The 57,671-nt window shown below is 30.5% G+C and carries 56 protein-coding genes and 1 CRISPR repeat array (2 of these 57 cut by a window edge); of the genes, 6 read left to right on the top strand and 50 right to left on the bottom strand.

The genetic code is table 11. The annotated features are described in order from the left end of the window. From rsmH to FVE72_RS04885, 10 genes are all read right to left on the bottom strand, one after another. On the bottom strand, positions 1-625 hold the 5' portion of the coding sequence (rsmH, locus tag FVE72_RS04930) for a 16S rRNA (cytosine(1402)-N(4))-methyltransferase RsmH (RefSeq protein WP_026737487.1). It extends 299 nt beyond the left edge of the window; the window shows 625 of its 924 coding nt (coding positions 1-625); its start codon is at positions 623-625; the stop codon falls past the left edge of the window. 27 nt (positions 626-652) lie between these two features. Next, complete coding sequence (gene mraZ / locus FVE72_RS04925) at positions 653-1,078, bottom strand: division/cell wall cluster transcriptional repressor MraZ (protein ID WP_006806325.1); 426 nt, start codon at positions 1,076-1,078, stop codon at positions 653-655. Between the two features lie 388 nt (positions 1,079-1,466). Next, positions 1,467-2,021 carry a DJ-1 family glyoxalase III gene (locus tag FVE72_RS04920; protein ID WP_026737486.1) on the bottom strand — a complete coding sequence of 185 codons (555 nt, stop codon included), beginning with the start codon at positions 2,019-2,021 and terminating at the stop codon, positions 1,467-1,469. A gap of 299 nt (positions 2,022-2,320) precedes the next feature. Further along, a complete protein-coding gene (ptsP, locus tag FVE72_RS04915) occupies positions 2,321-4,027 on the bottom strand; it encodes a phosphoenolpyruvate--protein phosphotransferase (RefSeq protein WP_026737485.1) in 1,707 nt (568 codons plus the stop codon). 37 nt (positions 4,028-4,064) lie between these two features. Beyond that, on the bottom strand, positions 4,065-4,799 hold the full coding sequence (locus FVE72_RS04910) for an ankyrin repeat domain-containing protein (RefSeq protein WP_051411807.1): 735 nt from the start codon (positions 4,797-4,799) through the stop codon (positions 4,065-4,067). Between the two features lie 124 nt (positions 4,800-4,923). Beyond that, positions 4,924-5,373 (bottom strand): thioredoxin-dependent thiol peroxidase, encoded by a 450-nt coding sequence (bcp, locus tag FVE72_RS04905; RefSeq protein WP_026737483.1) that lies wholly within the window; start codon positions 5,371-5,373, stop codon positions 4,924-4,926. Between the two features lie 16 nt (positions 5,374-5,389). Continuing rightward, complete coding sequence (ftsH, locus tag FVE72_RS04900) at positions 5,390-7,672, bottom strand: ATP-dependent zinc metalloprotease FtsH (protein WP_026737482.1); 2,283 nt, start codon at positions 7,670-7,672, stop codon at positions 5,390-5,392. Then, positions 7,662-9,023, bottom strand: coding sequence for a tRNA lysidine(34) synthetase TilS (gene tilS, locus FVE72_RS04895; RefSeq protein WP_026737481.1), 1,362 nt, complete (start codon positions 9,021-9,023; stop codon positions 7,662-7,664). Before tilS ends, ftsH begins: the two co-directional genes overlap by 11 nt. Positions 9,024-9,039: 16 nt before the next feature. Beyond that, positions 9,040-9,990, bottom strand: coding sequence for an endolytic transglycosylase MltG (gene mltG / locus FVE72_RS04890; RefSeq protein WP_006807728.1), 951 nt, complete (start codon positions 9,988-9,990; stop codon positions 9,040-9,042). A 32-nt stretch (positions 9,991-10,022) separates the two neighbouring features. After that, a complete protein-coding gene (locus FVE72_RS04885; protein WP_026737480.1) occupies positions 10,023-10,850 on the bottom strand; it encodes a lipocalin/fatty-acid binding family protein in 828 nt (275 codons plus the stop codon). 131 nt (positions 10,851-10,981) lie between these two features. On the opposite strand from FVE72_RS04885, the gene FVE72_RS04880 reads away from it, so the two are divergent. Continuing rightward, positions 10,982-12,109 carry a CapA family protein gene (locus FVE72_RS04880; RefSeq protein ID WP_026737479.1) on the top strand — a complete coding sequence of 376 codons (1,128 nt, stop codon included), beginning with the start codon at positions 10,982-10,984 and terminating at the stop codon, positions 12,107-12,109. A gap of 48 nt (positions 12,110-12,157) precedes the next feature. Here FVE72_RS04880 and FVE72_RS04875 read toward each other — a convergent pair whose 3' ends face one another. The 10 genes from FVE72_RS04875 to FVE72_RS04830 form a co-directional block, all read right to left on the bottom strand. Continuing rightward, complete coding sequence (locus FVE72_RS04875; RefSeq protein ID WP_026737478.1) at positions 12,158-12,874, bottom strand: YaaA family protein; 717 nt, start codon at positions 12,872-12,874, stop codon at positions 12,158-12,160. Continuing rightward, positions 12,871-13,812 (bottom strand): DUF3829 domain-containing protein, encoded by a 942-nt coding sequence (locus FVE72_RS04870; RefSeq protein ID WP_026737477.1) that lies wholly within the window; start codon positions 13,810-13,812, stop codon positions 12,871-12,873. Before FVE72_RS04870 ends, FVE72_RS04875 begins: the two co-directional genes overlap by 4 nt. 96 nt (positions 13,813-13,908) lie before the next feature. Beyond that, positions 13,909-14,913, bottom strand: coding sequence for a class 1b ribonucleoside-diphosphate reductase subunit beta (gene nrdF / locus FVE72_RS04865; protein ID WP_026737476.1), 1,005 nt, complete (start codon positions 14,911-14,913; stop codon positions 13,909-13,911). 42 nt (positions 14,914-14,955) lie between these two features. Then, complete coding sequence (locus tag FVE72_RS04860) at positions 14,956-15,573, bottom strand: hypothetical protein (RefSeq protein WP_026737475.1); 618 nt, start codon at positions 15,571-15,573, stop codon at positions 14,956-14,958. Between the two features lie 51 nt (positions 15,574-15,624). After that, positions 15,625-16,533: a Fic family protein gene (locus tag FVE72_RS04855; protein WP_051411747.1), complete on the bottom strand. Its 909-nt coding sequence runs from the start codon at positions 16,531-16,533 to the stop codon at positions 15,625-15,627. Positions 16,534-16,550: 17 nt separating this feature from the next. Continuing rightward, a complete protein-coding gene (locus tag FVE72_RS04850; protein WP_026737474.1) occupies positions 16,551-17,261 on the bottom strand; it encodes a hypothetical protein in 711 nt (236 codons plus the stop codon). Positions 17,262-17,305: 44 nt separating this feature from the next. Next, positions 17,306-17,599 carry a hypothetical protein gene (locus FVE72_RS04845; RefSeq protein ID WP_146966395.1) on the bottom strand — a complete coding sequence of 98 codons (294 nt, stop codon included), beginning with the start codon at positions 17,597-17,599 and terminating at the stop codon, positions 17,306-17,308. 280 nt (positions 17,600-17,879) lie between these two features. After that, on the bottom strand, positions 17,880-19,973 hold the full coding sequence (nrdE, locus tag FVE72_RS04840; RefSeq protein ID WP_232049487.1) for a class 1b ribonucleoside-diphosphate reductase subunit alpha: 2,094 nt from the start codon (positions 19,971-19,973) through the stop codon (positions 17,880-17,882). Between the two features lie 37 nt (positions 19,974-20,010). After that, entirely contained in the window at positions 20,011-20,385 is a 375-nt protein-coding gene (nrdI, locus tag FVE72_RS04835; RefSeq protein ID WP_026737471.1) for a class Ib ribonucleoside-diphosphate reductase assembly flavoprotein NrdI, read from the bottom strand. A gap of 148 nt (positions 20,386-20,533) precedes the next feature. Then, on the bottom strand, positions 20,534-20,773 hold the full coding sequence (locus tag FVE72_RS04830; protein ID WP_026737470.1) for a thioredoxin domain-containing protein: 240 nt from the start codon (positions 20,771-20,773) through the stop codon (positions 20,534-20,536). 334 nt (positions 20,774-21,107) lie between these two features. Between FVE72_RS04830 and FVE72_RS04825 the strand changes: the two genes are divergently transcribed. From FVE72_RS04825 to FVE72_RS04815, 3 genes are all read left to right on the top strand, one after another. After that, on the top strand, positions 21,108-22,076 hold the full coding sequence (locus FVE72_RS04825; RefSeq protein ID WP_026737469.1) for a homocysteine S-methyltransferase family protein: 969 nt from the start codon (positions 21,108-21,110) through the stop codon (positions 22,074-22,076). 142 nt (positions 22,077-22,218) lie between these two features. Next, positions 22,219-25,719, top strand: a complete 3,501-nt coding sequence (gene metH / locus FVE72_RS04820) for a methionine synthase (RefSeq protein ID WP_051411746.1) — start codon at positions 22,219-22,221, stop codon at positions 25,717-25,719. Positions 25,720-25,985: 266 nt separating this feature from the next. After that, positions 25,986-26,267, top strand: coding sequence for a hypothetical protein (locus tag FVE72_RS04815; RefSeq protein WP_026737467.1), 282 nt, complete (start codon positions 25,986-25,988; stop codon positions 26,265-26,267). A 141-nt stretch (positions 26,268-26,408) separates the two neighbouring features. Here FVE72_RS04815 and FVE72_RS04810 read toward each other — a convergent pair whose 3' ends face one another. The 9 genes from FVE72_RS04810 to FVE72_RS04770 all read right to left on the bottom strand — a co-directional run bounded on the left by FVE72_RS04810 (position 26,409) and on the right by FVE72_RS04770 (position 33,444). Continuing rightward, positions 26,409-27,167 carry a copper homeostasis protein CutC gene (locus FVE72_RS04810; protein ID WP_232049486.1) on the bottom strand — a complete coding sequence of 253 codons (759 nt, stop codon included), beginning with the start codon at positions 27,165-27,167 and terminating at the stop codon, positions 26,409-26,411. Next, complete coding sequence (locus FVE72_RS04805) at positions 27,164-27,718, bottom strand: cysteine hydrolase family protein (RefSeq protein ID WP_026737465.1); 555 nt, start codon at positions 27,716-27,718, stop codon at positions 27,164-27,166. The genes FVE72_RS04810 and FVE72_RS04805 overlap by 4 nt, the downstream gene beginning before the upstream one ends. Before the next feature lie 65 nt (positions 27,719-27,783). After that, on the bottom strand, positions 27,784-28,170 hold the full coding sequence (locus tag FVE72_RS04800; RefSeq protein WP_026737464.1) for a winged helix-turn-helix transcriptional regulator: 387 nt from the start codon (positions 28,168-28,170) through the stop codon (positions 27,784-27,786). 12 nt (positions 28,171-28,182) lie between these two features. Further along, positions 28,183-29,061, bottom strand: coding sequence for a histidinol-phosphatase HisJ family protein (locus tag FVE72_RS04795; RefSeq protein WP_232049485.1), 879 nt, complete (start codon positions 29,059-29,061; stop codon positions 28,183-28,185). Between the two features lie 6 nt (positions 29,062-29,067). Further along, the gene (locus FVE72_RS04790; protein WP_051411745.1) at positions 29,068-29,781 is read right to left on the bottom strand and encodes a hypothetical protein; all 714 of its coding nucleotides are present in this window, start codon (positions 29,779-29,781) and stop codon (positions 29,068-29,070) included. A gap of 11 nt (positions 29,782-29,792) precedes the next feature. Next, positions 29,793-30,389: an ACP phosphodiesterase gene (locus FVE72_RS04785; protein ID WP_026737462.1), complete on the bottom strand. Its 597-nt coding sequence runs from the start codon at positions 30,387-30,389 to the stop codon at positions 29,793-29,795. Positions 30,390-30,414: 25 nt separating this feature from the next. Further along, positions 30,415-31,680 (bottom strand): L-serine ammonia-lyase, iron-sulfur-dependent, subunit alpha, encoded by a 1,266-nt coding sequence (locus FVE72_RS04780; RefSeq protein ID WP_026737461.1) that lies wholly within the window; start codon positions 31,678-31,680, stop codon positions 30,415-30,417. A 156-nt stretch (positions 31,681-31,836) separates the two neighbouring features. Next, the gene (locus FVE72_RS04775; protein WP_026737460.1) at positions 31,837-32,598 is read right to left on the bottom strand and encodes a nitroreductase family protein; all 762 of its coding nucleotides are present in this window, start codon (positions 32,596-32,598) and stop codon (positions 31,837-31,839) included. Between the two features lie 93 nt (positions 32,599-32,691). After that, a complete protein-coding gene (locus FVE72_RS04770; protein ID WP_026737459.1) occupies positions 32,692-33,444 on the bottom strand; it encodes a nitroreductase family protein in 753 nt (250 codons plus the stop codon). A 138-nt stretch (positions 33,445-33,582) separates the two neighbouring features. Between FVE72_RS04770 and FVE72_RS04765 the strand changes: the two genes are divergently transcribed. Beyond that, positions 33,583-35,007 (top strand): phospholipase D-like domain-containing protein, encoded by a 1,425-nt coding sequence (locus tag FVE72_RS04765; protein WP_026737458.1) that lies wholly within the window; start codon positions 33,583-33,585, stop codon positions 35,005-35,007. Between the two features lie 223 nt (positions 35,008-35,230). Here FVE72_RS04765 and FVE72_RS04760 read toward each other — a convergent pair whose 3' ends face one another. From FVE72_RS04760 to FVE72_RS04670, 19 genes are all read right to left on the bottom strand, one after another. Beyond that, the gene (locus FVE72_RS04760) at positions 35,231-36,016 is read right to left on the bottom strand and encodes an ABC transporter ATP-binding protein (protein WP_026737457.1); all 786 of its coding nucleotides are present in this window, start codon (positions 36,014-36,016) and stop codon (positions 35,231-35,233) included. Further along, on the bottom strand, positions 36,017-37,162 hold the full coding sequence (locus FVE72_RS04755; protein ID WP_026737456.1) for an ABC transporter permease: 1,146 nt from the start codon (positions 37,160-37,162) through the stop codon (positions 36,017-36,019). It lies immediately after the preceding gene. Positions 37,163-37,189: 27 nt separating this feature from the next. After that, positions 37,190-38,155 (bottom strand): ABC transporter substrate-binding protein, encoded by a 966-nt coding sequence (locus FVE72_RS04750; RefSeq protein ID WP_026737455.1) that lies wholly within the window; start codon positions 38,153-38,155, stop codon positions 37,190-37,192. 24 nt (positions 38,156-38,179) lie between these two features. Next, positions 38,180-39,142 carry an ABC transporter substrate-binding protein gene (locus tag FVE72_RS04745; protein ID WP_026737454.1) on the bottom strand — a complete coding sequence of 321 codons (963 nt, stop codon included), beginning with the start codon at positions 39,140-39,142 and terminating at the stop codon, positions 38,180-38,182. A 277-nt stretch (positions 39,143-39,419) separates the two neighbouring features. Beyond that, a CRISPR array of direct repeats spans positions 39,420-39,975; the repeat unit is 30 nt; unit sequence ATTTACATTACAGTCTGCTCGATTAATAAC. 204 nt (positions 39,976-40,179) lie between these two features. Further along, positions 40,180-40,458, bottom strand: a complete 279-nt coding sequence (gene cas2, locus FVE72_RS04740) for a CRISPR-associated endonuclease Cas2 (RefSeq protein ID WP_006806652.1) — start codon at positions 40,456-40,458, stop codon at positions 40,180-40,182. A 1-nt stretch (position 40,459) separates the two neighbouring features. Continuing rightward, positions 40,460-41,452: a type I-B CRISPR-associated endonuclease Cas1b gene (gene cas1b, locus FVE72_RS04735; RefSeq protein WP_026737453.1), complete on the bottom strand. Its 993-nt coding sequence runs from the start codon at positions 41,450-41,452 to the stop codon at positions 40,460-40,462. Between the two features lie 30 nt (positions 41,453-41,482). After that, on the bottom strand, positions 41,483-42,007 hold the full coding sequence (gene cas4, locus FVE72_RS04730) for a CRISPR-associated protein Cas4 (RefSeq protein WP_232049484.1): 525 nt from the start codon (positions 42,005-42,007) through the stop codon (positions 41,483-41,485). Then, the gene (locus FVE72_RS04725; protein WP_026737451.1) at positions 41,998-44,439 is read right to left on the bottom strand and encodes a CRISPR-associated helicase/endonuclease Cas3; all 2,442 of its coding nucleotides are present in this window, start codon (positions 44,437-44,439) and stop codon (positions 41,998-42,000) included. The genes cas4 and FVE72_RS04725 overlap by 10 nt, the downstream gene beginning before the upstream one ends. Before the next feature lie 24 nt (positions 44,440-44,463). Then, on the bottom strand, positions 44,464-45,231 hold the full coding sequence (gene cas5, locus FVE72_RS04720; RefSeq protein WP_232049483.1) for a CRISPR-associated protein Cas5: 768 nt from the start codon (positions 45,229-45,231) through the stop codon (positions 44,464-44,466). Next, a complete protein-coding gene (gene cas7i / locus FVE72_RS04715) occupies positions 45,215-46,105 on the bottom strand; it encodes a type I-B CRISPR-associated protein Cas7/Cst2/DevR (protein WP_026737449.1) in 891 nt (296 codons plus the stop codon). Before cas7i ends, cas5 begins: the two co-directional genes overlap by 17 nt. 2 nt (positions 46,106-46,107) lie before the next feature. Next, positions 46,108-47,856 (bottom strand): Cas8a1 family CRISPR/Cas system-associated protein, encoded by a 1,749-nt coding sequence (locus FVE72_RS04710; protein WP_026737448.1) that lies wholly within the window; start codon positions 47,854-47,856, stop codon positions 46,108-46,110. Between the two features lie 18 nt (positions 47,857-47,874). After that, complete coding sequence (gene cas6, locus FVE72_RS04705; protein WP_026737447.1) at positions 47,875-48,603, bottom strand: CRISPR-associated endoribonuclease Cas6; 729 nt, start codon at positions 48,601-48,603, stop codon at positions 47,875-47,877. Positions 48,604-49,202: 599 nt separating this feature from the next. Beyond that, on the bottom strand, positions 49,203-49,709 hold the full coding sequence (locus tag FVE72_RS04700) for a peptidylprolyl isomerase (protein ID WP_026737446.1): 507 nt from the start codon (positions 49,707-49,709) through the stop codon (positions 49,203-49,205). A gap of 162 nt (positions 49,710-49,871) precedes the next feature. Next, positions 49,872-50,786, bottom strand: a complete 915-nt coding sequence (locus tag FVE72_RS04695; RefSeq protein WP_036056085.1) for a DUF4300 family protein — start codon at positions 50,784-50,786, stop codon at positions 49,872-49,874. Between the two features lie 25 nt (positions 50,787-50,811). Continuing rightward, entirely contained in the window at positions 50,812-51,501 is a 690-nt protein-coding gene (locus FVE72_RS04690) for a M48 family metallopeptidase (RefSeq protein WP_026737444.1), read from the bottom strand. Positions 51,502-51,510: 9 nt separating this feature from the next. Further along, positions 51,511-51,936 (bottom strand): hypothetical protein, encoded by a 426-nt coding sequence (locus tag FVE72_RS04685; RefSeq protein ID WP_026737443.1) that lies wholly within the window; start codon positions 51,934-51,936, stop codon positions 51,511-51,513. A gap of 35 nt (positions 51,937-51,971) precedes the next feature. Beyond that, on the bottom strand, positions 51,972-52,466 hold the full coding sequence (locus tag FVE72_RS04680) for an NUDIX hydrolase (RefSeq protein WP_026737442.1): 495 nt from the start codon (positions 52,464-52,466) through the stop codon (positions 51,972-51,974). Between the two features lie 35 nt (positions 52,467-52,501). Then, on the bottom strand, positions 52,502-53,272 hold the full coding sequence (locus FVE72_RS04675; RefSeq protein WP_026737441.1) for a histidinol-phosphatase: 771 nt from the start codon (positions 53,270-53,272) through the stop codon (positions 52,502-52,504). Between the two features lie 162 nt (positions 53,273-53,434). After that, positions 53,435-54,814: a PTS sugar transporter subunit IIC gene (locus FVE72_RS04670; protein ID WP_232049482.1), complete on the bottom strand. Its 1,380-nt coding sequence runs from the start codon at positions 54,812-54,814 to the stop codon at positions 53,435-53,437. Positions 54,815-55,005: 191 nt separating this feature from the next. On the opposite strand from FVE72_RS04670, the gene FVE72_RS04665 reads away from it, so the two are divergent. Further along, the gene (locus FVE72_RS04665; protein WP_026737440.1) at positions 55,006-56,631 is read left to right on the top strand and encodes an ABC-F family ATP-binding cassette domain-containing protein; all 1,626 of its coding nucleotides are present in this window, start codon (positions 55,006-55,008) and stop codon (positions 56,629-56,631) included. Between the two features lie 98 nt (positions 56,632-56,729). Here FVE72_RS04665 and FVE72_RS04660 read toward each other — a convergent pair whose 3' ends face one another. Next, positions 56,730-57,005 (bottom strand): DUF2316 family protein, encoded by a 276-nt coding sequence (locus FVE72_RS04660; protein WP_026737439.1) that lies wholly within the window; start codon positions 57,003-57,005, stop codon positions 56,730-56,732. Between the two features lie 15 nt (positions 57,006-57,020). Next, positions 57,021-57,671 carry the final stretch of an MATE family efflux transporter gene (locus tag FVE72_RS04655; protein WP_026737438.1) on the bottom strand. It continues 717 nt past the right edge of the window, so 651 of the gene's 1,368 nt are visible here — the last part of the coding sequence; the start codon falls outside the window, past its right edge; its stop codon occupies positions 57,021-57,023.

Raw genomic sequence — 57,671 nt, 5'->3', positions numbered from 1 at the left:
ATATTCTTATCGCTTGAAAAGTTCTTTTGGAAGGATGCTTTTTCATACTCTTTCCGATTGATTTTATGACTATATCCGACAATTCGACAGTCGTTTCTATATTTTTATTTTTTCTGTATTCCACTATGTTTTTCGCTATTTTTCTCGATTTCGGTTCTTCTCCGTATTTATATATAATATCGGCTATTTCTTTTTCGGCAAATTTATTTACTACATCATAAGCACTTACAGAAAGTTCCTTATTCATTCTCATATCAAGCTTAGCTTCATATTTATAGGAAAAACCCCTTTCAATATTATCCAGCTGATTTGACGAAACTCCTATATCCATAAGTATTCTGTCTACTTTATTAAATCCTGCAAAATATACTACAGTATCAATATTTCTGAAATTATCCTGAAAAATTTCCATTTTATTTCCGTAATTTTCCAGTCTTTTTTTTGCAAAATTAATTGCTTCAATGTCCTGATCTATGGCAATAACTTTAGAATCGTCAGAGGAACTTTTTAAAATCCCTTCGGTATGACCGCCTCCGCCCAAAGTGCAATCAACATAAATTGCTTTTTCTTTTGTTATTATATTTTCCATAACTTCATCAAATAAAACCGGTTTATGATACTCCACTTTAAGCTCCTTTCTTTACCAAATAATTTAAAAATCCATTCCGTCAACTATATCTTCAATAATTCCGCTTTTTTGATTAATATAGTCGTTCCATTTTTCTTCAGACCATATTTCTATATGATCATCACTTCCCATTACAGTGGCATTTTTAGAAATTTCTGCATGTCCTATAAGAGATGAAGGTAAATTTAAACGCCCCTGACTGTCTAAAGTTAATTTTGTGGCTGCCGATAATATAAAACGCTGATAGGCTCTATGATTACTGTTTGTAGTTTTCAACTGTTTCAGCTTTTCCATTCTGTGCTCCCATTCTTCTATGGGAAACAAATCTATACAATTGTCCAACCCTCTGGTAATAACAAATTCCCCTTCACCCAGCTGTTCTCTGAATTTAACGGGCAGCATAAGTCTGCCTTTGTTATCTACCTTACAGGAAAACTCTCCCATAAACATAGTAGCCACCTTTTCCTTAAATAACTTTTTTAATAACTTCCTTAATTTTCAACCTAATTTTTTTCTAACCTTTTAAATTTCATAATCTTTCCTAATTTTTTCTTTACTTTTTCCCTAATCTTTCTTCCAGTGTTTTATTTAGCTAGTATTTTCAACGTTTTTAACAACTTTTCCACTCTTTACCACTTTTCTCCACTTTTTACCACTTCTATAATATAACCTTATTTTTTAAAATTTTCAATTATTTTTTTCTTTGATATCTTTTTCTAACAAGTGTTTTTTATTTTTTTGTATTATATGGGAGAGCAAATAAAAAAAAACACAATATATTGTGTTTTTTAAAAGATATAAATTATTTATGTTTTAATTATTCTCGGATAATTTTTGTTTATGATTTATATACTATCTGACTCGCAATCTTTTCAGCTTTCTCTTCTCCAACCAGTTCTTTTATTATCTCCAAAGCAAAGTCAATTGCTGTTCCTGCAGCTCTTCCTGTTATGATATTTCCATCTTTTACTACATTTTTTACTTCCAAAATTGCACCGTCTTTTATTATTTCACTTTCACATGAAGGAAAGCATACCGCTTTTTTGCCTTTCAATAATCCCAATGCTGATAATATTGTAGGAGCTGCACATATTGCCCCAACTTTTTTCTCAATAGAAAATTCTTTCAATTTTTCTCTCAATTTATCCGATTTCATATAATTATCAGTTCCCGGACCTCCCGGTAAAACTATCATTTCATATTCTTCAAAATTTATTTCATCTATTATTTTATCAGTGAGAACTGTTACTCCCCTCGAACTTATAACATTCTTTTCTTTTGTGATAGAAATTGTATCCACTGTTATTCCTGCTCTTCTCATTAAGTCAATCGGTGCCATTGCTTCAATTTCTTCAAATCCTTCAACTAAAAATAACACAACTTTATGATCCATATATATTCCTCCCTTATTTTTATATAAATTATCGTGTTTTATTATAACAAAGAAAACTTAAAATAAGATAAGAATTATCCTACTTTTCTCAAAAAAATCAACAAAAACTAATCGACTAAAATTTTAATGTCGGAAAAACAAAAAAATCAGCCTTCAGATTTTACAGCGAAAAAAATGTGTTAGTGAGCGTTATGAAAGCATCTTTTTTGCTTTCATAGCTCACGTGTATTTTTGAGCATGTAAAATTTGGGGCTGAAAAGGGGTCTTAGGGGATGTTTCATCCCCTAAAAACAAATACTTTATGGTAATAAATGTTCCAAAACCTCTTCAGGTGTATTTTGTTGTAAAATTAAATCTCTGTATTTTTGTGCATCTTCATAGTTACTGCTTCTTATAGTTTTCTTAACTTGCAATGTAGAAGAAGCACTCATACTGAATGAATCAAGTCCCATTCCTAAAAGCAATTTAGTCGCTTTTTTATCTCCTGCAAATTCTCCGCACATGCTTACATTTATATTTGCATCATGAGCAGCATCTATTACTTTCTGTATAGCTTCCAACACTGCCGGATTAAATGAATTATACAATGTGGAAACCATTTCATTCCCTCTATCTACAGCAAGGAAATATTGAGTCAGGTCATTTGTTCCTATTGAGAAGAAATCCACTTCTTTTGCAAATTTATAGGCAATTATAGCAGTAGAAGGAGTTTCAACCATTATTCCCACTTTTATATTTCTGTCGTATACTTTTCCTATTTCATCAAGTTCTTTTTTACATTCTTCCAAAATAGCGTTGGCTTTTCTGATTTCGTTAATAGAACTTATCATAGGATACATTATTTTTATTTGACCGTATTGAGATGCTCTTAATATAGCTCTCAACTGAGTTTTAAACATATCTTTATTTTCCAACGATATTCTTATTGCTCTATATCCCAAGAAAGGATTTAATTCTTTCGGCAAATCAAGATAAGGAAGTTCTTTATCTCCACCTATATCCATAGTTCTTATAGTTACAGGTTTTCCTTTCATTTTTTCTGCAACTACTCTGTATGCACGATACTGTTCTTCTTCAGTAGGAAAATGATCCGAATTCATAAATAAAAATTCAGTTCTGTATAATCCTACTCCTGTAGCTCCCGCCTCTATAACCGCATCAACATCATCAGGTTTTCCGATATTTCCCCAGATATCCACTTTTCTTCCGTCAGGTGTAATTGCATCTTCATTTATTAATTTTTTCAATTCTTCTTTTTCTTTTTTTATAACTTCACTTTTTTCTTTGTATTCTGTTATAATTTCAGCAGGAGGATTTAAAAATAACTCTCCGGCTTCTCCGTCCATTACGACCGTATCCCCGTCTTTAGCTTCTCCAAGTATTCCTTTTACACCCACTACTGCCGGCAACTCAAGGGATCTTGCCATTATTGCCGAGTGAGCAGTTTTTCCCCCTATTTCAGTTATAAATCCTGCACAGTTTTCCAAATCAAGTTGTGCAGTATCTGAAGGTGTCAAATCATAAGTAACAACAATAGTTCCGGGTTCAAGATTACTTAAATCATAAATTTTCATACCTAACAAATTTTTAATCCATCTTTTCCCGATGTCTTTCAAATCAGCAGCTCTTTCTCTCAAGTAAGGATCATCCAATTGAGAAATCATTTCACAATACTCTTCTATTCCTTCGTTCAAGGCTTTTGCTGCAGGCATTCCTTCCCCTTTTATTTTTTCCTGAACTTCCATAATCAAATCTTCATCTTCAAGAAGCATTATATGCCCGTCAAAAATCGAAGCTTTGTCTTCTCCCATTTTTTCTTTTACTTTTTCTCTAATCGCAATTAATTGTGTTTTGGATTTTTTTAACCCCTCATCCAATTTTGTCAATTCCGATTCGATTGTAGATTCGGATTTTTCTTGAGGTATAACCATTTCCTCCTCAATAAAAAGTAACACTTTCCCTATAGAAACTCCTTCGGAAGCTCCTATTCCTGTCAATCTTTTCATATTGCTCTCCTTATATATAATTTTTTTAATCACAATATTAATAATTTTCTTTTCTTATTTCTTTTACTTTATCTCTTAAAAGTTTTACTATTTCTCCTTTTCCAAATTGAGTAGCCATATCTATGGCAGTTCCTCCGTTATCGTCTTTTATCATCGGATTTGCTCCGTATGATAAAAGCAGTTTTACCAATCTTGTATTTGACCTTAAAGTTGCGTCCTGTAAAGGTGTCCAACCGTCTGTTCCGCTTTTAGTATTTACGAGACTCGGATCAGCTTTTAACAGAATTTCGGCTGCCTCTTCATTTTGGAAATAACAGGCAGTATGTAAAGTAAGCCTTCCGAATACCGGATGTTTTTCTCTCAAATCGGCTCCATTTTCAATCAGAAGTTTAAGAATTTCGTTGTTTCCCGACTCTATTGCCACAATTATAGGGGTATATCCGTATCTGTCCCTGGAATTTACATCTATAAGAACTTCCTTCTCATCATATAAAGGAAATACTTCCAATTCCAAATCGACACCGTATACTCTTTTGTTATTTTTTTCATCTGTCAATTTTAATTCTCTTTTTTTTATCGCTTGACGATTCTCTTCTGTATTAAGTAACATTTTAACATATTTGTTATTATGATTTCTTATAGCTGAAAAAAAGAACTTTAACTTTTCATCAATTATTTGTTCCAGTCGGAATTTTTCTACAAAATCTATTGTTTTTCCGTTATTTGTATTTTCTTTGGCAGAAAAAATATTTACTGTTACAAATAAAAACATAAAAAAAATGCTATAAACCCGTATATTTTTTTTCATACTACGCTCCTTAGTCTATAGCATTATTATATCATAACATTTGAAAAGTGTAAACAACGACTATGATAAATAGTTTAAATTTTAGTTTTTATTTTAAATTTTCAATCTCTTTTAAAACTTCATCTACATGTCCGTTTACTTTTACCTTTCTCCATTCCTTAACAATATTCCCTTTGTTGTCTATTAAAAATGTTGAACGTTCTATCCCGAAATATTTTTTACCGAAATTCATTTTTTCTTTCCATACTTGGTATTTTTCACACACATCGTTATTTTCATCACTCAAAAGTAAAAAAGGTAATTTATTTTTTTCTTTAAAATTTTTATGTTTTTTAATACTGTCTTTGCTTATTCCTAAAACTGTTACACCTTTATTTGCAATTCTTTCAAAATTATCTCTGAATGAACATGCTTCCTGAGTACAGCCGGGTGTGCTGTCTTTAGGATAAAAGTACAGTACGACCGTTTTACCTTTATAATCACTTAATTTAATTATTTCTCCGTTATCTGCAGGTAGTTCAAAATCCGGTGCTTTCATATAAAATCTCCTCAAATTATTTCATAAAATTAGGAATTTCTATTTTTTTCTCTTCTTTTTCTTCTGTAAATTCTTCGTCATTGTCGCCAGAATGACTGTCATTTTCATCTTCTTCATCTTTCTGATTTGTTTCATTTATATCTGAAACTTCTTCACTTTTAACAACTTCTTCAAGATTATAATTTTCAATAATATTTTCAGCTGCTTCTGTTGACTGAACATAAGTTTCTTCAGTATTATTCTTCGAAAGAACATCTTCAGAATTTTCAGCAGCCTTTTCTTCAGCTTGATTATTTTCCTGCTGCTCATTTTCCTGATTCAATTGAACACTATCATTATTTTCACTATTCTGTTCTTCTTTTTCTTCTGTATTTTTTTCACCGTTTAAAACTTCCTCAATTGTAGCTCCGGCTATGATTTTTCTTACTTCATCTCCTGTGATTGTTTCTTTTTTCAATAACAATCCTGCAACTCTGTCAAGTTTATCTCTATTCTCTCTTAAAGTATTCAATGTATTTTCGTATTCTTCACTTAATATTTTTCTTATTTCCAAATCTATTTCTCTTGCTGTTTCATTACTTTTATTTGAAACAAAGCTAAATTCGTCATCGGAATTTTCAAGGTTTACAGGTCCGAGTTTTTTACTCATTCCCACACTTTCCACATATCTTCTTGCCAACATTGTAGCATGTTTAATATCGGAATAAGCTCCTGTACTTATATCATCCAGTACCAATTCTTCTGCTGCTCTTCCTCCGAATGCCACTTTTATTTTAGCCAAAATCTGCTTACTTCCCATTACAAGTCTTTCCTCAGGAAGAGGCATCATAAATCCTCCTGCATCTCCTCTCGGAATAATTGTTACTTTATGAACAGGGTCAGCTCCCGGTGTCAACTCACTCATAATAGCGTGTCCGCCTTCATGATAGGCGAGAAGTTTTTTCTCTTCAGGTTTAATAATTTTACTTTTTTGTCCCAGTCCCATTCCTATTTTATCTACAGCTTCATCTAAATCTTCCATAACGATAGTATCTGAAGATTTTCTTGCCGCAAGTATAGCCGCTTCGTTCAATAAATTTGCCAAATCTGCTCCAACAAATCCCGGAGTTATTTTTGCTATATCTTCGAGTTTTACATCAGTTGCAAGTTTTTTGTTTTTTGCGTGTACTTTTAATATTGCTATTCTGCCTTGTAAATCAGGTGCATCTACCTGTATTCTTCTGTCAAATCTTCCTGCTCTCAATAAAGCCGGATCCAATATATCTTCTCTGTTTGTAGCCGCAATTACTATTACTTTTGTATCTGTTTCAAATCCGTCCATTTCTACAAGTAACTGGTTCAGCGTCTGTTCTCTTTCATCATTACTTCCGCTATTTTTCCCTGTACTTCTTCTTCTACCTATAGCATCTATTTCATCTATAAATATTATAGACGGTGTAGAAGATTTAGCTTTTTCAAACAGATCTCTTACTCTCGAAGCTCCTACTCCTACAAACATTTCTACAAATTCAGATCCCGAAATAGTGTAAAATGAAGCTCCCGACTCTCCTGCTACTGCTTTTGCCAATAAAGTTTTTCCTGTTCCCGGTCTTCCTAATAATAGGACACCTTTAGGAACTCTTGCTCCTGCTTTAGTATATTTTTCAGGATTTTTTAAAAAGTCTACTACTTCTCTTAATTCTTCTTTTGCTCCGTCTACTCCTGCCACATCATCAAATTTTACATCAGGTTTTTTATCAAGCCTGTCTGCTCTCGATTTTCCGAAACCGAATATATTTCCCGGTCCTCCGCCTTGGGAATTTCCCATAATTCTTCTTATAAAATATATTGATATTCCTATCATTAATACTACAGGAAGCACATTTACTATAAGTGCCAAAATTAATCCCGACGTGGAAGGTTCAGCAACATTAAGAGTAATTTTTTTATTTTCTACAGCCTGAATAATATTAGGATCCTGTCCTATTCTCTCAGTAATTTTTCTGGTAACATATATCGTACTTTTTTTATTCTCTTTAATTTCTGAAAACATTTTATCATCTTTTTCAGTCACTTCTTTAAATGTCCCGTTTTTTACTTTTGTTATAAACTCACTGTACGGAACTTCCTTTTTTTGCTGAAAATAATTAGGAATACTTCCGTTCCAGAAAAACAAAATTGACAGTACTATCAGTATAATTATACTGAAAAATACATGAGAACCTCCGAATGGAGATTTATTGTTATTATCTTTACGGTTATTCTGCTTTCTCAGTTCTTCCAATCGTTTTTTTATATCATCTCTGTTTTTATCGTCCATTTTTCCTCCCAATTATTAGTATCATTTTTCCTTTTTCAATCGTATTTATTTCTTCTTCTTTTATTTTTTTTAAATATTCGGATATTTTTATATCTCCTACTGCCAATATCTGATTTATTTCTGAGTTTCCGACTGTTTTTTTGCATTCAATCACAGGGATTTCATCCCTTTTTTGCTTCGGAATTTTTTCATCTATCAAAATTTTTTTTATTTTTTTGTGTCCTAGATTACTTAATAATATTGCATCCCCTTCTTTTCTTTTTCTTATAATTATTTCTTTATGATCGGTATCACTAAATTCTAAAAAAGTATATTGAATACCGTTTTTTCTTAAAAAAAACTGATTGTTTATTTCTGATTTATCACATAGATATACTTCGTAATTGTACCATTCTATACTTTGATTTATCTTTAAAATCTTTATATAATTATCTTGATTTTCCGACATTTCGGTTTTTTTCACAATTTCTATATTTCCGTATTCTTTTCTCAAAAATCTGTTTTGACCCAAATCAAATTCTCTCGTTCCCTTTTTATCGATATTCCCTTCTTCATCAAAAATATTGGAATATATCCGATTGATCTTTCTTCTGTTTATCTCTATATCGTTTTCTTCCAGATATTTCACAAAGTCGGCTTTTTTATTTTCTCCGTTTTCTTTATTTTTTATTTCCGAAATCAGTTCATCGATTTTTCTTCTGAAATTAGGATTTATCCGTAAAAACATAGGAAAAATATCATTTCTTATATAGTTTCTCGTATAGTCATTCTGTTCATTAGTATAATCTTTTATATATTCTTCGTTATTAGCCTTCAGACAGTCCAATATTTCCTTTTTTTCAAAAGATAATATCGGTCTTATTATATTTTCTCTTTTTTCAGGAATTCCTTTCAGCCCTTTGATTGAAGTTCCTCTTAGCAATCGAAATATAAAAGTTTCAACATTATCATCAAGATTGTGTCCTGTGGCGATTTTATCATATCCTACATCGTCGGCTTTTTCCGTCAATGCCGAATATCTTAATTCTCTCGCTGCAAGTTCGGTAGATTTACGGTTTTTCGATGAGTAGTCATTTACATTCACACTTTCTGTGTATAATTGCACGCCATTTTCTTCAGAAAATCTTTTTACAAACTCCAAGTCCTTTTCCACATCATGTCTCAAATTATGATTTACGTACATTAATGCCAATTCGAGCGAATATTTCTCCTGAAAAAAAGATAAGACCCGATACAAAAATACCGAATCGGGACCTCCTGAAAAAGCCAGTAATATTTTATCTCCATTTTCTATAAGATTACTTTTTTCAATTTCATATATTTTCTCTTTTAATTTCCCAAAATTAAACATTTCATCCTCTATTCTATTATTTTAACTGCCCTGTTTCCTTTCTCTTTTTCAAGTGTTCTTCATGAGTTTTGGAATAATATGTCTTTCCTTTGTAAGTAAAAAAGAAAAGATCATCTGTAATTTCTGCTTTTTCCACTGCTTTAAAAGTTTCTACAGGCGGATTTCCTATCGGTGTAGGAGGCAATCCTTTCACTTTATAAGAATTATAAACAGATTCGTTTGATTTCAGCTCATCTCTCAATGCCTGTCTGCCCAATTCATATTTTAAAGTAGCATCAGACTCCAGTTTCATACCGATTTCCAAACGTTTTAAAAACACTCCTGCAACTTTAGGTTTATCTGCCATATCCGATACTTCTGCTTCTACTATTGAAGCGAGTTTCAGCTGCTCATAAAATTTTTTCTTATCGGGATATTTTTCAGGAGGAAACTTTTTCAAAAATTCATTTAAAATAGTTTTCATCACCTGTTTTGTAGTAGTTCCCTCAGTAAAAATATAAGTTTCAGGATAAAAATATCCTTCAAAGTTGTTATTTTCATGAGGATAAGGAAAATCTATTTCTTTCAAAGCAGCATCTATTTCTTTTTCATCTCCCAATCCCAGTGCTGTTATTCTGTTATACACCTGTCTTTTTGTAAAACCTTCAGGAATAGTAAGTTTTATCCCTATGGAATCTTTGTTCTGTATTTTTCTTATTATTTCATATCTTGAATATTTCCCGTTAAATTTATACGTCCCTATTTTCAAATTTGAAGAATTTCCGGTCATTTTCAAATATATTTTATCAATAATTCCGTAATTTAATTTTAAATCTTTAAATATTTGTTGAAAACTCGTACCTTTTACTATATTTACATTTACATTTTTATATTCTTTTTTTGTCATAAAAAAACTGTATACGAATATCAGATTAACGATAATAAATATACTTATAAATACATTAAAGGCAACTAATACTTTTTTCATATCTCTCCTAATTCTTATTTTTTATTTTTAAGCTAATTTATCTGAAAAAACGAATCTACACCTTGATTCAGCTTTTCTTCTATTATCTTTGCTCTTTGTTCCTGTTCTGATTTTTCAACTTCTGCTCTTGCTTTATCAGGAAATTTCAGTTTATCGTTATAATCGGTATTTCTCAATCCCGGATTTTCATCCAGTACTCTTTCATACTTTTCTTTTTCTTCACCGATTAAACTTATTTTCCCTTCAGGATATCTCGAAAAAACCCGTAAACTGTTGTCATTTTCAAACTTTATAATCATATATTTGTATTCCGGGTCAAAATAAATTATTTCATTTTTAAAGCTTTTGAAACGTGTTTTTTCCGAATGTAAATATACTTTCCCTTTATTTTCTTTTATCCACGCTCTTTCTTTATCTTCATTCCAGACTTTTCGTAACGGATCATAATACATTTTTGTTATTCTGTATCCGTTTTCTTCCTGCTTAAAATTGTATTTTATATTTTCATAATTTAATTCCTGCGTATTTGTCGTTTTTATGACGTACCAGTCTCCGTAAGTAGCAGGAACATAGAATTTTAAAACAGGATTTATTTTTTTATCAAATCTGCTTATAGCTTTTTCAAGTTTACCTTTTTTATCCGACTTCATTTCTTCTTCGTCAACTATCCGATCAAGATAAATGAGTTCCCTGTCATCTTTTTTATAATAATCGGTTTCATCTTTTTCAATTATTTCCACTTCTACTGTTTCAGTTTCTTTATTCTCCGATTGTTGTATTTCCTGTAAACTTTTCTTCGGTGATGCAGAAAAAATCAAAACCGAAAACAGAATAAAAAATAAGAATCTATTTATTTTCAATTTTTTCACCTTTTCCATTACGAATTTTGTATAATTATAGCATATATGGACTTTTTTATAAAGTAATTTATTGCAATTTTAGTTAAAAATAGTTACAATACATTATTAATATATTTTTTAGGAGGATTTTAATGATAAAAAGAAAAATTATTTTTTCAATTCTGTTGGTTACTTTGTTTTATTCGTGCGGAAAAAATTCCGATAATGTTTCCGAAACAAAAAATGAGAAAATTGTCGAAAGTAAAATTCAAAAAGATAACGAAAAAAAGGAAATTGCAAAAGAAACAGTTACCGTTATCGGTGTGGGAGATATAATGCTCGGAAGTAATTATCCAAGCCCTTCGCTTCTTCCTGAAAATGATGCCGACATTCTGGAGAATACCCGAAAAATATTGGAAAATGCGGATATTACAGTGGGAAACCTTGAAGGTACTCTTTTTGATAAGGGAGGAAGCCCTAAAGGCTGTTCAGATCCGAGTGTCTGCTATGTATTCAGAACTCCTTCAAAATACGGGGAATATTTAAAAAATGCAGGCTTTGATTATCTGAGTATTGCAAACAATCACAGTAATGACTTCGGCTCCGAAGGAATAAATCAGACTATGAAAAATCTTGAAAATCTCGGCATAAAATATTCAGGAATCAAAGAACAAGCAGAATTTGCTTCATTGGAAAAAGACGGAATAAAATACGGATTTGTGTCTTTTGCTCCTAACAACAGAACTGTAAGTATAAATGACTACGAGTATGCTTCAAAACTTATAAAGTCTACAAAAGAAAAATCGGATATACTTATTGTTATGTTTCATGGAGGAGCTGAAGGAAACGGACATCAGAACATTCCGAGAAAAAATGAGATTTTTTACGGAGAAGACAGAGGAAATGTATTCAAATTTGCAAGAATGGCAGTAGATTCGGGAGCGGATATTATATTCGGACAGGGACCTCACGTTACCCGTGCTGTTGAACTATATAAAAATAAATTCATTTCTTACAGTGGAGGAAACTTTGCCACTTACGGAAAGTTTAATTTAAGCGGACCGAGCGGTATTTCGCCTATTTTTAAAATAACTGTTGATAATAAAGGAAATTTTTTAAGCGGAGAAATCATTCCTACAAAACAGTATAAAGGCGTAAAAGGTCCTTTTGTTGATAAAAATAACGAAGCTATAAAAAAAATAATTTCTCTTAGCAAACAGGATTTTCCTGAAGGAAACGGACTTGAAATTTCTTCCGAAGGTAAAATTACTAAAAAATAAAAGTTATAAAAATCGTGAGGACTCAATATCCTCACGTTTCTACTAAACTTATTTCACATATACATATTTCTTTTCATTAGATATCTCTTCATTATATTCATACCCGTTCAAAGATATATTTTTCAAATCCCGAACATTTGTTATCCTGTTTTTTACAATATAATTTACTGTAAATCCTCTCATTTTCTTGGAGTTTGTGCTTATCTGTTTAAGTTTACCGTCTTTTCTGTCATAAAACTCAAAATCATATAAATTTTCTGCCCCAATCACTTTGGAATATTCTTTAGAAGCCAGATTTATTATACATTTCTCATCTTTAAAATAATCGTTTATATCTTTTTTCCATACTTCGTATAAAGACTTTTCTTTAAATACGGAATTTGTCATATCAAGCCTGTATTCTTTCAGCTTTGTAAAAGGAGTAAGCACCCCGTATAATGCGGATAAAATAAGTAAATGTTCCTGTGCAAATTCCAAATCTTTTTTATTAAAACTGTTTGTATCTATTGATTTAAAGGCTATCCCTGTATATGTGCCCAAAGCATGTCCGTAATCCTGTGTTTCAAACGTTTTATAAAATTTCGACAATTTCTCAGCCTGTTCTTTTTTCAGTTTAAACTTTTTCTCTATTTCTGATACAGATATTTTTTCGAGTTCTTTTACAATTTTATGAGTGATTTCCGGAAAATAAGGTTCTTCATATATCTCTATTCCCTTTAAATTAGATATTTTCTTTGTTTTACTCGGAGATATTATTATTTTCATTTTACTGCCTTGATCATTTTATTGTAATCAATAATCAATTTTTGATGTCCGTTTGAAAAATTTTCAGATAATTTGTATAAATCATCTGATTTTGCTTCTATTTTTTTGATTATGTTATCTGCCGAATCAGTTATCATCCCTGCATTTCCTCTCAATTTATTATATTCACCCAAATCATATCTTTCTTCTGTTATATTTTTAGCGTCTACTTTTACCCATTCTTCATATGTTTTTCTTAAATTTTGGCTTAACTCCTTTAATTCTTTCACATCTTCTTCAGCAAATTCTCCTTCTTCCGATTCATATAATTTATTAGAAAATTTATCTGTATCATCAATGAATTTCACCATATAATATTTTGCTTTTAAGCCCTTAGTCTTTAAATCTTTTAATCTTTCTTCCCTATTTTTCGCCATTAATTTTTTCATGTTTTCTGTATAAGGGATGTATTTTCCCATAGCCTTTTTATTTATATCAACATATTTTAAATGAAGCTGCTTTCCTTTTTCAAAATTATCTTTTTTATACTCTCCGTTTTTATAATAATTTATCATTTCAGACATTACTTCCTTTTTGGCTTTAATCGCTCCCAAAAACTCCTTTAAATCTTTATCTACTTCAAATTCGGGTTTTTTGTTGAGTGATTTTTCCATTTCCTCTAATCTTTTTTCAAAATAAGCCACATTCTCACCTAACCCGACAATTTCTTTAATACTGTTTTCATCAGGTATTTTAAAATCGGCATTATCGTCTGAAAATTTTTCCATATAAATATCGTAAAATTTATCAAATTTACCCATTTTTATATCATTGAAAAATTCCACATATTCATTATATTTCTGACTGCTTTTCTCTTGTTTATCCTCTTTTTTCCCTCCACATGACATTATCAATCCCGCTATTAATGAAACTACAAGCAATAAATTTTTTAACTTCATATTTTTTCCTCCTGAAATCTTCTATTTTATATAAAAAACTAATACACTTTCTGATAAATTCAGAACATATATTAGTTTTATTATATCAAAATTATATTAAATATCCAAATCTATTTCTTCCTTTTTAAATTCAAAATCTTCGTCATTCAAATGAACTACTTCCAATGCTTTTTCATAATTTGTAGATTTTTTCGAGAAGAAATCATGTTGTGTCGTTTCCACATTTAATCCGTTCAATACAATAGGATTTACATCTTTCACTTCAAATTCCTCTTCAAATCCCAAGTTCATCAATGCCTTATTTGCGTTATATCTTATATATTCTTTAACATCGGCAGTAAGTCCTATATCTCCGTATACTTCATCAGTATATCTCGCTTCATTTTCATATAAATCATACATTAATTCTTTTAATTCTTTTCTGACACTTTCTTTTTCTTCTTCACTGAATGTAGCGTATATTTCCTGCGAAAGAAGTCCCACAAACACTCCGTGAATAGATTCATCGGCTATTATTTTCTTTATTATATCACAACTTGCGACCATTTCTCCCTGTCCTGCAAGCCATAAAGGCAAGAAAAATCCGCTGTAAAATAAATATGTTTCCAAATAAACCGAAGCACACAAAGCCATGTAAATCTCTCTTTTTGTAGCTTTCGGATTATTCATTTTCTGATAATAATAGTCGATTTTATTTGCTTTATATTGCAAATGCTCATTTTCCTGAACCCAGTTAAACGTTTCGTTTATTTCTCTCGTAGATGCAACTGTCGTAAATATTGTAGAATAAGATTTTGCGTGGATAGTTTCCATCATACACATATAGGACAATACCGAACGGCATTGTAATGATTCAATATGATCTATAATTTTAGGCATTCCTGTGTGGCTCTGTAAAGTATCAAGCAATGTCAACCCTCCCAACACCTGCAAATAAGCCAATTTCATTTCAGGCTCCAATGAATGCCAGCTGTCTATATCCTTTGACGGAATATATTCAGTATCTATCCAGAATTGTTTTAAATTCTGCTCCCAAAACATTTCTACATAATCATTTTCAGGTGTGTTCCAGTTTACTGCTTCGTATATTTTTTTATTCATTTTAATTTTTCCTTTCTTTAATACAATAATACAATTTCATTTTTAATCAGGATAAGTCTGTTTTATAACAGGAAGCGAAACTCTGTCTAAATTAATTGCATACCACTTTCCTTTATCTTCAAAAGCCAATGTTTCTCTTCTTGTTATTATATGTTGTCCGTCAACTTCATTATCAAAAACTACCGGAATTCTTACATAAGTTCTTCCTTTAGTGGTTCTTCCCGGTTTTGCCGAATTAAAATCTCTTGTAACTTTTGCTTTTTTAGGAGCGTTTCCATTCATATAATCTATTATGCCTTTTTTAAATTCTTCCACTCCTACTCCCGCATTTTCAGCAGCATTGTAAAGCAACTCGGGTGACCATAAATCAAACATTGTTTCATATTTTCTTTCTTCCAAATTTTTTCCGCTTTCAATTAATTTATCTATTATTATTTTCTTATTTTTCTCCCAACCCTCTTTTGCCAAATCTTGCTGAATTTTTCGTGCAAGAATACAATTACTGTCATTCTTTTTCATTATCCCGACTTTGCATTTAGAAATAACTTCTTCCAACAAAGAAGCATCTTTCTTTAAACTATCTTCATTATATTTTCCAAAACAGGATATTGCAATAATCAAATTTACAATAATAAATATAAATAATTTTTTATTTTTCATAAATCTCCTTTCTTTGAATTATTAAATTAATTTCTATTTTCTGTCTTGCTACTACCAATCTAAATCCAAATCTTCATTCAAATCTTCATATGCCATTAACTTACTCGGATTTTCAATTTTATCGTAATATTTATTATTATGAACAGGCTCTATTTCCAACAATTTCAAATTCTCATCAATCAACAATTTTTCAAAAAACCTATGTAAAGGTCTGTTGTCAGGCTTTACAAACTCTCCATATCTATTCAATTCAGAATAATTAGACAAAACCAGACAATCTCTAAAATATTTGGAATTTTCTTTAAATAAATCATTTGAAATATTTTCTACTCCCAAATATTTCAATAATTTTAATGTAAATATCGTAGCAGTTCTTGTATTTCCTTCAACAAAAGGATGAATATTCCAAATATCAGTTATGCAATTTATAGATAAATCCATAATATCTTTTATATTATTTATATCAAACTTTCTCTTATTTAATAAATCAAAAATATCAAATAAGTCCTTCTCTATTGTTTGAAAATTTCCGTAAATTGCACTGTCTCCATTTAAAATATCTTCAAATTTTTGTATATTGTATTTTCTGAATTCTCCGCAAAATTTCTCATTTATTACATTTTCAAATAATTCTTTATGAATATTTTTCAGTGTATTTACCGTCAAAGTGAAACTCGTATCATCCAACAATTTTACAATTTTTAAACTTACAATATCACACTCGTACTCGGACTTATTAATCTTTTCCAATTTATTATAATGCTTATAAAGTTCATCTTCCACTTCGATATAAGTCTTGATGTTATTTATATTTTCATATGCCAGTTTTTTCAAAGTTTCGGACGGCTTTAAGTCATCAACTTGATTAAGTCCGACTGCAATTTTCCAATATTGTTGCTTTTTATACTTATCTTTTGTTTCCGTTATTTGCTTATAAGTATTGTCCTCTATAAATAACACCTACTTTCTATTTTAAATTATGTTAATTCCAAATCATTATAAATATTTTCAAAAGCGATTGGTACTTTATTATGAGTTTTATGATAACTTTTTACATACTTCTGCACTACTATTTTATATTTAGTTTCATATAGCGAAAGTAATAACAATTCTAATTCTATACTCTCTATACCAATATTTCTAAAAGCTTTTCTTATACTTTTGTAACCGTAATTATTTTGTATAGTATATAAATACTGTCCTAAAAAATCATCCATTATTTTAATTATCTCTTTTATTTTGGATGAATCCCAATTATATTTGATTGCCAACTCATAAAATTCATATTTTATTTGATTTCCTGTGTAACTTGTACTTTTTATTTTACTATTATCTTTAAGACATTTCAAAATTTCTTTTGCTCTATCAAATCTACCAATCTTTAATTTATAAAACTGAGAAAATCCACAAAGAATTTGTCTTATTGGAATAGATACCATTATTATAAAAACAATATATATTATTGTACCATTAAAATATTCCTTTCTATCACCACTACTGAAAAATCCTCCCCACCAAGCACTTGTTATTTGAAATAAAATCCCTATAAAAATTATAAATACAAATCTATCTATAAATTTTTCATATTTATTTTCTATCTCAACTTTCTTTTCTTTCAGCTCTTTTTTTAAAATTTCATAGTTACTTCTATCTAAAATAATATATTTTTTTTTAACTATTTCCTTCAAAATAAGATTAACTTTTTTTAACCAGTCTTTTTCTCTGTTTATTTCTATTTTTTTTCTTCATTAAAATGTTTTATTTCAGCTTTTATTTTTTTATCTCTAGCAATATACAACCATCTAATTACTATAAGAGTAGAAATTGACCATACAATAATCAAATACCAAAAAAATTTTAAATTATAAATATGACTTAATATCAATAGCAATGATAACAGTATATATACTGATACAAATATTTTTAAAGATAAAGGTAATTTATTTACTCTTTTATACAATTCATCTATTTCGTTTATAATATCATCTATATCTTTCAATTCTAATTTTTCTAAATTGTTGTTCAATATAACAATCATCCTTTCTACCTTAGATCTTCTTTCTATACTTTGATAATTCAATTTTTCGATTTTTTCCCCAACATTCAAATTTTACAACGTGAAAAATGTGTTAGTGAGCGTTATGAAAACATCTTTTTTGTTTTCATAGCTCACGTGCATTTTTGAGTATGTAAAATTTGGGTTGGTAAATTTTTGCTACTTTTTTTTAAAAAGTAGGTTCTTTGTAAAATTTGAGTTGGAAAGATTTTTTGCTACTTTTTCATCTTTGAAAAAGTAGTTTTACGGTCTAAACAGAACACGACAGACACTCCTCAATAGTAGCCTTTCTCGTTCTCGTATAATAAAGGGATTTCAAGCCTAATCTATGTCCGTAAATATACAATTTAGCCAAATCTCTCGTAGTGTCCGTACTTTTATTAAATAATATAGTCGATATTCCCTGATCCACATGTCTTTGTATCACAGAAACAAGTTTTAATATATTTTTCTGATCCATATCATATGCGGATTTATAGAAGAAATAATTGTCATTTGTCAAATAAGGCATCGGATAGAATGTCGTACTGTCCCCGTATTCTCTGACTTCTATCGTATCAACTATAGGCATTACTGAGGCTGTGGAGTTCATAATATAAGACGTAGACTGATTCGGAGCTATTGCCATTCTGTAAGCATTGTAAACACCGTATTTCATAACATCTTCTTTCAATCTTGCCCAGTCTTCCTTAGTCGGCACATATATCCCGTCAAATAATTCTTTTATTTTCTCTGTTTGAGGGAAATAAGATTTTTCAATATATTTATTAAAATAATTTCCGTTTGCATATTCGGATTTATCAAAGTCTTTAAATACTTCTCCTCTTTCTCTTGCTATTTCCATTGATCTTTCGAGCGAGTAGTAATTCATCATCATGAAAAATACGTTACAAAAATCAAGGGCTTCTTTACTTTCGTACATTATAAAGTTTTTGGCTAAAAATCCGTGCAGATTCATTGCCCCAAGACCTACACTGTGAAGCTCTTCGTTAGCTTTTTTAATAGACGGAACAATGTCTATATTCGTAAGGTCGGACACTGTTGTAAGCGAGTCTATCGCTGCTCTTGTCGCCTCTCTTATTCTGTTGTTTTCCATAACGGTAACTATATTAAGCGACCCCAGATTACACGAAATCCCTCTTCTTATCGTATCTTCTTCAAAATAAGGATTTATATCGGAAACTTCCGAAAGCTGCATTATTTCCGTACATAAGTTGGAAAATTTTACATTTCCGATTTCTTTCAAAGCATGTTCTTTATTGGCATTATCTTTAAAGAATAAATAAGGATATCCGCTTTCTTTTTGAGTTTGAGAAATTTTAATCAACAGTTCTCTCGCGTTGATTTTTTTCTTTTTAACATTAGGATTATCCACTAATTTTTCGTACATTTCATTCATATCCATTTCGTCCAGATACTGTCCGTATTCTAAAAATACAGTATGCGGATTGAATGTATAGCAAATCTCGTCTTCTTTTGCCAGTTCCATAAATTTATCAGGAACTATTACTCCGATAGAAAGAGATTTTATTCTTATTTTTTCATCCACGTTTATCTTTTTACAGTCGAGAAATTCATTTATATCCGAATGAAATACATTCAAATAAACAGCTCCCGCTCCTGCTCTCTGTCCAAGCTGATTTGCATAGGAAAATATATCTTCCATTATTTTCATGATAGGCAATACTCCCGAAGCTCTTCCTTCTACACCTTTTATCGATTCTCCTCTGGCTCTTATTTTAGACAGATTTATGGAAACTCCTCCTCCGATAGAAGACAGTTTCATCGCAGAGTCAAAAGCATATCCTATACCGCTAAGATTATCTCCCATTTCATCAAGGAAACATGACACAAGTTCTCCCGATCTCTTTTTCCCGGAATTTAAAAATGTAGGAGTGGCAGGCTGATATTCCTGATTAATAAGCATTTCCACATATTCTAAAGCCTTGCTTAAATCTCCCTGTGCAAGATAAAGGGAAACTATCGCTATTCTGTCCTCATATCTTTCAAGAAATTTTTCTCCCGAATCATCTCTCAAAGCGTAACTTTGATAAAATTTCGATGCACTCATAAAAGAAGCAAATCTGAACTTTTTATTATATACAAGTTCAAAAACCTGCTTTATTTCTTCAAACTTATACATATCGTAAAAATTTATGTAATAATCATTTTCTATTAAATAATCCATTTTTTCTTTTAAATTATGGAAAAATACCGTATTTTTATTTACATAATCGACAAAATAAGAATAAACGGCTTCTTTATCTTTGTTAAGCTGAAATTCCCCATTTTCTTTTACCATTATTTCATTGTTTAAATATATCCATTTCTTAGCTTTATTCATTTTCATAACCCTTTCTTTTCTAAAATCCTTTTTATAATTAATCATTTTTTTCAATATAGTTTATTAAATATTCGACTTGAGGATGAGTTCCCGACAATTCAAATTTCATTAAAACAGGAATATTATATTTTTCCGATATTTTATCGGCTGCAAGAGCAAATAATGTACCCCAGTTCATATTTCCGCTCGAACTCACGGATTTTATATAATCTTTATTATTATTTCTCGTCATAAATTTTTCGGTCTTTTCAGGAACTTCCCCGAATTTTGTAGTAAATGTTAGTAAATGTCCTTCATTTTCAATGTCTATATCTTCGGATATTTTCACATAATTCCATTCAGGTCTTTCTTTTTTAATTTTATCTACAAATCTTTGGACATTTCCGGTTTTGGAATCATAATATATAAACATTATGTCAGCTCCTTTTTTATAAAATTTCCAAAAAAATAACGGACTTACCTTAAAAATTCTGCTGTTCTGATATTTTTACTGTTAAAAAATATCAAACAGAATAAACACGAGGAACAAAAACGGTCCCCGTTTAAAGAGTCCGTTTTTATTAAATCATCGTTATTATTTCTCTTAATTCTTCAGGATTGAAGCCTATTGTTCTTTTAACTTCCTGATCACTTTCAATAAGTATTGTAGTAGGTACTGTTCTCACTTTATATTTCATTGCCAACTCAGGATTGTTGAAAGGATTTACTTTTTCATATTCAACTCCGCTTTTATCCAACAAATCCGATACCATTGCACAAGGATTACAATCTTCTTTTTCAAATTTAATTAATTTTCTCATTACTATTTCCCTTTCTATATCTTATGTTAATTTTATCCTTTCACTAAAACACAATATATTGTGTTTTAGTTTTTTATTTTTTATAATATGTAGTATACTCGTAATTTAAAAAAATTACAATATAATTATCCTTTGAAAAAAGTTAAACAAATTTAATTTATATATTTCAAGTTAGTATTTATAATATTTTTGTTATCTCCATTCTATTATATATATAATTTATACAATAACAGATATTATCTATAATTAAATCTAATCTTTTACATATACATACCGCCAATTTTGTGATAAAATAATTAGAAATTAACTTTTAGTTCGGAAGGAAAATAATTTAATGCCTGATAATATAAAATATAAAAATTCATTTTATCAACTGAAAAAAGATTTGGAAAGTAAAATAGTTCTTTTAGACGGAGCAATGGGGACAATGGTATTAAATTCCGACAGTTTCAAAGAGAAAAAATATGACAGATGTATTGATTATCTTGTACTTACAAAGCCTGAAATGATTAAAAGTATACATAAAATGTACTTAAAAGCAGGTAGTGATATTATTGAGACAAATACTTTCGGTGCATTGGATATTACTTTGAAAGATTACGGACTTGAAAATAGTGCCTTTGAAATAAATAAATCCGCTGCTTTACTTGTAAAAAAAGCTATTGAAGAATACAGGAAAGAAAACCCCGATGAAAAGCGAAATCTTTATGTTGCAGGAGCATCGGGACCGTCAAATAAATCTTTAAGTTCAGGCAATATAACTTTTGAGGAACTTGCCCATGCTTATTATGTTTCTGTTTCGGGACTCCTTGCCGGGAACGTTGATATTATTCTGCTTGAAACTATACTTGACACGGAAAGTCTGAAAGCTGCTTATTTGGGGATTCAAAAAGCTATGAAAGAATATTATTATGTGCCTTTAATGCTTTCATTTACTCTTAAAAATACCGGCACTACTTTCGCAGGACAGACTATACATGAGATTTATAATACAGCATGCAGCATGAACCCCCTTTCCATAGGATTTAACTGTGCCGTAGGCGGAGAATTTTTCGGAAAATTTATAAAAACATTAAATAATATTTCAAATGTTTATACTTCATTTTACCCGAATGCAGGGCTTCCCGATAAAAACGGCAAGTATGGAAAAACTCCCGACATACTCGCATCGGAAATAGAGTTTCTTTTCAAAAACAGCTGTCTGAATATTGTCGGAGGATGTTGCGGTACTACTCCCGAACATATTAAACAGATAAAAGAAAAAAGTATAAAATATTTGCCTCGAACTGTTAAAAACATATAGAAAATTTTCTTAAAACATAATAATCATTTATCAGTATATTTATATTTTCTATAATTAAATACAAACTTTTGTATATACATACTATAAGATTTATGATAAAATAATAAAACTTGATTTATACTAAGATGAAGGGAAATAACTAATGCCTAACAATATAAAATATAAAGATTCATTTTACGAACTAAAAAAAGATCTGAATGATAAAATCGTCCTTTTAGACGGAGCAATGGGGACAATGATACAAAAGCAGAATCTGACTGCTGAAGATTTCGGGGGAGAAAAATACGAAGGATGTAATGATTATCTTGTACTTACCAAGCCTGATGTCATTAAAAACATACATAAAATGTACCTTGAATCCGGAAGTGATATTATTGAAACAAACACTTTCGGAGCATTGGATATTGTTTTAAGAGATTACGATCTGGAAGATAAAGTTTTCGAGATGAATAAAGCCGCTGCAGGGCTTGTGAGAAAAGCTATTGAAGAATACAGAAAAGAAAATCCCGATGAACAAAGAAATCTGTATGTGGCGGGAGCATTGGGTCCGTCAAATAAATCCATAAGTGTTACGGGCGGAGTAACTTTTGATGAGCTTATACACACTTATTATACTGCTACTTCGGGACTTCTTGCCGGCAATGTGGATATAATACTGTTTGAAACCATACAGGATACGAGAAACTTGAAAGCCGCTTATTTAGGACTTCAAAAAGCTATGGAGGAATATTATCATGTACCTTTAATGCTCTCATTTACTATTGAAAGTACGGGAACTACTCTTGCAGGACAGACAGCAGACGCATTTTACTATGCGGTAAATCATATGCATCCTCTTTCTGTAGGTCTTAACTGTGCCACAGGACCGGAATTTATGACTCAGTTTTTAAAAATATTAAATAATGTTTCAAACACTTATATTTCCGTGTATCCTAATGCAGGACTTCCCAATGAAGAAGGAAAATATGAGGAAACTCCGGATACATTGTCTGCAAAAATAGAACCTTTTTTTCAAAATAAATACCTGAATATTGTCGGAGGATGTTGCGGTACTACTCCCGAACATATTAAACAGATAAAAGAAAAAAGTATAAAATATACACCGAGAATCATTGAAGAACACAGCGAAACAAAAAATGAAGTAAGCGGACTTATTACGCTGAACCCTCCACAGGATAGACCAATATACGTAGGAGAAAGAACAAATGTAATAGGTTCACGTATATTTAAAAATCTTATAGTAAACGAAAAATTTGATGAAGCTACGGAAGTGGCAAGGCTCCAAATAAAAGGAGATGCCGATGTAATCGACGTGTGTCTTGCAAATCCTGACAGAGATGAAATAAGTGATATGAAGACTTTTCTTGAAAAAGTCTCAAAATTTGCAAAAGTTCCTATAATGCTTGATTCTACGGATATAAATGTTATAAAAGAAGGGCTTACTTATTTACAGGGGAAAGGTATAATAAATTCGATCAACCTTGAAGACGGCGAAAAAAAATTCGACGATATGTCAAAATTAATAAAAAAATTCGGTGCTTCGGTTGTTGTCGGATTAATTGATGAAGAGGGAATGGCTGTTTCTCTTGAAAAGAAAATAAAAGTTGCCAAAAGAAGCCATGAATTGCTGACAAAAAAATACGGAATTGATGAAAGAGATATAGTTTTTGATACTTTGGTCTTTCCTGTCGCTACAGGAGATCAGAAATATATAGGCTCTGCTTCTGCAACTATTGAAGCCATAAGAGAAATCAAAAAAGAAATGCCTAATGTAAAAACTATATTAGGAGTAAGTAATATTTCTTTCGGGCTGCCTGTTGCGGGAAGAGAAGTTCTGAACAGCTACTATATGGAGAAAGCCTACGAAACGGGACTTGATTATGCTATTGTCAATACTGAAAAACTTATTCCCCTTTCGGAAATTTCCGATAAGGAAAAAGAATTGTCCGAAGCCCTGTTATTTAACACAAACGATGATACTGTTGCAGATTTTGTGGCATTTTACAGGGAGAAAAAAGGCGTGGAAAAGAAAGCCGATACAACTAATATGACTCCTGAAGAACAGGTTTCCAATCTTGTAGTCGAAGGAAGTAAAAAAGACTTGATCCCTTTGCTTGACACATTGCTGCAGAAATATTCTCCTTTGGACATTATAAACGGTCCTTTAATGGACGGAATGGACGAAGTCGGTAAATTGTTCAATAACAATGACTTAATCGTTGCCGAAGTTCTTCAAAGTGCCGAAGTCATGAAAGCATCGGTTTCTCATTTGGAACAGTTTATGGAAAAATCCGAGCCTTCCACAAAAGGTAAAGTCATAATGGCAACTGTTAAAGGAGATGTTCACGATATAGGGAAAAATCTCGTAGGAATTATAATCGGAAATAACGGTTACGATGTAGTCGATTTAGGTATAAACACTCCTGCTGAAAAAATAAGAGAAGCTATTATAAATGAAAAGGCTGATTTTGTAGGTCTTTCAGGTCTTTTAGTAAAATCTGCCACTGAAATGGTAAACACTGTAGCCGTCTTGAGAGAGGCAGGAATTAAAATACCGATATTTGTAGGAGGAGCTGCTCTTACAGAAAAGTTCACGGTGAATAAAATAGAGCCTTCTTACGAAAATAATATTGTTATTTATTCCAAAGATGCTATGACTGCATTAGCCGATTTGAACAAAATGATTGTTCCTGAGAAATTTGAAGAATTTAAGCAATATTTACAGTCAAGAAGAGATATGCTTCTGTTAAAAGATAAAGATGCTATTGAAAAACTCAATGTACGTCAGACAGTGGGAGATGTAAAAAATGCAGACGGAAGTTTTGATATAACAAAAGTAAAACTTCCTGAATATAATTTTGAAAAGATATACAAACCTTCTACGTTAAATAAGCAGATTATCACAAATATATCAGCAAAAGAAGTTTTTAAATACTTAAATCTTCAAATGCTTATAGGAAAGCATCTCGGAATGAAATGGGTTGCCAGAGAGCTGCTTGAAAAAGGAGATCCCAAAGCAACAAAGATGTATAACGAGATTTTGGATATTATAAATCATGGAGATGAATATTTTGACATTAAAGCTATTTATAAATATTTTCCTTGTCGAAAAAAAGACGGAAAAATAGAAATCCTGTCAGACGATTTGAAAGAAGTTATTGAAACTTTCGATTTCCCGAGACAAACATGGGGACAGCATTTATCCCTTAATGACTATATTCATCCTGCAGAAATAGATTACATCGGAATGTTTGTAGTCAGTGCAGGAGAAAAATCCAGAATAGTTTCCAATGAACTGAAAGAAAAAGGAGAATTTTATAAAGGTCATCTTGTAAATTCTATAGGATTGGAACTTGCAGAATCTACTGCTGAATATGCACACTATCTGATGAGAAAAGATGTCGGAATAATTGACGATGAAAATTTAACTATCGATGAAATTCATAGAGCAAAATATCACGGAAAACGTTATTCTTTCGGTTATCCTGCCTGTCCTGATTTATCGGACCAGGATAAACTGTTTAATCTTTTAAAACCTGAACGTTTTGGAATCAAACTGACTTTAGGACATATGATGTATCCTGAGGCTTCTGTCAGTGCTATCGTCTTTTCACAACCGTTTGCTAAGTATTTTAATATGTAATAGAATTTATGAGGGCTTGTCGCCCTCATACTCCCACTTTCAACCTCAAATTTTACATACTCAAAAATGTACGTTCGCTATGAAAATAAAAAAGATATTTTCATTACGCTCACTAACACATTTTTCACGTTGTAAAATCTGAAGGTTGTTTTTTTGTAAATTAAATTATTAATAAACAAAAAATTTATTTTAACTATTGACTTTTAATAAAAAAAATATAAAATACAAATATAAATTTAATTTTTAGGTTAAGAATGGAGATAAAAATGCCACTATTATTATTTTTTAATACTTTTGTTGTAGGTGCAATAGCAATAGGAATAATTAAAGGAATTTTCGGAAACACAGTTTTAGGACGATTTTTCACATTATTTTTAGGTGTTCCTATAGCTATCGGTTATCTTGTTTTGGTTTACAATTTACCATCTATCACATCAACTGCCGATACATTTTTTATAATAGTTCTTTTCGGGCCAACTGTACTTGGTATAATTTCAATTATATTATGTTATATTTTCGGTGGTTTTAGTGATAATAATAAAAAATAAAAAGAAATTCTCAACCTCTAAATTTTACAACGTAAAAAAGTGCTCGTGAATCCCAGCCAAAACAACTATTTTGTTTTTGTAGCGAACGGACATTTTTGAGTATGTAAAATTTAAGGTTGAAAGTAAGAAAGTGAGGGTTACTTAAACCCTCACTAATATTTCATATATCTCCCTAACGACACTCTCATCAGTTTCAAGAATTTCAAATTCACTGAATTCTTTTAATCCCATATTTACATCTTCTTTTTTATAAATCATTTTACTTTCTTTTATCTTTTTAGCAGATAAATGAAAAGCTTTTGCACCGGTATATTTTGCCATTTCTTCTGCGTTACCCACGTTCAATCCGGCTCCTATAAGTATTTCAGGACTATTCCCATTGGAGAGTTCGACTAATTTTTTTAATAATTCTTTCCCTTTCAAACAACTGTCTTCCTGTCCTGAAGTCAGTATAGTCTTTACTCCCAGTTCTTTCAACTGCTGAAAAGCCTTTATCGGATCTTTGCACACATCAAAAGCTCTATGGAAAGTTACAGACATTCCTTCGGCTTTTTCCATAAGTTTTTTCATATTTTCAATGTCTATCTCTCCGTCTTTAGTCAGCACTCCTATAACTACTGCATTTGCTCCCAATTCTTTAAACATTTTTATATCATTTTTTATCATATTTATCTCGTATTCTGAATATAAAAAATCTCCGAATCTGGGTCTTATAAGTACATTTATCGGGATATTAACATTCCTTTTGACTTCTTCAAAAAGGCTTTTCGTAGGTGTAGTTCCGCCAATTATAAGATTACTGCATAATTCAAGACGTGTTGCTCCTCCCTTTTCGGCATTTATAGCCGATTCCACGCTATCTACACATATTTCAAGTGTAAAATTTTCCATTACTATCATTCCTCACATAATTTTTTAAAATATTCATCAGTTTTCATAATTTGAGCAAATTTCCGGTTCAAAGATGCCATGTAAACATTCTGTATCGTTTCGGCAGGTATTTTTAAATCATTCCATTGCAAATCTTTAGTAGTACAGGCATCTGAAATAAGAATATTCCTGTATCCCAAGTCCCTTGATGCTCTCACCGTAGTATCAATACACATATGAGTCATCATACCGCATATAATAAGTTCATTTATAAGGTCCTCCTGAAGAATTTTTCCCAAATTTGTATTGAAAAAACTGTTCGGGTAATGTTTTATAATAACTTTTTCATTTTTCAAAGGCTCAATTTCTTTATGAATTTCAATTCCTTCTGTCTCAGGCAAAAAGAAAGCCGCATTCTTTTCCGAAATATGTTTAATATAATAAACCGGAAATTTATTTTCCCTGAAATATTTTAAAACCTTCTTTATATTTCCGAGAGTTTCTTCAGCTTTAAACAGTTCGCATCTTCCATTTGGAAAATAATCGTTTTGAACATCAACAATCAATAATCCTTTTCTCATTTTATCAAATCCTTTCTATTAATTATGATAAAATGATATATGAAATTCAAAAAAAAGTAAATTACTTACTTTTTTGTATATTCGGAAACATTATTATATTTTATTCCCTTTTTATCTAAGAATTCTGTCATATTATTCTCAATCATATATTCTATTCCGATATCCTGCATGATTTTTACAGCTGACAATATCTTTTCTCCTCTTTCAGTTAAAAAATATTCTACTTGAAGAGGATATCCCGAATAAGATTTTTTATCAACAAATCCGAATTTTCTCAGTTCCTTTAATTGCTCAAGTAACATTTTCTGACTTATTCCGCTAATTTCACGATGCAATTCCGAAAAAGAACATTTGCCTTTTCTCAATTGAAAAATAATAATCGTTTTCCATTTTCCTTTTATGATGTCATGCACAAATTCCAAAGGACATGTGTAATTTTCTCTAAGTTTCATAAATTTATATCCTTAAATCTTCTCTATAATTCTTTTTCTCTTATTAAAAGTTGCAATTTCATTAATTCCGTATTTTTTTATATATTCGACTGCCTCTTCTATTTTCATTCCTACATGTTCAGGATGATGTGCATCGCTCGACAACATAACCGGAATATTGTATTTCTTCACATATTCCATAAAATCACCATAAGGCGATATTTCTTTTATCGGGTACCTATAAACAGTCCCGGTATTTACATCTACAGTCATATCATTATTTTTGAGACATACTGCCGTTTTTTCAAGCAAATCACCGACACTTTCTTTATCGGGAATATTGTTAAACAATCTTAAATTGAAAGGGTGTCCGAGTATATTGTAAAATCCCGTATTAGCAACATTTTCAATTTCTTCTGCATAATCTTTCCATATATCAGTCAAATTTCTTTCGTTAAATCTATGCTTCAAGTTACTGAAATCAAATCCCCAACCTTTAATAAAATGAACGGAAACTATTAAATAGTCCCATTCATATTTTTGAAGTATTTCTTTTACTTTATCCTGATTTCTGAAATTGCAAACTTCCAATCCCAATTTTACAGGATAGCCTTTTGATTTCAGCATATTAATAAAATCTGTATATTCTTCCAATGTATGCACAAATTTCGACTTGGGATTATCAAGCCACTTTCTCTGAAATTCCCCCGTTTCAGAATTATCAAGGATAAGCTCTTCATAATACAAGTCTTTAAATTCCTTAAATGCGTGAGTATGCTCACTTATCCCTATTTCATGAAGTCCTTTTTTCTCAGCCTGCTCAAAAAACAGACTGACCCATTCTTCATCGTAATCTCCGTATTCAAAATGCATATGGTAATCAGTCAACATAATTAACCCGCTTTCAATCATTATTTTTTATGCTTTTTTCCATTCATTTCCTGTTTTAACAAAATTTACAGTTGAAGTTGCGATATTTATCTTTTTCGCATTTTTCAAGTAGTTATACTGTAAATTTATATATGCTTCTATGTCAATATCCACTTCGCCTTTAAGTCTTTTTATTTTTGCATATTTGTCAATATTATCGTTCAAATACTTGCTTAAAGCCTCTTCGTCATAACCTTTTATCAAAAACACAGCTTCTCCCGAATTACCGTTTTCATTAACTTTATAAACTGAAACTTCAAACTGTTCCAATAACATTGTATTTATTTCTTCCCATTTTCTTGTTAGTTCCTGATCTCCTCTCGCACCTACATATTTATCCACATCTACATTTACTGTTCTGAGCATTTCTCTTGATCCGTAGTTGGAAATTTCCTGCATTGCTTTTGCATAATCATCTGCTGCTTCCTGTAATGTCTTGAATTTTTTTACTTCGTCCTTTTTAGCAGTTGTTTTAGGTGCTGCTTTTGTTGTAGTCACAGGTTTTTGTTGAGTAGGCACTGCTGGAGCTTTCGTGTTGGGACTATCCGCAGGTTTTGCCTGAACTGCTGCTTTCGGATCGGCTTTCTTCGCTGCAGCAGGAGCTTTTTTCTGTGTCTGGACAGGTACAGCCGCTTTCGGTTTATTCTCCGCCAGTATTATCCCCTGAGCTAAAATCAAAAATGTAATTAAAGTTTTTTTCATTATTCCTCCTATTATTTATCCAAAAATTTATTGATACTTTCATTTTTTACATATTCAAATTCCTTAACAGAATTTTCCTCAAAAATCCCGTAATTTTTTTTCAATTCTTTAATTGCAGAATTTAGTATTTCCCCTTTTTTCACTCTTTTGGAAAGCCCGTAAAAAGCTCTTTCCAAAATGTCAATATTTGCATATCCCGATAAAATCTTCTCCGAACTTATCCAGCTTAAAGTTCTCTCAAATTTTTCAGGAAAGTATTTTTCATACTGATTTATATTATATAATATTTTTGTTTCAATATCATTAATATTTTCATTGAATATTCTATAAAAATTTTTGGACAAAAAATGATCCACAAACATATCCGAAACTATCCCTTTAAATATTCCGAATTTTTCTCGCAACAAATCATTGAGAAAATTATTTTCCCTATCCGAAATATCGTCTATTATCCTGTGGAGAACAATACCCTCTTTTAATTCATCAGTAAGATTAATTTTTTCAAGTGTTCCTTTATAAAAATCTCCGGTAAAATTTCCGTATAAAGTTTTTCTGTCAGTTTTTTCGTCAATTTCTATTGAAATCATCGAATGTCCTAAAAAATTCATATCAGCCTCTATAATTTTAAATTTATTATTCCAGATTCAACTTTGCTTTTTTCAATTTTGCCAATCCTGCAAGGGAAGTTTCTTTATAATTTGAATGTAAATCCTTTCCTGTCTGAAGCATAGTTTCTACTACTTCATCAAGAGTAATCAAATGATTCTCTCCTCCCGACATTAAACTGTACTGGGCACAATCCATAGCTTTTGCAGCATATATAGCATTTCTTTCTATACACGGTATCTGAACATAACCGAGCATAGGATCACAGGTCATTCCGAGACAATGTTCCATGCCGATTTCAGCTGCATATTCTATCTCCTGAAGACCTCCTCCCATTATATAGGCAGCCATTCCGGAGCCCATTGAGCAGGCAACTCCGACTTCTCCCTGACAGCCCACTTCAGCTCCTGAAATTGAAGCATTTTGCTTGTATACATTTCCTATTACTCCTGCTACTGCCAAAGCATTAATAATTTCTTCTTCGGAAAGACCGTTTTCCTGCTGAAAAGTTTTCAATACTGCAGGAATTAACCCCGAAGCACCGCAAGTAGGAGCTGTTACAACTTTTCCCGCACTGGCATTTTCCTCTGAAGCCGCTAACGCATATGAGTAAACTCTCCCTTTAACATCTTTAAAGCGTGCATTCAAATATTTTTCATAGAACATTTTTGCTTTTCTTTCCAAATGAAGCATTCCGTGTAAATATCCTTCAGTATTCAATCCTCTGTTTACAGCATCGTCCATGGCATTCCATACTTCTTTCAGATAATCCCAAATTTCAGTTCCTTCATATCTTTCCACATATTGAGGAATTGTAATATTCTCTCTTTCACAATATTCCATTATTTCTTTAAAGTTTTTTTGAGGATAGATATGCTCCACATCGGCATTTTTATTCAAATTTTCATTACCGTCCTTCGCTTCAACTATACTTCCTCCTCCTACAGAAAAGAATAACGCACTTTCCGAAGGATCTTCAAAATTTATATCATCTTTTTTATAAACAAAAAATCTTACACCGTTTGTATGAAAATCATACACTATTTCAGGCATAAATACTACTTCTATATTATCTTTTTCTGCATTTTCCAATGTTTTTTTTATAATAAAGTCTGTTAAATGTCCTTTCCCTGTTGCTGCCAAACTTCCGTACAATTCGGCTTTATATCTCAAATCTTTCCCGTATTTTTCCTCTGCTCTCTTTTTAAATAAAGAAGCGGCTCTTTCAGGTCCCATTGTATGACTGCTTGAAGGTCCGTTTCCTATTTTATAAAACTCTCTTAAAGTTTCCAAGTTAATTTCCTCCTAAACATATATTCCTCTCTACTATTTAGATTATATAATATTTTTGCTTATTTTTAAACTGTATTTTAAAAAATACTCAAATTATCAATATATAATTATTATACATCGGTAATCTGAGTATTTATAAAATTTATTTTATATTAACTATTCACTTTTATCAAAATCAAATCCCTGTTTTTTTACTGTATCGGCAACTTTTTTATATCTTTCATTTGTTGCATTTCCGTAATAATTTTTTATACTCTCTTTATAAGAAGGCATTTGAGAAAGACCGTTTTCATCCCACCATTTTCTGTAATCTGCATCAAAGTTCTCTACGCCTTCTTCCACCTTTGCCTTATCATATACTTCATCAAGAGCAAAACTCTCATAAGAAACTCTCGGTTTAGGTGTTTTTAATTTATTTTCAGTAGGCACCCCTATTGTAGTACCTAAAACGGGAAATACATATTCAGGCAAATTAAACATTTCGCATATTGCATCAGGATTTAATCTTATTCCGCCTATAACAGTAGTTCCATACCCCAAAGATTCCGCTGCTGTCTGTATAGCTTCCACCATTATTCCTGCATCTACAGCTCCTGTAATTACACCTTCCAAAGATTTTTGAACACCGATTTCCACACCTATACTTTTTGCAGCATAATAAGGTCTGTAATAATCAGCCAATACCAAAACAAATACATCGGCATTTTCAACCTGTTTCTGTCCTCCCGATAATTCGGCTATTTTTTTAATTTTGTCTTTGTCTTTTACGACTATTAATGATGTTTGCTGTCCATGAACAGAATTTGGACATCTCTGAGCAGTTTCCAATATCAATTTCAAATCTTCATCTTTTACTTTTTCCCCTGTAAATTCTCTCACTGATCTTCTATTTTGCAATTGTTTTATAACTTCATTCATTTAAAATCATCTCCCATCTTTTTATATATAACATAATATGATATCACAATATATAATTTATTTCAATTATTTTGAAATTCAAAATAATTCCGTCTATTTCTGAATAAACCCTTGTTTTCTAAGTGTTTCTTCTGTTTTCTGATAATTTTCCTTTACATAATTTGAATAATATTTTTTCATAGTCTCTTTATAAGACGGTACTTCAGGAAATCCGTTTTCATCCCACCATTTTCTGTACTCTGTTTCAAATTTTTCGACACCTTCTTCGACTTTTTTCTTATCATATTTTTCTTCAAATGCAAAACTTTCAAAAGGAACTCTCGGTTTAAGAGATTTGAGCTTATTTTCTGCCGGAACTCCTATCGTAGTTCCGAAAACAGGAAATACATACTCAGGTAAATCAAACATTTCAGCTATCGCATCGGGATTCACTCTTACACCCCCTATAGTTGTCGTTCCGTATCCTAATGATTCTGCAGCCGTCTGTATTGCATTTACCATTATTCCTGCATCTCCGGTACCTATCATTAATCCTTCTACTGATTTCGGAATAGAAATTTCTCCTCCTATACTTTCAACGGCATATACTACTCTATAAAAATCTATCAATATTAAAATAAACACATCAGCAGCTTCTATATGTTTTTGTCCCCCTGATAATTCTGCTATTTTTTTAATTTTTTCTTTATCTCTGACTACTATCAATGATGTCTGCTGTCCATGAGCCCAATTTGAATATCGCTGAGCAGTCTCCAATATCAATTTCAAATCTTCATCTTTTACTTTTTCCCCTGTAAATTCTCTCACTGATCTTCTATTTTGCAGTTGTTTTATAACTTCATTCATTTAAAATCATCTCCCGCTTTTTTATATATAATAACACAACCTATAATTTATTTCAACAAAATTTGAATTATATGCTCTTGATATTTTGAATAAAACTGGTATAATTAATATATATAAACGATAACGAAAGGAAAATTCATGAAAAAATCTAAATATACTATTTTAAATATAATTATTCTTTTATCGGTTTTATCCTGTGTTTCTCTTCCCGAAGGACTTTCCACAAAATCCGAAGTATATAATGCAGATAATGTTGATTTTTACTATGATCTTACTTATAAAAAAGACGGAAAAATTGAATATGAAAGACAAATCTGGGAGCAGGCGTATGAAATACTTGATAATGCCAAAGAGTTTTTCCTAATGGATATTTTTGTTTTTAATGACTATCTCGGAAAAGGAGTCAGAGAAAAACTCAATCCTGTGGATATCGCTGAAGAATTTGCTCAAAAAATTCTTGAAAAAAGAAAAAGAGATCCTGATGTTGAAATTTATCTTATACTCGATGAAAGCAATACTTTTTACGGAGCATTTGATAACAGAACTCATAAAAAACTTGAAGAAGCGGGAGTTCATATAGGCTACGTGGATTTAGCAAAATTAAGAGATCCTATGCCTACTTATTCTACTGTTTGGCGATTATTTATAAGACCTTTCGGCAATTCTAAAAATGTCGGGAAAACTAAAAATCCTGTTTACGAAGGAACTGATAAAGTAACTATAAGAAGTATCCTCCGTGCACTAAATGCAAAAGCTGACCACAGAAAACTGATTATGAATGAAAATACTGCAATGCTGACTTCTGCTAACCCTCACGCTGAAGGTTCAAGGCACTCCAACGTAGCTTTTAAATTTTCTTCGCCGATTATAAAAGATATTTACTCTGCCGAACAGTCAGTTGCAAAAATTACCAAACCTGACGGAAGTCTTAAACAAAATCTTCCGGATAAAGACTTTAGTAAAATTCCTTTTTCAAATAACAGCAAATTAAAATTACAGTATTTTACAGAAGGACAAACCGTCCTTGATATTTCCAATGAATTGGCAAACACCGGAACAGAGGATAAAATAATAATTGCTCAATTTTTTCTTGCAGACAGAGGAATTATAAAAAGTATTAAAAAGGCTGCTAAAAACGGTGCCGACATTCAAATTATCCTGAATAATTCCAATTCAGGACTGCCTAACAAAGCTGCTGCAGGAGAGCTTATGAAATATGCCCGAAAGCATAATTATAAAATTGAAATCAGATTTTATAATAAAGGTGAAGAAATGTATCATGTAAAAATGCTGTCTATAATGAAAAAAGACTATATGGTTACTTATGGAGGCTCTACAAACTTTACAAGAAGAAATATGAGAAACTATAACCTCGAAAATGAATTGAAAATTACTTCCGCATATGATCAGAATATTTCCAAAAGTATTTTAAACTATTACGACAGACTCTGGACCAATAAAGATGCAGAATTTACTTTACCTTATGAAAAAAATAAAAATGAAAAAGTAATAAACGATTTGTTATTCAGATTCATGGAAATTAACGGATTCGGTATATTTTGATTTAGACAGGAATATTAAATTTTTAAAAAAATTCGATTTTTCTGACTTGAAAACAGAAATTTTTAATCAAAAAAACAACCTTCAGCTTTTACAACAACAAAAATGTATTAGTGAGCATTATGAAAAAATCTGTTTCGTTTTCATAGCTCACATACATTTTTGAATATGTAATTTTAAGGTTGAAAATTTTTGCTGTTTTTTTACAAGCAGATCATTAAAATATCTAAAATATATCTTTATCCGACAGTTTTGCATCTTTTTCCTTGAACATTTCAAGTAATTTTTCCACTGTAAGATTTTTTTTATCCTTTTCTTTTATATCAAATATTATTTCTCCCGCATGAAGCATTATCAATCTGTTTCCGTAATTTATTGCATCCTGCATATTATGAGTTATCATCAAACTTGTTATATTATTTTTTTCTACAATTTCTTTTGTTTTTTCCAATATTATTTCGGAAGTTTGTGGATCAAGAGCAGCAGTATGTTCGTCCAAAAGGAGTATATCCGGATGATTTAAAGTAGCCATTATCAATGACAAACACTGTCTCTGTCCTCCCGAAAGCAATCCTACCTGAGTAAAAAGTTGTTTTTCCAATCCAAGCCCGAGACTTTCCAGCTGTTTTTCATAAAACTTCATATTTTTTAAATCCAACCCGAATGTGAAGTTAAACTTTTTCCCTTTATTTTTAGCCATTGACAAATTTTCCATAACAGTCATTGAAGGAGCTGTTCCCTGAGTAGGATTTTGATAAACTTGTGAAATCCATTGAGATCTTTTGTATTTTTCTACATTTGAAATATTTTTTCCGTTTAATATAATTTCTCCGCTGTCAGGAGTAATTTGACCGTTTAAAACATTTAATAACGTGGATTTTCCTGCTCCGTTACTTCCTATAATTGTGATAAAATCTCCGTCCTCCACTTTTAAATTCAAATTATTGAATACCTGTTTTTCTGTTCCTAGTTCCGAAAAGAAAGTTTTATATAAATTTTTTATTTCTATCATCTATATCCCTCTTTCCTTTTCGATTAATTTTGCTTTTTTTCTGCTCTTTCTTATCCTTTTGGCAGTTTCATTCCACAGAATTACCGTAAGAATAATAGCAGTTATTACTTTTACATCGGTAGGTTTTATTTCAAGTACATTCTTTAAGCCGTCACTAAGACCTAAAGCATCATACAAATTTCTCGTCCAGTTATTCGACATAAGTGCTACATTTATTATAAAATAGTACAATAATGAACCCAATATAACTATGGAGATTTCATTCACTGCCTGAGATTTTTTAATAATTCCCAATCCCAATATTATTGCTGCAAGTCCCATCACCAAAACTCCGAATCCCAACTGTAAATCGGCAGCTTTTAACGACTGGGCATATAATGCTCCCGAAAGTGCTGCAAACCCGTTCGATAACATCAAACCGAATATTTTTAATCTCTTTTCATTTACCCCAAGACTTATTACAAGCTGCTCATTACTTCCCAATGCTCTAAGAGCAAATCCGAATTTTGAAGTCAGTATATAATCCAGTATCATTTTCAAAATAAATACTATTAATGCAACAAGCATTAACTTTATATCTTTTGAAAGAAAAACATAAACTATCAAAGCTATAACCATAATCGTATACACTGCCAAAGCTCTTATGACATATTTATTTTTCTTAATTTTATAATCATAAAATCCTTTCAAGACTAAAAGTATTAAGAAAATAATCGTGAACATTACAAAATTTTTATCATAAGAAACTATTTCATAAATACTCCTGTCATCAGGAATAAAGCCGTTTGCTCCCCCTATAATCCTGAAATTAATACTGTAAAGTCCGGTCATAACGATTATTCCTGCAAGAAGTCCCTCAATATTAAGATATGTATGTAATGCTCCTGTTACATATCCTGCCATCATTCCTCCTACAGTTGCAAGAACAAGACCCATTATAGGATGAGTTATTCCGAAAAATCCGTTTTTTGACATTGCAAATCCTGCAAATATAAAAGCTCCTAATGGAAAAGTACCATCAACCGACAAATCCGGAAAATCCAGAATCTTATATGTTATATACACCCCCATTACCATTATGGAGTATATAAACCCAGTTTTAAAAGCCTCGGGAAGGCTCTGCATAAATACCAGCAATTCATTCATTTTCTCTAAACTTCCTTTACATTTTTATTATTTTACTATTTCGGCACCTTCCAATACAGGATTTTTAATATCTATTCCTATTGCCTGTGCTGTTTTTTCATTTAAAAATAAAGTTGTCTTTTTAGAAGTTTCAAAAGGTATTTCTGAAGCAGGTTTTCCTTTTAATATTTCTATTGCCATTTCTCCTGTTCTTTTACCTAAATCAAAATAATTCAACCCCATTGTAAACAGAGCTCCCTGATCTACTGAAGATCTTTCACTTGAAATAACAGGCTTTTTAGCACTGATTCCTTCTGAAACAATCAATTTCACTGCTGAAACTACTAAATTATCCGTAGGAAGATACAGTGCATCTGTCTTTCCAAGTAAAATTTTTGTTGCTTGTGCTACTTCACTGAACGAAGTTATTCCCTGTAACTCCACTGCTAAATTTCTTTCTTTGGCTTTTTCCTGAATTTCTTTTACCTGAACAAGGGAATTTTGTTCTGAAGGATTATATAAAACACCTATTTTTTTCGTTTCAGGTCTTAATTTTATAAGTAAATCAAGTTGTTCTCCTACATTATCAAGTTTGTCACTTGTTCCTGTCACATTTTTATTTAATATTTTTGCACTGACAGGATCAGTTACCGCTGAAAACAAAATAGGTATATCCGATATACTGTTTGCCAATGCCTGTGCTGAAGGTGTTGCAATACCTAGAATCAAGTCCTTTTTATCACTTTTAAATTTGTTCGCTATTAAATTTGCATTAGGAATAGATCCTTCAGCATTCGTTTCATCAAAATCGGCTTTTATCCCTGCTTCTTCAAAGGCTTTCTTAAATCCTTCCTTTACCATATCTAGCGAAGGATGTGTAACTATCTGAGTAATCCCTATTTTATAAACTTTTCCTTCAGATTTATTATCATTTTTCTTTTCTTTTACTTCTTCCTGTTTTCCGCATGCTAAAATCGTTAAGCACCCGAGTATTAACAGTAGTAATTTTTTCATATTTTCCCTCCGTTTTTTTACTTTCTATTCTATAAATTTCACTTTATTTCTAATTTCTTCAGGCAATTTAATTCCCAATTTCCCCAATGTTTTAGAATTTACAGTAATTTCTCCTAATTCCATTGTTTTATACTTCATTTCAAAAGGTTTTTTATTATTTTTTAAAATCTCTACCGCTATTTTTCCTGCTTCTTTCCCCATTTCATAATAATCTACACCTTGAGTTATTAAAGCTCCGCCTTTAACATGTGCAGCTTCAGCCCCAAAAACAATTTTTTTTGCAACTGCTGCTTTATCTGTTATAAGATTTACTACAGAAGCGACAAGATTATCTGTAGGCAGATATAATGCATCACTTTCTCTTATAAGCATATCAGTTACCTGAGGAATTTCACTCACTTGTGAAACACTTTTTTCTACTACTTGTAAATTAAGCTCTTTCGCAGCTTTTTTCAAATCTTCTACCTGTATTTTCGAGTTCGGCTCTGATGAATTATATATTATTCCGACTTTTTTTATTTTACTGTCTATTTTCAATAATAATTCCAGCTGCTGTTTTATATCAACTCTGTCACTTATTCCAGTTACATTTTTTTTCAAAATCCCTGCAGATTCGGGATCCGTAATCGCCGAAAAAACTATAGGTATATCCTCTGTAGTATTTGAAACCGCCTGTGCAGTATTTGTAGCAATTGCATAAATCAAATCTACTTTTGAATTTACAAAATTATTTGCTATTAAATTTGCTGTTGTTATTTCACCGTTTGCATTTTTTTCATCATAAACTACTTCTAAACCGGCTTCTTTAAATGCTTCTTTAAAACCTTCTCTTGCACTGTCCAATGCCGGATGAGTTGTAATCTGCATTATTCCGATTTTTACTTTTTTCTTACTTTCCTCCTTTTTACCTGATGACTGTCCTTCTTTTCCTACGCAACTTAAAATAAATACTGTGATTGCTCCCAGTAATAATAACATTTTTTTCATTTTTACCCTCCTACTGTCCTACATTTTTAATTATATACATTTTTTATCTTATGTTAAAAAATAATAACATTTTTATAATTATAATGCAATAGTTTTGAATATTATTTTTGCCTCTCTTTTTTATAAATTATTTATATATAATATATATTTCGATTATAGTTGCAAATAAAAAAGAGTTCCGAATCATGATTTTATTCAAAAACTCTCTTTTCTGATATATTTTAGTTATAATATTTATTGCTCATTTATTTGTCAGTCGTGACTGACAAATAAAGAAATTCACATTACAGCCTGCTCGATTAATAACCTTGTTCTAATAACATCCCATTCTTCACTAATAAATTTACATTACAGTCTGCTCGATTAATAACTGTAGGAAACCGAGTAGGCTCAGGTGATCGTGCTTATATTTACATTACAGTCTGCTCGATTAATAACTTTAGTCCTTACAAAGCAGATAATGAAACTAACAAATTTACATTACAGTCTGCTCGATTAATAACTGAACACTTTATATTCAATTCATTGCCTAAAAATATATTTACATTACAGTCTGCTCGATTAATAACCCAACCTCGCTCAATCATTGCTATTGCAAATCTTTCATTTACATTACAGTCTGCTCGATTAATAACTCCAACTGTGTCGATTGCCAGCGGAAGTCCTCTTCAATTTACATTACAGTCTGCTCGATTAATAACTCTTAGACGCAAGCTACTTAAAAGCAACAGAAGAAGATTTACATTACAGTCTGCTCGATTAATAACAAAATAAAGCTTTGAAAAAATTAAGTAAAGAAGTTAATTTACATTACAGTCTGCTCGATTAATAACTTTACTAAAAATATCATAATATTTATAATAACATTTTTAATTTAATTTGTCGAACTTATTTTTTTCCTATTCTGAATTCTCACTTTTAAAATCCTATTCTTTTTCTTTTTTTAATCCAAATCAAGAAAAACGGTATTTTTAAACTTTCTGTCTAACTCCCGTAATTTTTATATTATTGAATATCGACAGATTTAAAACACAACTTTAAAAAAAATTAGAAGTTTTATCATCTTCCAAGCCCCAAAATTCCTTTTCCAACCATTTTTCCTGCCTACTTTTAAATAATAATACGGAATCCTTATCATCTCTGATAAATCCTCTTAATTCCAAATAAAGTTTTCTTAATAAAACAGGAGTAATTTCTCCTTCAAAAACCGATTTTTGAACGTTAGTGAGATATCTTTTGCATATCTTAAAAATATTTCTGGAAATTCTCCCACCATCATCATCTGTTGAAATATCATAAACTAATATCACATACATATTACCACCATATTTTAAAACCTTCATACTTTTTATCTTCCATTAAATGCTTTACTAACTTATACGCCTCAAGACGCATCAATCTTCTGTACGAAACATTTCTGTTTAAATCTCTGTGTCTTATAGTCGTTTCCAATCTTTCATTAAACGTTTTTAAAATCAATTTCTGGGCTTTTTCTTTCATATAAAAATAATTTGAATCTTTTACAAAATCTTTTTCCGTTATCATTTTTTTATTTAACAAAGAAAAAATAATTCTATCTGCAAGCAAAGGCTTGAAAACCTCAGCAATATCAAGAGATAGTGAAAACCTTCTTTCTCCTACACTATGTAAATAGCTTATTGTAGGATTTAACTGACTCACATATATTTCTGAAAGACACGCTGTATAAACAAGTGTATTCAGAAAAGAAATCATAGTATTAATCATATTATCGGGCGGTCTTTTTACTCTTTTTTCAAAATCTATTTCCTGATTGACTATTATATTCCAGCTATCGTAATAAGTTTTTCTTATAGTTCCCTCAATTCCCATAAGTTCTTCCACATTTTCTGTTCTGAAAATCCCTTTTTTCAGAGCTTTTATCTGCTCTATTATTTCTTCAAGTTCTTTTCCTCTTTCCTGATAATATCTCAAATTTCTTAAAATATTAGCACTTGCAGCGTCTATTATTAGCTGTGCAAGCTCAATTCTTTTTTCATTATTTGTATAATTTTCTACCTGTTTAACAAATAATTTTCCTGAAACATTAGTTTCTTTAGGATAAAATGTTCCTGTATAAAATCCGTAATAATTAAATACGTGTACGGGTATTTTCAACGTTGCCAAATAATTTAAACATTTTGTATTAAGAGATACTTCTCCAAACAGGTATATATCTCTTGTCATTTCCACTTTTATATCTTTAAATCTACCATCTGCAGCAGTTATCCTCACAACGTTGTCTTTCCTCTTTAATTCTCCATTTGAAAATATAAAATAACTCTCAGACATATTTAACCACCTCTGAAATACAGATTCCCACTAAATATAACAATATTCATAATATGCACATTTTTTACAAACTTTATCATTTATAACTCGGGGAGAAATCTCACTTTGACATATTTGTTCTATATCTTTTAAAACTTTTTCTAAATATACTTCATCTTCTTCAGATAAAATAACTTCTTTTCTTTCTCTTATTTCAGGATAATCAATTATTCCCTTTTCTATATCTATCCCTCTTTTCTTCAAAAAATAAATATAATACTTCACTTGCCAAATTGCAGCTTCCTCAATAGCTTTGCTCTTTTTCACTTCATGAACCACTTTCCAGTTCCTTATAAAATCAATATTTACAGTTCCTTCTATCATTATTTGCTTAGTTTCAAGAGCATATCTGCTTTCATCTATTAATTTACCCATTTTTACATTTTCATTTGTCTCTTCCAAATTAATATTTTTTGCCAAACACCATAATTTTCTTTTACAGATAAAATAATAATTTATCATTAATCCCGATATTCTCATAATAAATTCACCTTTATCCAGTGTATTTAAAAACATAAATCTTCTTCAAAATCTAATTTTTTAGATTTTTTTATAATTTCTATACCTCTTTCAAAGGAATAATCACAGTTCATCACAAATATTTCCTCATATTTATTTATTTCAACAGTATTATAATCACTTTCATCAAAGTCATATTGAGGTACACTCACTTTTAGTTGACTTATTTCATTTCTCGCTCTTATTTTATCCAGTTTTAACTTTTTTCTCTCTATATCAGAACAATCTTTATAAGTCTTCTGTAAAATTTCTATATTTTCAGTAATCTCATCTTCATTCTCTTTATATATCGGCATAGGAATTACATCTATTGAATGAATATCTCTAAAAATTTCTTTTACTTTCTCTTTACTCATTTCGTATTCTATTATATAAAATTTTAAAGCTCTTAATTTCTCTTCTATAGTTTGACAATATTGAGTTTCTTTAAGACTTTCATAAGAGTAAACTTCATCTATCATAGACAGTTTCATCTCTTCTGTCAATATTCCGTCAACATTTAAAAGTTTTTCCTTGGATTTTTCATGAATCTCCTCATCTATAACACTTCTCTCCGATTTACCTATACCACTGCAATTATCTGTAAATACAAAACAATTATATCCGTCCTCAGGTTTCAATGTTCTACTTCTGTAACATCTTCCCATTCTTTGAAATAAGCCGTTTAAATCGGATAACTCCGTAATCAACACATCAAAATCTATATCTAGAGATGCTTCAACTACTTGAGTTCCTATCCATATGCCACTTTCTCTTATATTTTCCTCTATTCTTCTTTCTTTTTCTGAAAATCTCTTCGGAGAAGCAAATTTTGTAATTTCATTTTCTTTTTGAAACCTGTCTTTTTTTATAAATCTACTATGAAGTAAATTTATCTCATTTCCGGAAACTCCTATTTCCTTAAGTTCATCATATATTTCTTTAGATTTTTTCACTGTGTTGCAAACGACCAGAATTTTGTTATTTTTATATCTTTGTTTTATAAATTCAGCATTTATAACATCATTCTCAATTTTTACTTTATGTCTTATTTTATTATTAACAAAAGGAGAAGTAGTAACAAATGAAACATTTTCTTTTTCAAGCAAAGTTTTTATAATTCCCGGCAATGTTGCAGTCATTATTGCAAATTTTCCTCCCAGATCTGTGATAAATTTAATTCCGTATATTAATGAAGCTACTAAATTTGGAGAATACATTTGAATTTCATCAATTACTATTTTGGAATAGGCTAATATAGATGCTTTCATTTCAAATCCAGGAGCCCTGTAAACAAAATCAAAAATCTGATCAATAGTGCATACAGTAAGAGGCAAAGAAAGCTGCTTTGTTTTTCCTATATATTCATCAAGTCTTTCTTCAGTAAAATCACTTTCTTCTATTTCTTTATCTTTCTTTTCTTCAAATCTTTTCAAATATTCGCTTCTAAAGTCCGAATGAAGTAATCCTAATTTATCAGTAAGCTCATCTTTAGTAATATCGTCTTTTAAAATCTGCTCTTTTATTCTTTTATAAATCGAATTTATCGCTACTCTCAAAGGTAATGTAAAAAACCCTTTATTATTTCCTATCCATAACAATCCTGCTTCAGTTTTTCCAAAACCTGTTTGTGCAACAACGATTACATTACTGTCTCTGTTATTAATCATGAATTTCTGCAAATCATTCCAGTCATTGTTACTATCGTATTTTTTCAGAACATTCTGCAAAAAATCATTCATACTTTTTTCCAGAAAGTTATTCTCATATTCGACAGTCAATCCCGAGCTTGCCGCATAATCGATTTTATTTAGCAAGCCTTTTACCATAATATACTTTTTAAAAGCTTCCATTGATTCTTCTTTTGTAGCCAAAGCATCTACAGAATACATTCTTTCATGTAATTTATAAAATCCTTTGCTTAATACTCTTAATTTAATATCATCATTTATAATATTAAATACTCTTATATTATTATTCACTTCCTGAATTCTATTATCTTTTAAATATCTTATATATTCTTCTTCTAAATTTCTTAAGACTTTTGTAAAATCAAAAGTTTCTTTATTCATTAACTCTACTTCATCTTTTAAATCTTTATCTTCTATTTCTGAAAGATCTCTTTCATGATGTAATGCTACTGAATAAGCCAACACTTTTATATCCGATTTACTGAACCCCTGCTCTTTTATTAAATCTCTTGAATTTATAAAAGCTGTACTTAAAAGACCATGCGGAATTTGAATTTCATCATTTTTTTTAAATAGTTTTCTTTGAAATTTTATATTTATCTTTCCTAAATCATGATATATACATGCCAATAATAAAAGTCTTTTATCCACGTTAATATTAGGATATAATTTTAATAATAATTCAAAATTTTTTATTAAATTGCCGGTATGTGTCAGAATTGTTTCACCTGTGGACTTTGCCAAAAATTGATTTTTCATTTCATAAACTCCTTTTATACTTTTCTATAAATCGCAAAAAACAATATCTTCTTCACTATCTATAGGCAACTCTTCAAATTCAAGCCCAGTTATATCTGACGAATAAATGACATCTTTTTTCTCCCAAATCCTAATTTCTTTAGGTTTACTTTTTGTTCCTATATTTTGTAATTTATAATTTTTAGTTATCTCATATCGCGTTCCCGGAATTTGCACTCCACTGCTTTTATCACCAAATTCTATCACACTCTTTCTAACAAAACTTATTGGAATATAAGCAAAAATATTTTTATTATATGTTCTATCTTCTTCAAGCTCTTTTTTTTCTATAACAACTTCTTTAACCTTATTTATCACAACAATATCTTCTCTTCTTCCCAATGATGGATATTCTCTAGGTTTTTCAAAAGCATTCAATATTTTTTGTATACTTTCATCAGACTGGTCTTCGGGAATAATGTGTATCGTCAAATACACATCTACTAAAAGTTCTGCAGTAGCAACACCTCTATTTACACCGAATCCATTCACATTTATCTGATGTCTTTCTTCTTCATACGGATTTCCCTTTTTAAATTCATATCTCGTATAAAGATCATTCACTTTGGAAAAATAACTTCCCATTACACTTATTTCCATAGGGACGTATTCTTTAAAATCACATAAAGAATGAACCATTCCGATTATTGTAGAGTATGGAGGCAACGGATAAGTTTCCTTTAATTGAAAACTCGTCGCAGTCTTGTAATTAACCATATTCTGATATAACTCAAGCTTAATTGCTCTTATCATAATATTCATCAACTTTCAATTTTATATTTTTGAAAAACTCAGGAGTATCATATACAACTACATTTTTCTTTTTCAATTCTATTTCCACTTCAGTATCATTATCAAACTGTTCTTTTACAATACCGCATAAAGTATCTTTTTCTATATAATCGTATATTCCGCTGCAAAGTTTTTCTACTGCGATTTTATTATTTTTTACATCGACTATATTTTCAAAAAACGGATTTTTTACATCATAGACCCCACCTATTATAAATAAAGGCTTTAAATCCTCTCTTCTTCCTCTTATATCTCTGTATAGCAATGAAACTGTATCCAAAAGTTTTTTTACTCTTCTTGTTTTTTCTTTATTATCAAGTTTAATATCATCCAATTCATCTATCCCTATTTTATCTAAATCTATTGTAAGCGTGTATTTATAATATGATTTATGAATTTCTGACTGAGCTATATTCGGAAACTCATTTATTCTGTCTGCCAAGCCCTTATTTGTCAAAAATTCCAAATCCCCTTTAAATGTTTCCAAAGAAATTGCATTTGAGAGTCTTACTATTGCTGAACGATTTTTAGAATTTTCTCCTTTAGTAGTTTTCATATATCCGAAAAAATCAAGTTCAGGATAGTCTTTTATTGTAGTTTCTGCGGAAAACTGTACAACCTTTTTATCTCCGCTTCCTTCAGCTTTTACCGGAGATATTTTTTCTCCCAACTGTTCTATAATATTATATCTTATTGCCTGACGTGATATATATGTGTACTGTTCTCCTCTATTTCTGGATATTTTTTTCAATGCCGCTACGTTTCCTATTCCTTCACCGTAATTTGCACTTTGAGCTAAAAATACAGCTGTAAAAGTCAACCCTTTTATCTCCATAACTATTCATTCCCTTCTTTTTTATTATCTTTATTTTCATCATCTTTTTTGCCATCTTCCAATAGTCCTATTAAAAAAGCATGCCCTAACGTCTGAAAATCTTCATCATCAATCAATGCTCTGTTAAATAACTTGTGTACCCCTTTTCCCGCATAAGCATGAGCTGAAATCAAAGCATCCATAAACATATCTACATCATTTATTCTGAGTGCATTTTGTAATCTGTACAATAATCCTCCTATTTTCTTATCATTTCCACTTTTTCCAATATAATCTTTTCTAAAATAATAAGCATTTGTTCTAATCATTTCAATGTCTTTCTCGGATAATTCAGTTCTTTTATCTTCATTATTCTCCATTTTTCTTAACCTCCTGATATAGTTCATATTTATTTTTACCAAATCGGACATATTTAGTCCATTATAATATGCAGATTTATTTTTAGAAATTTTATAATAACAAAGTTTATTTATTAAAGAAAATAAATTCTGATTATTTAATAATTCTCTTATTGTTTCATCGTATAAATTAAAATATTTATCATAATCTTTATAATACTTGCCAAGTAATCTGTCAAGTTTATCTTTATTTTCATGTAATAAATATAATATATTTTTTGATAATAAGCTGAATCTGTATGTTTCATTTTCTAATCTCACTACCTGAATATCAGATATTTCATATTTAGTGTCATTTGTATTAGTCTCAAATTCTTTTAACAAATTTCTGTATAAATTTATCTTTTTTTCTTCCTGTTCCTGAACAAATATAGAATTTGCTATTCCGTTATTTATTCTTTCAAGTTGATCAAAATTAAAATTGGCATTTACAAACATTCCTTTATTTATTTCGTAAATAAATCCCGCAGGAATACACGAGAGGATCAATATTATCAAAGGTGTTATTGCTATATCATTAGTGAAATTCCATACATGGGAAGGCTTTCTTGCAATATCAAATCCCGTTTGATTTAAAAAACCTAAAGTATTTTTATAATTTTCCATTGACATATTTGAAATACTGCATTTATACTTGAATTTTGATTTATCTTTATTAATATATTCTATTGCCGGGATTACAAAATATGACTTATACTCTTCATAGACGTCTTTTGCAGCATTTGCTCTATTTAAAAAAGATACTCCGTTCCAGCTGTTATTAATTATAAGATAAACAATATTTTTGGCTGCTAAATATTTTTTTTCATATCCGTCTTCATTTTTTACAGTCTTCTTGAAAAAATTCATCACTTCTTTCAATTGTCCAAAGACTTCTTTTATCTCTTCAACAGTTTCAGATGTTACATTGTCTTTTGGTTTTTTTACTTTTTTTATTTCTTTTTCCAAATTCAACATTTTTTCTTTTCCATTATTTTCAACAAAATCATATGTAGACTGATAACTGTTTGATTTTAAAGATTTTTTGACCAATTCTATTTGAGAATTTACATAATCAACTTCTTTAAGACTAAAATTTTCTCTTTTTCCTGATAAAAAATCATCAATATAATCCTCAAAATCAAGTATTTTACCGTAAGGCAATATTTTATTATATCTTTTCAGAAAAAAATCAAAATATTTATATTCAAAATTTTCAAGCATACCAGAATCAAATATCAACGATTGACCGTCTTCTGAAATTTCTATTTCTCCTTTCTCTTCTGCAACTTTTCCTCCCAATACATTATAAAACCCCAAAAGTCCTGCATTAAAAAGCCAATTAGACATCCGTATTTCTATTTTTTCACTCATTTCTTCTCCTCCTTTCTGTTAAACAATTTCCAATAATCCGTAACCGCTCCCTCTTATAGAACCTAAACCCGCACTGTAAATATAATTGAGCAAATAATTTTTCCCTTGCAACTCGATTATACCTATAGAACCGTCTATTAATTTACCGTAAAATTTGGAAACTGTTTTTTTTAATTCTTTCGTTTCAATTACCAGTTTTTCAATATCTCTTTCCACATAATCTCCATATTTTTCTCTCATCTCCAAGTACAAATTTCTTTTTATTATTGGAATAAATTCCTCTTCACTTCCTGTATAATAGCTGTCTTTTCCTGTTTCCTGATTATGATCTCTGCAAATTATAGGTGACATTACTTTGGCTCTAAAAAATTCACCACTCACTTCTTTTGTTGGCAATTTAATTACATTTGATACTTTTACTCTCAGTTCTTTAGAAATATCAATTTCTCTATATTTAATATTCATAAAAGCATTAAAAATATTAATTGCATCCCCATTATCAAATACTGAAAAGTTTATAAAAAATTCTTTTTTTTCTCCTTGAAGATATATTTTATCCCCTTGAAATATAGAATTTTTAAAATAAACAGACCAACAATACTTTTTTAATTTATTTGACCCAAAAAAATCTTCAAATATATCTTCATATCTATCTAATCCTGTTTTTAGCATACGTAAAATATTTCTACGATAATCTTGTGAAAAAGCTTCACCCTCCGTTACTTCACATGCTATTTTAAATCTCATATTCTTCATTCTCCCTTCTAAAATTATTATAACCAATTTTCATAATTTATTATACCCTGATTTTTAGTTTTTTCAACCATTTCTTCAACAAAAAAGAAAAAATTATTAATAAACCTCTATTTTTTAAATCTGTCTGTCTTCAATAGCATAAAATTTTTCTAAGTTTGACAGAAAATTTTAAAGTGTTGTTTTCCTTAATTAGATTTAAGAATTTTAAAAAATATAATTCCAAAAATAAGAATAAAAATTTAAAAAAATAAGTTCGACAAATTGAATAAAAAATGGTATTATAAATATTATAATATCTTTAGTAGAGTCACTAATCGCGTATTTTATATTGTTAATTGAATATTTCATTGATTCCACTGAATATTCCGCTAAGTCACTAATCGCGTATTTTATATTGTTAATATAATAGATGAGAAAAAATTAAATCAAATAGCAAAAGTTATTAATCGCGTATTTTATAACTAATTCAACAAAACTTTCTAAAATAAAATTTTCTACTATTAACTTTTTTATATTTAAAAATCCTGCTAAATGAAGTCATATTGACTACAAATAGCAGGATTACTAAGAATACAAATCTTTCTAAAATTCTAATACCCCAAAGCTTTATTCCACTCGCTTATTCTATCTTTGTATTTACTCAAAAATTCATCTATTCCGCTGCCGCTTACTGTAACAGTTTCCATTACATCACCGTTTGAAAGAGATTTTACTACTTCCAGATCTTTATCCGATGCTACTTCTCCGAAAATAGTATGTTTTCCTGTAAGCCATTCTGTAGGAACTGTAGTTATGAAAAATTGGCTTCCGTTTGTTCCGGGACCTGCATTTGCCATTGCCAATTTGCCGGGTGTCGAAAAGTCAAGACCGTTTTTCACTTCATCTTCAAATCTGTATCCGGGTCCTCCCATACCGGTACCTGTAGGATCTCCTCCTTGAGCCATAAAATCTTCTATAACTCTGTGAAATTTAAGTCCGTTATAATAACCGTGTTTTATCAAATTAACAAAACTCGCTACTGTAACAGGTGATTTTTCAGGAAAAAGTCTTAAATTGATTTCTCCTTTGTTCGTTTTAATTTTTACATCCATTTTCATTTTTTTGCTGTATGATTCCGAATTTATGGAAAATACCATAAATAACATTACTAAAATTACAGAAATATTTCTTATTTTCATTTAAATCATACTTCTCCTTTCTTCTATTTTTATTTATTTTTTTAATTCTTTGTTACTGAGTTTAATATGTTTCAAATATTTCTACGGATGATACATAAGGAGAGGATCTCCATTTTCCATTATAAACGGTCTTGCATTAGGTTGACCGTATTCCACGTCGTATTTATTCAATAAATAATCATTCAACTGAAGTACATTGTCAAATTTCAGTGCCTGATAAGGTTCCTGAAAAGCTAATTTCTCGATGAACAAAAACCTACCGTCAGAAGACGGTACCAAAACTCCCACATGACCTATAAATAAAAAGCTTTCTTTCGGCGTGATTTCAGAATGAAAAAACACTGAAATCATTGAAATTTTATTTTTATTTGAAAATTTAATATTTTTCTTTTCCCAATCTTCTTTGACTTTCCTTATATGTGTTGCAAAATCTTTTGTATTTTCAGTTTCTATTGAAGAAAAAAGGCTCTCAAACTGCTGTTTTTCTTTGTCAGTAAAGATTTTCACAGGAAAATTTTTCAAAGAATCCTGATCCATGAATAATTGCTCAGTATTTTTTATTTCAGGATTGCCTACAGAAACAAAATCCTTCATTAATTCAAAAGCTGTAATTCTACAGTTTTGACCTATAAATTTAGGATTTTTCTTATTCCATTTTTCCTGAATAGTCACTTCATCATAGACAGGGCTTGGTTTTTCCATTATTTTGAAGCCGTTTTTTACAAGGCTCACATTTTCTACGGAATTATTAAAATAATTTACTCCTTCAAAAAAAGACTTTATACTTTTTTCAGAAACTCCTGCATTTTTCAATGCTGTTCTCACTTCTTCCTGAGATGCTTTATCTACTAAGTTTGAATAAGTAATCTCTTTCAAATGTTTTTCTTCATTTGATTTTTGAGATATACTTATATCAGAATCATTATTTACTATTTTTTGAGAACAACTTACCAATAAAATTCCGCATATTAATGAAATTACTATTCTTTTTTTCATTTTTCTCTTCTTTCTTTGTACTACTTTAATAATAATGTTTAGCATTTAACAATTTTTCAGCTTCTTTATAATTAGGCATATAATTTTCCACATAATTATAAAATCCTTTTCCGTGATTAGGATATTTTAAATGGGCAAGTTCATGTAAAACAACGTACTCTATCTCAAAAGGAGTTCTTTTTATAAGTTCCGTATTAAGATTTATATATCTTTTATTATAATTACACGATCCCCATCTTGTTTTCATAGGCTTTATTGACAAATGTTCTATTGTTTCGTCCAATATTTTAAGCCATTTTTCCATAACATCGGGAAATATTTTTTTTGCACAGTCATAATACCATTTATCCATTATTTTTTTCTTATTTTCGATATTTTCATGTTTAGTTACAAGTATTATTTCTCCTGTATCTTTACTCAAATTTACTCTATCCGTATTTCCCTGTTTTACAATCAGAGAATATTCTCTACCTATCAGTTTATGGACTTCTCCTGTTTTATACTCGTATTCCATCTGTTTGGACTTTACATCTTCAATTCTGTTTAAAACTTTTTTTATCCAGTCTTCTTTTGAACGGATAAAATTCTCAATATAACTGCTGTGTAAATTTAAAGGAGCAGAAATATATACTTCCATATTCTGATTTATTCTTAAATTTATGTTTTTTACTTTTTTCCTGTGAATATCGTATCCTAAAATTTTTTCCGTTCTCATCCATTTCCTCTAGTTTCTATTTTTATTCTCATAATTTTCTATTTCTTTATCCATTATTGCAGATATATTAATTCCCATAGGAGTATTTCTTAAAAATCTTTCATACAATTCAGGATTATTTCTTTTGCAGCTTGCAAAAAATATTATAATATTTTCCTTTTTCTCAAGTTTCACAGTATAGTCGTCTTCAAGTATGATATATAACATTAAATTTCCGAACATATCATTTTTTATGACCATTCTTGTAAAAAATATATTTTTTACTTCTTCAAGTTTAAAATAAATTTCTTTTTTAAACACTCTATTAAGAAATGTATATATAAATTCTCCGCCTAATTCTTCAAGTTTTTCAAAACTTAATTTTATATTTTTCATAATTTTTCTTATTAAAAAATATATAAAAAGATACAAAATTATAAATAATCCTATATTCATTGATAACCTCTCTTCGATGTTATTAAAATATCTGTTTATTTTCCAAGAAAATAAGTAACTCCGAATAATGTTTTCATATCGTTGGATTTTTCAACAATATCTTTTACCGGAACCCATTCCACTTCAAGTTCTTCGCCTTCATCCAAATCAAGTTCTTTGGGTTTTATCGAATCGGATTTCAATCTCGCACTGAAAAAATAAAGGTTTTCCGTAGTGTATCCCGGTGATACAAACAATCCTTTTTCCAGCTTTCTAAAATCAGTTATGTCATCTTCTGTGTATCCCGTTTCTTCTCTTAATTCCCTGAATGCAGCAGTTTCAGGATTTTCTCCCGCATCTATAAGGCCCGCCACTACTTCCAAAGTATAGTCTTTCGGTCCCGGTCTGAACTGTTTTACAAGTATAACTTTTTCTTTTGTTTCATTAAACAATACAAAACAGACTGCATTTGATTTATCCAAATATTCCAATGTAATTCCTGTTGTCGGATGTGTCATTTTTGCACCTTTTAAAAATCTGAATCCGTCCATATTTATATCACTCCTTTTATCTTCCAAAATCTCTTTTAAAATATAGTTTCTATAACATTCAATCCTAAATCTTTTGCAAACTGTCTTGCCAACTCCATTGGCAAGTCTTCCATTTCCTCATAATTATGGGTATCCGAACCGATTATAGTACGAATATTGTATTGTGCAGCTATTTCCCAAAACTCTTTATAAGGGTACATATATCTGTCCCAATCAGGATGTCTTACCAAAGTTTTTCTTATTCCGTTGGCATTCACTTCAAGAGGAACATCATACTTTTCAGCTGCTTCACAAATCATATGCGCAGCTTTTATACAACCGTCCGTCCAATTTCTGTAATCTATCATATATAAATCAGGATGTGCTATGTAATCAAAATTTCCCGACTCTATTGCTTTTACCATATATTTTCCATAATCAAGGACATGTTCTTCTTCTTTAATAGACCATGCACTGTGTATCTCAGTTTCTCCTTCTTTTCTGAAAGCATGAAGACCCAAAACTATATAATCCAGTTTCTTTTTCAGTTCGTCGTAATATTCCTGCCATTCAGGGAAATACTCTATTTCCAGAGATTTATATATTTTTATTTTATCTTTATATTTTTTCTGAGCTTCTTCTATTTCTTCCAGATATCCCTGCAACTCTTCCTTTTTCATCCTGTCATTATAATATGCAGGAACAGGTGCATGATCGGATATTCCAAGTTCACTGTATCCTTCTTTTACGGCTACTTTAACATAATCTTCCACATTACCGACAGCATGCCCGCATCTGTAATTATGTGTATGAAAATTCGTTTTCATCTTCTTTCATCCCTCTCATTTTATATTTATAATATTTTATCAGTTATTTCAAAAAAAATAAAGAGTTTTGAAAAATTTAATTTATAAATAAAAAACAGCTTTGAAATCCCTTAATTTCGGAAATTCAAAAACTGTTTTTTTAATTTTATCTATGAAAAAACATTATTTCTCTTCTGCATTTTCTTGATTTTTCTTATCTTCAGCCATTTTGTTGGCCATTATTACAAACGGTGCCCATATAACAAACGCTACAAACACGTTAAATAATGATACTAACGCAGCCTTTACAGAACCTCCTGTAGCAAAAAACGCATATATTCCCGGAGGTAATACCCACGGAACTACTACATATACAGGAGGAATCAGTCCTATAGCTGTAGCTGTATAAGCGATTATCGCACAAACTGTCGGAGCCAACAAAAACGGAATTATATATATCGGATTCAACACTATCGGAATTCCGAATATAACAGGTTCATTAATATTAAATATAGCCATCGGTGTTGATAATTTTGCAACTGTTTTATATTCTTTTCTTTTACTGAATAAATATATTGCAAAAATTAAAGCTATTGTTATTCCTGAACCTCCCATTTGCAAATAAGCATCAAATGATCCTCTTGTCCAGATGTACGGTAAATCTTTTACTGCTCCGCCTTTAGCCATGTGTTCCACATTAGCCAAAAGAGCAGGCTGATATATACCGTCCATAATAGGTGCCAAAACATTGTGTCCGTGCAATCCGAAGAACCAGAATAACTGTACAAGGAAAGCCAACAGCACTACAGAAAACATGCCTTGAGACAATCCCAACAAAGGAGCCTGTATGTATTTTTGTATTAAATCGTTTAACGGGCTTCCTGTAGCTGCAACAACCAAATGCGACAATATTGCACAAATATAAACAGCAACTACTCCCGGAATAATCGAAGCAAACGCTTTACTTACTGCCGGAGGAACCGAATCAGGTAACTTGATAGTCAGTTTACTTTTCATAAGTTTAGAATAAATTATCGCTGAAACAAGTCCTATTATCATAGCCGGGAACAGTCCTTTCGCTCCCAAATAGTCCAGATTTATAAATCCCCACGAAGAAACTGCCTGTGTAACTCCGTTTATTTCAGCGTCAAATTTTGCTTCCTGAGGCAGAAAAGCTATAAATGAAGCAAATGCTACCAATGCTCCCGCTACAGGGTTCACATCATAACTTCTGGAAACATTGTATCCTAAGGATATTACAAAGGCAAGTGACAATATCGCAATAGAGGCAAACCATACAATCCCGTTTATATTTATTATCGGTGTCATAAGTTTTACAAAACCTTCAAGTCCCCAACTATTAGGCAAATCTCTAAAAAATACGTTCAATAACACTGCTATTGAACCTACCATAGTTATAGGCATTATTGCAATAAACGAATCTTTTATTGCAACTAGAAATCTTTGTGATGCTATTTTCGCAGCTTTCGGAACAAACTTCTGTTCCATCCAATCTGTAAATTTTTTCATAATCTCCATCAATCCTTTCGTTATTATCTTCAAGAACAAATACAATCATAAAACTTAATATTTTTCTCTCGGATTTGTTTCTTTAGTAATAGTATACCTCATTTTTTTTATTATTCAAAGTACTAATTTTTTATTTCACTTACTTTTTGTTTTTCAGGGTTTGTCATTCCCCTTTTTTTCTGCTATAATGTATCAAAATATTAATATTATGAGGAGGAAATTTTTTGATTTCAACAAGTAACTTATCGGTCCAGTTCGGCGGAAGAAAACTCTTTGACGAAGTGGATATAAAATTTACACCGGGTAACTGTTACGGAATAATAGGTCCTAACGGTGCAGGAAAATCGACATTTTTAAAAATACTTACAGGAGAAGCTGATTCCACTTCAGGAGAAGTAATTATTGATAAAAATAAAAGGCTCTCATTCTTAAAACAGGATCACTTTGCACATGAAGAAGAAGAAGTTTTAAATGTAGTAATGATGGGACATGCTAAATTATACGATATTATGATGAAAAAAAATGAGCTTTATTCAAAGTCCGAGTTTACTGAAGAAGACGGCATTCTCGCATCGGAACTTGAAGGAGAATTTGCAGAGCTCGACGGTTGGGAAGCTGAAACAAATGCCGAAAAATACTTAATCGGATTAGGTATTCCTGCGGAATTGCACCATAAATTGATGAAAGAACTGACAGAGCCTGAAAAAGTAAAAGTGCTTCTTGCACAGGCGATATTCGGAAATCCCGATATTCTTTTATTGGATGAGCCTACAAACGGATTGGATTTAAAAGCGGTAAAATGGCTTGAAGACTTTTTGATGGACCTTGAAAACACTACAGTTCTTGTAGTTTCACATGACAGACACTTTTTGAATAAAGTATGTACTCACATTGCAGACATTGACTACGGTAAAATAAAAATGTTTGTGGGAAACTACGACTTTTGGTACGAATCAAATAAATTAATGCAGGAACTTATAAGAAATCAGAATAAAAAGCTCGAACAGAAGAAAAAAGAATTACAGGACTTTATTGCACGTTTCTCTGCAAATGCTTCAAAATCAAAACAGGCAACAAGCCGAAAAAAACAGTTGGAAAAACTTCAATTTGAAGATATGCAGATTTCCAACAGAAAATATCCGTACATTGAGTTCAAACCTGACAGAGAAGCCGGAAACAATATGTTAAGAGTAGAAAATCTTACTAAAACTGTTGACGGAGAAAAAGTTTTAAATAATATTTCTTTCACTGTAAACACAGGAGATAAAGTAGTTATTTTATCTGACAATGATATTGCAAAAACTACTCTTTTCCAAATTTTATCAGGCGAAATGGAGCCTGATTCGGGAAGTTTTGAATGGGGAGTTACTACTTCTCAAAGTTATTTCCCTAAAGATAATTCGGAATATTTTGAAAATGTTGATTTATCTTTGATAGACTGGCTTAGACAGTTTTCTACGGATCAACACGAAGAATATGTAAGAGGATTTTTGGGAAGAATGCTGTTTTCAGGAGAAGAAGCCAGAAAAATGGCAAAAGTTCTGTCGGGAGGAGAAAAAGTAAGATGTATGCTTTCGAGAATGATGCTTTCAGGTGCAAATGTACTGTTATTGGATAATCCTACAGATCACCTTGATCTTGAAGCGATTACTTCATTGAATAAATCTCTTATGAATTTCCCGGGAACTGTTTTATTTACTACTCACGACCATGAATTTATTCAAACTGTAGCAAATAAAATTATCGAATTTACGCCTAACGGCATTCTCGAAAAAGAAATGGAATATGACGATTATATTAACGATGAAAATGTTCAGAAAAAACTTAATGAATTATACGAAAGAAATTAGTCTTTAGAAATAATAAATATTTGCGGTCTTAACACTCGTAAATCGGAATATTAAAATGAGGGTTATACAGAATTTCTGTTTAAACCCTCATTGTTTTCTTACCATGTTTTTTTATAAGGAAAATAAATATTCATTTTTAATATTGAAAAAGGATACACTTCTTTTCTTTCTTTTTTTAATTTTTCTACAAGATAATCTCTTAATTTCCAGACATTATATCCATTAGTATTTTCAGTTACATTTAAAGTATTATGTAATTCTTCTTCGGAAAATTTCAAATCCGACAATATTTTTTCCTCGGAATATCCGAGTCTTTTATAATTTTCATTCAACTCTTCGGCTGTCGCCTTTTTCTGTTTCACATTTAAACTCATAATAAAACCTTCTTTCTAATCTCTCGGCATTTTCTTAAATTCATACACAAGGAAAACTACTGCAACAATAAATGATATAAAATCAGTAACCGGAGTTGCAAACATTATTCCGTCCACTCCCATAAATTTAGGCAATATAATCAACAATGGCAATAATACCGCTATTTGTTTCATAAGTGATATAATAACTCCTTTTACAGCTTTTCCTATGGATGGGAAAAATGTCGATGCTCCTATCTGTACACCGTTTATAAACATAAAGAATAAAAATACTCTCATGTATTTTACTCCAAACTGAAAATATAAATCACTTCCCGATCCGAACAGAGAAATCATCTGAACAGGAAAAACCTGAAAAACAACAAAAATTAAAGACGATATTGTTATTGTTACTTTAAGTAAAAGTCTCATTGTCTGTCTTACTCTTCCATAATTCTTCGCTCCGTAATTATAACTGAATATCGGTTGAGCTCCCTGTACTATTCCTATTACAACAGCAATAAAAATCACATTTATTTTAGCGACAATTCCTGCTACCGCAATAGGAATATCACTTCCGTATATTGAAGATTCTCCGTATATTTTCAGTAAATTATTTGTTGTTATCTGTATAATCATTGTAGAAAACTGAAATATAAAAGATGATATTCCCAGAGATACAATAAT

This window comes from Pseudoleptotrichia goodfellowii (assembly GCF_007990505.1).
GTDB lineage: Bacteria > Fusobacteriota > Fusobacteriia > Fusobacteriales > Leptotrichiaceae > Pseudoleptotrichia > Pseudoleptotrichia goodfellowii.
The sequence above is the reverse complement of the archived record's forward strand: the minus strand, read 5'-3'. Positions and strand labels throughout refer to the sequence as shown.

Excerpts from the sequence above, each read along its gene's own strand:
- mraZ (WP_006806325.1), bottom strand. The coding sequence starts at position 1,078 with ATGTTTATGGGAGAGTTTTCCTGTAAGGTAGATAACAAAGGCAGACTT.
- FVE72_RS04920 (WP_026737486.1), bottom strand. The coding sequence starts at position 2,021 with ATGGATCATAAAGTTGTGTTATTTTTAGTTGAAGGATTTGAAGAAATT.
- ptsP (WP_026737485.1), bottom strand. The coding sequence starts at position 4,027 with ATGAAAAGATTGACAGGAATAGGAGCTTCCGAAGGAGTTTCTATAGGG.
- FVE72_RS04910 (WP_051411807.1), bottom strand. The coding sequence starts at position 4,799 with ATGTTTTTATTTGTAACAGTAAATATTTTTTCTGCCAAAGAAAATACA.
- bcp (WP_026737483.1), bottom strand. The coding sequence starts at position 5,373 with ATGAAAGCACCGGATTTTGAACTACCTGCAGATAACGGAGAAATAATT.
- ftsH (WP_026737482.1), bottom strand. The coding sequence starts at position 7,672 with ATGGACGATAAAAACAGAGATGATATAAAAAAACGATTGGAAGAACTG.
- tilS (WP_026737481.1), bottom strand. The coding sequence starts at position 9,023 with ATGTTTAATTTTGGGAAATTAAAAGAGAAAATATATGAAATTGAAAAA.
- mltG (WP_006807728.1), bottom strand. The coding sequence starts at position 9,990 with ATGAAAAAAGTATTAGTTGCCTTTAATGTATTTATAAGTATATTTATT.
- FVE72_RS04880 (WP_026737479.1), top strand. The coding sequence starts at position 10,982 with ATGATAAAAAGAAAAATTATTTTTTCAATTCTGTTGGTTACTTTGTTT.
- FVE72_RS04875 (WP_026737478.1), bottom strand. The coding sequence starts at position 12,874 with ATGAAAATAATAATATCTCCGAGTAAAACAAAGAAAATATCTAATTTA.
- FVE72_RS04870 (WP_026737477.1), bottom strand. The coding sequence starts at position 13,812 with ATGAAGTTAAAAAATTTATTGCTTGTAGTTTCATTAATAGCGGGATTG.
- nrdF (WP_026737476.1), bottom strand. The coding sequence starts at position 14,913 with ATGAATAAAAAAATATACGAAGCAGTAAACTGGAACACACCTGAAAAT.
- FVE72_RS04860 (WP_026737475.1), bottom strand. The coding sequence starts at position 15,573 with ATGAAAAATAAAAAATTATTTATATTTATTATTGTAAATTTGATTATT.
- nrdE (WP_232049487.1), bottom strand. The coding sequence starts at position 19,973 with ATGAATAAAGCTAAGAAATGGATATATTTAAACAATGAAATAATGGTA.
- nrdI (WP_026737471.1), bottom strand. The coding sequence starts at position 20,385 with ATGTTTATATATTATGATTCCAAAACCGGAAATGTCCAAAGATTTGTA.
- FVE72_RS04830 (WP_026737470.1), bottom strand. The coding sequence starts at position 20,773 with ATGAGAAAATTAATTAAATTTGAAAAAGAAGATTGTAATCCTTGTGCA.
- FVE72_RS04825 (WP_026737469.1), top strand. The coding sequence starts at position 21,108 with ATGCCTGATAATATAAAATATAAAAATTCATTTTATCAACTGAAAAAA.
- metH (WP_051411746.1), top strand. The coding sequence starts at position 22,219 with ATGCCTAACAATATAAAATATAAAGATTCATTTTACGAACTAAAAAAA.
- FVE72_RS04815 (WP_026737467.1), top strand. The coding sequence starts at position 25,986 with ATGCCACTATTATTATTTTTTAATACTTTTGTTGTAGGTGCAATAGCA.
- FVE72_RS04810 (WP_232049486.1), bottom strand. The coding sequence starts at position 27,167 with ATGATAGTAATGGAAAATTTTACACTTGAAATATGTGTAGATAGCGTG.
- FVE72_RS04805 (WP_026737465.1), bottom strand. The coding sequence starts at position 27,718 with ATGAGAAAAGGATTATTGATTGTTGATGTTCAAAACGATTATTTTCCA.
- FVE72_RS04800 (WP_026737464.1), bottom strand. The coding sequence starts at position 28,170 with ATGAAACTTAGAGAAAATTACACATGTCCTTTGGAATTTGTGCATGAC.
- FVE72_RS04795 (WP_232049485.1), bottom strand. The coding sequence starts at position 29,061 with ATGATTGAAAGCGGGTTAATTATGTTGACTGATTACCATATGCATTTT.
- FVE72_RS04790 (WP_051411745.1), bottom strand. The coding sequence starts at position 29,781 with ATGAAAAAAACTTTAATTACATTTTTGATTTTAGCTCAGGGGATAATA.
- FVE72_RS04785 (WP_026737462.1), bottom strand. The coding sequence starts at position 30,389 with ATGAATTTTTTAGGACATTCGATGATTTCAATAGAAATTGACGAAAAA.
- FVE72_RS04775 (WP_026737460.1), bottom strand. The coding sequence starts at position 32,598 with ATGAATGAAGTTATAAAACAATTGCAAAATAGAAGATCAGTGAGAGAA.
- FVE72_RS04770 (WP_026737459.1), bottom strand. The coding sequence starts at position 33,444 with ATGAATGAAGTTATAAAACAACTGCAAAATAGAAGATCAGTGAGAGAA.
- FVE72_RS04765 (WP_026737458.1), top strand. The coding sequence starts at position 33,583 with ATGAAAAAATCTAAATATACTATTTTAAATATAATTATTCTTTTATCG.
- FVE72_RS04760 (WP_026737457.1), bottom strand. The coding sequence starts at position 36,016 with ATGATAGAAATAAAAAATTTATATAAAACTTTCTTTTCGGAACTAGGA.
- FVE72_RS04755 (WP_026737456.1), bottom strand. The coding sequence starts at position 37,162 with ATGAATGAATTGCTGGTATTTATGCAGAGCCTTCCCGAGGCTTTTAAA.
- FVE72_RS04750 (WP_026737455.1), bottom strand. The coding sequence starts at position 38,155 with ATGAAAAAATTACTACTGTTAATACTCGGGTGCTTAACGATTTTAGCA.
- FVE72_RS04745 (WP_026737454.1), bottom strand. The coding sequence starts at position 39,142 with ATGAAAAAAATGTTATTATTACTGGGAGCAATCACAGTATTTATTTTA.
- cas2 (WP_006806652.1), bottom strand. The coding sequence starts at position 40,458 with ATGTATGTGATATTAGTTTATGATATTTCAACAGATGATGATGGTGGG.
- cas1b (WP_026737453.1), bottom strand. The coding sequence starts at position 41,452 with ATGTCTGAGAGTTATTTTATATTTTCAAATGGAGAATTAAAGAGGAAA.
- cas4 (WP_232049484.1), bottom strand. The coding sequence starts at position 42,007 with ATGTTTTTAAATACACTGGATAAAGGTGAATTTATTATGAGAATATCG.
- FVE72_RS04725 (WP_026737451.1), bottom strand. The coding sequence starts at position 44,439 with ATGAAAAATCAATTTTTGGCAAAGTCCACAGGTGAAACAATTCTGACA.
- cas5 (WP_232049483.1), bottom strand. The coding sequence starts at position 45,231 with ATGATAAGAGCAATTAAGCTTGAGTTATATCAGAATATGGTTAATTAC.
- cas7i (WP_026737449.1), bottom strand. The coding sequence starts at position 46,105 with ATGGAGATAAAAGGGTTGACTTTTACAGCTGTATTTTTAGCTCAAAGT.
- FVE72_RS04710 (WP_026737448.1), bottom strand. The coding sequence starts at position 47,856 with ATGAGTGAAAAAATAGAAATACGGATGTCTAATTGGCTTTTTAATGCA.
- cas6 (WP_026737447.1), bottom strand. The coding sequence starts at position 48,603 with ATGAGATTTAAAATAGCATGTGAAGTAACGGAGGGTGAAGCTTTTTCA.
- FVE72_RS04700 (WP_026737446.1), bottom strand. The coding sequence starts at position 49,709 with ATGAAAATGGATGTAAAAATTAAAACGAACAAAGGAGAAATCAATTTA.
- FVE72_RS04695 (WP_036056085.1), bottom strand. The coding sequence starts at position 50,786 with ATGAAAAAAAGAATAGTAATTTCATTAATATGCGGAATTTTATTGGTA.
- FVE72_RS04690 (WP_026737444.1), bottom strand. The coding sequence starts at position 51,501 with ATGAGAACGGAAAAAATTTTAGGATACGATATTCACAGGAAAAAAGTA.
- FVE72_RS04685 (WP_026737443.1), bottom strand. The coding sequence starts at position 51,936 with ATGAATATAGGATTATTTATAATTTTGTATCTTTTTATATATTTTTTA.
- FVE72_RS04680 (WP_026737442.1), bottom strand. The coding sequence starts at position 52,466 with ATGGACGGATTCAGATTTTTAAAAGGTGCAAAAATGACACATCCGACA.
- FVE72_RS04675 (WP_026737441.1), bottom strand. The coding sequence starts at position 53,272 with ATGAAAACGAATTTTCATACACATAATTACAGATGCGGGCATGCTGTC.
- FVE72_RS04660 (WP_026737439.1), bottom strand. The coding sequence starts at position 57,005 with ATGAGTTTAAATGTGAAACAGAAAAAGGCGACAGCCGAAGAGTTGAAT.